The 45,874-nt window shown below is 59.9% G+C and carries 33 protein-coding genes and 7 pseudogenes; 23 read left to right on the plus strand and 17 right to left on the minus strand.

Features of this window, described 5'->3' with window-relative positions:
• Positions 1 to 367 precede the first annotated feature (367 nt).
• Positions 368 to 1,438 (minus strand): porin, encoded by a 1,071-nt coding sequence (locus AC1DQ3_RS30850; protein WP_477123921.1) that lies wholly within the window; start codon positions 1,436 to 1,438, stop codon positions 368 to 370.
• A gap of 638 nt (positions 1,439 to 2,076) precedes the next feature.
• Between AC1DQ3_RS30850 and phoU the strand changes: the two genes are divergently transcribed.
• The 5 genes from phoU to AC1DQ3_RS30875 all read left to right on the plus strand — a co-directional run bounded on the left by phoU (position 2,077) and on the right by AC1DQ3_RS30875 (position 6,021).
• Complete coding sequence (phoU, locus tag AC1DQ3_RS30855) at positions 2,077 to 2,796, plus strand: phosphate signaling complex protein PhoU (protein WP_477123922.1); 720 nt, start codon at positions 2,077 to 2,079, stop codon at positions 2,794 to 2,796.
• A 5-nt stretch (positions 2,797 to 2,801) separates the two neighbouring features.
• Positions 2,802 to 3,506, plus strand: coding sequence for a winged helix-turn-helix domain-containing protein (locus AC1DQ3_RS30860; protein WP_477123950.1), 705 nt, complete (start codon positions 2,802 to 2,804; stop codon positions 3,504 to 3,506).
• 470 nt (positions 3,507 to 3,976) lie between these two features.
• Positions 3,977 to 5,167 carry a methyl-accepting chemotaxis protein gene (locus AC1DQ3_RS30865; protein ID WP_477123923.1) on the plus strand — a complete coding sequence of 397 codons (1,191 nt, stop codon included), beginning with the start codon at positions 3,977 to 3,979 and terminating at the stop codon, positions 5,165 to 5,167.
• A gap of 166 nt (positions 5,168 to 5,333) precedes the next feature.
• Entirely contained in the window at positions 5,334 to 5,762 is a 429-nt protein-coding gene (locus tag AC1DQ3_RS30870; protein WP_477123924.1) for an EAL domain-containing protein, read from the plus strand.
• A 58-nt stretch (positions 5,763 to 5,820) separates the two neighbouring features.
• Positions 5,821 to 6,021, plus strand: coding sequence for a hypothetical protein (locus AC1DQ3_RS30875; RefSeq protein ID WP_477123925.1), 201 nt, complete (start codon positions 5,821 to 5,823; stop codon positions 6,019 to 6,021).
• A 203-nt stretch (positions 6,022 to 6,224) separates the two neighbouring features.
• Here AC1DQ3_RS30875 and AC1DQ3_RS30880 read toward each other — a convergent pair whose 3' ends face one another.
• From AC1DQ3_RS30880 to AC1DQ3_RS30910, 7 genes are all read right to left on the minus strand, one after another.
• Positions 6,225 to 7,382 (minus strand): integrase, encoded by a 1,158-nt coding sequence (locus AC1DQ3_RS30880; protein WP_477123926.1) that lies wholly within the window; start codon positions 7,380 to 7,382, stop codon positions 6,225 to 6,227.
• Positions 7,277 to 8,161 carry a hypothetical protein gene (locus AC1DQ3_RS30885; RefSeq protein ID WP_477123927.1) on the minus strand — a complete coding sequence of 295 codons (885 nt, stop codon included), beginning with the start codon at positions 8,159 to 8,161 and terminating at the stop codon, positions 7,277 to 7,279. Before AC1DQ3_RS30885 ends, AC1DQ3_RS30880 begins: the two co-directional genes overlap by 106 nt.
• A 57-nt stretch (positions 8,162 to 8,218) precedes the next feature.
• Positions 8,219 to 8,677 (minus strand): hypothetical protein, encoded by a 459-nt coding sequence (locus AC1DQ3_RS30890; RefSeq protein WP_477123928.1) that lies wholly within the window; start codon positions 8,675 to 8,677, stop codon positions 8,219 to 8,221.
• A gap of 1,033 nt (positions 8,678 to 9,710) precedes the next feature.
• On the minus strand, positions 9,711 to 10,760 hold the full coding sequence (locus tag AC1DQ3_RS30895) for a ParB/RepB/Spo0J family partition protein (protein ID WP_477123929.1): 1,050 nt from the start codon (positions 10,758 to 10,760) through the stop codon (positions 9,711 to 9,713).
• Between the two features lie 20 nt (positions 10,761 to 10,780).
• Positions 10,781 to 11,497, minus strand: coding sequence for an AAA family ATPase (locus tag AC1DQ3_RS30900; protein WP_477123930.1), 717 nt, complete (start codon positions 11,495 to 11,497; stop codon positions 10,781 to 10,783).
• Between the two features lie 2,275 nt (positions 11,498 to 13,772).
• Positions 13,773 to 15,119 carry a RepB family plasmid replication initiator protein gene (locus AC1DQ3_RS30905; RefSeq protein WP_477123931.1) on the minus strand — a complete coding sequence of 449 codons (1,347 nt, stop codon included), beginning with the start codon at positions 15,117 to 15,119 and terminating at the stop codon, positions 13,773 to 13,775.
• Positions 15,120 to 18,313: 3,194 nt separating this feature from the next.
• Entirely contained in the window at positions 18,314 to 19,177 is an 864-nt protein-coding gene (locus AC1DQ3_RS30910) for a helix-turn-helix transcriptional regulator (protein WP_477123932.1), read from the minus strand.
• Positions 19,178 to 19,402: 225 nt separating this feature from the next.
• Here AC1DQ3_RS30910 and AC1DQ3_RS30915 point away from each other — a divergent pair, with 225 nt between their 5' ends.
• The gene (locus AC1DQ3_RS30915) at positions 19,403 to 20,647 is read left to right on the plus strand and encodes an ISL3 family transposase (protein ID WP_477123933.1); all 1,245 of its coding nucleotides are present in this window, start codon (positions 19,403 to 19,405) and stop codon (positions 20,645 to 20,647) included.
• 27 nt (positions 20,648 to 20,674) lie between these two features.
• Here the strand turns inward: AC1DQ3_RS30915 and AC1DQ3_RS30920 are convergent.
• Positions 20,675 to 21,106 (minus strand): annotated as a pseudogene (locus AC1DQ3_RS30920) (3'-5' exonuclease); the annotation flags it as partial.
• 52 nt (positions 21,107 to 21,158) lie between these two features.
• Here AC1DQ3_RS30920 and AC1DQ3_RS30925 point away from each other — a divergent pair.
• Positions 21,159 to 21,407: a hypothetical protein gene (locus AC1DQ3_RS30925; protein WP_477123934.1), complete on the plus strand. Its 249-nt coding sequence runs from the start codon at positions 21,159 to 21,161 to the stop codon at positions 21,405 to 21,407.
• Positions 21,408 to 21,414: 7 nt separating this feature from the next.
• Positions 21,415 to 22,638: a vWA domain-containing protein gene (locus tag AC1DQ3_RS30930; protein WP_477123951.1), complete on the plus strand. Its 1,224-nt coding sequence runs from the start codon at positions 21,415 to 21,417 to the stop codon at positions 22,636 to 22,638.
• A gap of 199 nt (positions 22,639 to 22,837) precedes the next feature.
• Here AC1DQ3_RS30930 and AC1DQ3_RS30935 read toward each other — a convergent pair whose 3' ends face one another.
• Both AC1DQ3_RS30935 and AC1DQ3_RS30940 read right to left on the minus strand, forming a co-directional pair.
• Positions 22,838 to 24,154, minus strand: a complete 1,317-nt coding sequence (locus AC1DQ3_RS30935) for a type II toxin-antitoxin system HipA family toxin (protein ID WP_477123935.1) — start codon at positions 24,152 to 24,154, stop codon at positions 22,838 to 22,840.
• 1 nt (position 24,155) lies between these two features.
• The gene (locus AC1DQ3_RS30940) at positions 24,156 to 24,524 is read right to left on the minus strand and encodes an XRE family transcriptional regulator (RefSeq protein WP_477123936.1); all 369 of its coding nucleotides are present in this window, start codon (positions 24,522 to 24,524) and stop codon (positions 24,156 to 24,158) included.
• Positions 24,525 to 24,839: 315 nt separating this feature from the next.
• On the opposite strand from AC1DQ3_RS30940, the gene AC1DQ3_RS30945 reads away from it, so the two are divergent.
• Entirely contained in the window at positions 24,840 to 25,223 is a 384-nt protein-coding gene (locus AC1DQ3_RS30945; protein ID WP_477123937.1) for a hypothetical protein, read from the plus strand.
• A gap of 93 nt (positions 25,224 to 25,316) precedes the next feature.
• Here AC1DQ3_RS30945 and AC1DQ3_RS30950 read toward each other — a convergent pair whose 3' ends face one another.
• Genes AC1DQ3_RS30950 through AC1DQ3_RS30960 form a run of 3 tightly spaced genes read right to left on the minus strand, consistent with a single transcriptional unit; the run spans position 25,317 to position 27,038 of the window.
• Positions 25,317 to 25,754, minus strand: coding sequence for a bactofilin family protein (locus AC1DQ3_RS30950; RefSeq protein ID WP_477123938.1), 438 nt, complete (start codon positions 25,752 to 25,754; stop codon positions 25,317 to 25,319).
• 7 nt (positions 25,755 to 25,761) lie between these two features.
• The gene (locus AC1DQ3_RS30955; protein ID WP_477123939.1) at positions 25,762 to 26,400 is read right to left on the minus strand and encodes a hypothetical protein; all 639 of its coding nucleotides are present in this window, start codon (positions 26,398 to 26,400) and stop codon (positions 25,762 to 25,764) included.
• Positions 26,401 to 26,438: 38 nt separating this feature from the next.
• Positions 26,439 to 27,038, minus strand: a complete 600-nt coding sequence (locus AC1DQ3_RS30960) for a hypothetical protein (RefSeq protein ID WP_477123940.1) — start codon at positions 27,036 to 27,038, stop codon at positions 26,439 to 26,441.
• 635 nt (positions 27,039 to 27,673) lie between these two features.
• Between AC1DQ3_RS30960 and AC1DQ3_RS30965 the strand changes: the two genes are divergently transcribed.
• From AC1DQ3_RS30965 to AC1DQ3_RS30995, 7 genes and pseudogenes are all read left to right on the plus strand, one after another.
• Positions 27,674 to 27,997, plus strand: a complete 324-nt coding sequence (locus AC1DQ3_RS30965) for a DUF7696 family protein (RefSeq protein WP_477123941.1) — start codon at positions 27,674 to 27,676, stop codon at positions 27,995 to 27,997.
• Positions 27,946 to 29,280, plus strand: a complete 1,335-nt coding sequence (locus AC1DQ3_RS30970; protein WP_477123942.1) for a recombination directionality factor — start codon at positions 27,946 to 27,948, stop codon at positions 29,278 to 29,280. Before AC1DQ3_RS30965 ends, AC1DQ3_RS30970 begins: the two co-directional genes overlap by 52 nt.
• Before the next feature lie 142 nt (positions 29,281 to 29,422).
• A pseudogene (locus AC1DQ3_RS30975) lies at positions 29,423 to 30,804 on the plus strand (metallophosphoesterase family protein).
• A gap of 161 nt (positions 30,805 to 30,965) precedes the next feature.
• Positions 30,966 to 31,484: a hypothetical protein gene (locus AC1DQ3_RS30980; protein ID WP_477123943.1), complete on the plus strand. Its 519-nt coding sequence runs from the start codon at positions 30,966 to 30,968 to the stop codon at positions 31,482 to 31,484.
• The gene (locus AC1DQ3_RS30985; protein WP_477123944.1) at positions 31,472 to 33,793 is read left to right on the plus strand and encodes an SMC family ATPase; all 2,322 of its coding nucleotides are present in this window, start codon (positions 31,472 to 31,474) and stop codon (positions 33,791 to 33,793) included. The genes AC1DQ3_RS30980 and AC1DQ3_RS30985 overlap by 13 nt, the downstream gene beginning before the upstream one ends.
• Before the next feature lie 756 nt (positions 33,794 to 34,549).
• A pseudogene (locus tag AC1DQ3_RS30990) lies at positions 34,550 to 35,342 on the plus strand (cupin domain-containing protein); the annotation flags it as partial.
• Between the two features lie 96 nt (positions 35,343 to 35,438).
• A complete protein-coding gene (locus AC1DQ3_RS30995; protein ID WP_477123952.1) occupies positions 35,439 to 36,149 on the plus strand; it encodes a fumarylacetoacetate hydrolase family protein in 711 nt (236 codons plus the stop codon).
• 69 nt (positions 36,150 to 36,218) lie between these two features.
• On the opposite strand, the pseudogene AC1DQ3_RS31000 reads toward AC1DQ3_RS30995, so the two are convergent.
• Positions 36,219 to 36,925, minus strand: a pseudogene (locus AC1DQ3_RS31000) (IS6 family transposase).
• Positions 36,926 to 36,967: 42 nt separating this feature from the next.
• A pseudogene (locus AC1DQ3_RS31005) lies at positions 36,968 to 37,266 on the minus strand (IS6 family transposase); the annotation flags it as partial.
• A gap of 245 nt (positions 37,267 to 37,511) precedes the next feature.
• On the opposite strand from AC1DQ3_RS31005, the gene AC1DQ3_RS31010 reads away from it, so the two are divergent.
• From AC1DQ3_RS31010 to AC1DQ3_RS31030, 5 genes are all read left to right on the plus strand, one after another.
• A complete protein-coding gene (locus tag AC1DQ3_RS31010) occupies positions 37,512 to 38,027 on the plus strand; it encodes a MaoC/PaaZ C-terminal domain-containing protein (protein WP_477123945.1) in 516 nt (171 codons plus the stop codon).
• 30 nt (positions 38,028 to 38,057) lie between these two features.
• A complete protein-coding gene (locus tag AC1DQ3_RS31015) occupies positions 38,058 to 38,921 on the plus strand; it encodes a beta-keto acid cleavage family enzyme (protein ID WP_477123946.1) in 864 nt (287 codons plus the stop codon).
• Positions 38,922 to 38,979: 58 nt separating this feature from the next.
• The gene (locus AC1DQ3_RS31020; RefSeq protein ID WP_477123947.1) at positions 38,980 to 39,528 is read left to right on the plus strand and encodes a cupin domain-containing protein; all 549 of its coding nucleotides are present in this window, start codon (positions 38,980 to 38,982) and stop codon (positions 39,526 to 39,528) included.
• A 621-nt stretch (positions 39,529 to 40,149) separates the two neighbouring features.
• Complete coding sequence (locus AC1DQ3_RS31025) at positions 40,150 to 41,346, plus strand: hypothetical protein (protein ID WP_477123948.1); 1,197 nt, start codon at positions 40,150 to 40,152, stop codon at positions 41,344 to 41,346.
• A 421-nt stretch (positions 41,347 to 41,767) separates the two neighbouring features.
• Entirely contained in the window at positions 41,768 to 43,126 is a 1,359-nt protein-coding gene (locus AC1DQ3_RS31030; protein WP_477123949.1) for an MFS transporter, read from the plus strand.
• A 195-nt stretch (positions 43,127 to 43,321) separates the two neighbouring features.
• Here the strand turns inward: AC1DQ3_RS31030 and AC1DQ3_RS31035 are convergent.
• Positions 43,322 to 43,551, minus strand: a pseudogene (locus tag AC1DQ3_RS31035) (transposase); the annotation flags it as partial.
• Positions 43,552 to 43,940: 389 nt separating this feature from the next.
• Between AC1DQ3_RS31035 and AC1DQ3_RS31040 the strand changes: the two are divergent.
• Entirely contained in the window at positions 43,941 to 45,032 is a 1,092-nt protein-coding gene (locus AC1DQ3_RS31040) for a porin (RefSeq protein WP_477123953.1), read from the plus strand.
• Between the two features lie 277 nt (positions 45,033 to 45,309).
• Positions 45,310 to 45,733: pseudogene (locus AC1DQ3_RS31045) on the plus strand (porin); the annotation flags it as partial.
• Positions 45,734 to 45,874: the final 141 nt, after the last annotated feature.

Below are 45,874 nucleotides of genomic sequence, written 5' to 3' on the forward strand. Positions count from 1 at the left end.
ACGGCTCCACGCGATACGGCTCCACGCGATCAGCATGCCCAAGCGACTGGGCCATTAGAGACACGTACTCCTCGAACCGTTTCGTAGAGGCTTCCATCGCTTTCCTCGTAACTCACTTGAAGATAAGCAAATAATGCCTTATTTTTTAACACAGTAGTACTAGGCAAGTCGTTTGAGGAACACAGACAAAAGGCATCGAGGCCAACCGGCTAATCAAGTGAGCCAGCGTTCTTGGCCAAGCAATAGTGAGAAAAAAGGCCGGCATCTCTGCCGGCCAAGCGTCCTTGCACCTAGTGAACAAGGCAAGGTCGATATGACTTGTCTCCAGCGCGCCCCGAGAGCGCGCTGGCCATAATCGTGAGGGGTATTAGAAGCGGTGACGCACGCCAACCATGGCGCCGGTCTGGTTCTGGCCTGCAATCGTGTTCATAGCATTGGTCACGCCGTAGGTGGCCTGCCCCTTGTTGTTGACATAACCGAGCAGCACGTAGGCATCGGTACGCTTGGACAGGGCGTAGTCGGCATTCAGCACGAACATCCATGAATCGTTGCTGTCCTTGCGGGCGTCAGTATAGTAAGCCGCGCCGGTCAGACTGAAGGCAGGGGTGAACTTGTACAGCGCGCCCAGCCAGTAAAGGTTGTCTTGGCGGACTGCGGTCGCACTGGTGAGCTCGTCGCGCATCCAGCGGTAGCCGGCGAACACCTTGGCATCGCCGAACGCATACGCGCCACCGATTGCGGCGCGCTTGGCCGCAGCGCCTGACGTGGCGATGGTGCTGCCCTGGTACTGGTCATAGGCGACACCCACCGAAACCGGACCGTTGGCGTATGCCAGGCCGCCACCGAAGTTCTTGCCGACCCGGAAGCTACCCGGCACCTCGCCACCGTTGGTGACGTTGCTGTCACGGCCGAAGCTGTAGAAGCCAGTGGCGGTCAGGCCACCGAACTTGCCGGTGTACTTGACGGCGTTGTCAGCGCGTCCATTGAAGCCTTGGGTGTCGACCGAGTTGAGCGAGTAGCTGCTGCCCACCGCCATCGGGTCATAGGCGCCGAACAGGTCGTACAGGGCGTTTTGCTGGCGGCCAAGCGTAATGGCGCCAAGGTCGTTCTGCAGGCCGACATAAGCCTGGCGGCCGAACAGGCGGTTGCCCTGGCCGGACTTGCCGGTGTCGATGTCGAAGCCGCTTTCCAGCACGAAGATGCCCTTCAGGTTGCTGCCGAGATCTTCCACGCCGCGGATGCCCCAGCGCGATCCGGAGAGACCGCCTGACGTCACGCCCGTGACCGAGCCACCGCCGTTGGGGCCTTGCACATGGCTTTGGAAGCTGACACCGGCGTCAGCGATACCATAGAGCGTCACGCTGGACGATTGCGCGGAAGCAGCGCCGGACACGGCGCAAGCAGCAGCTACTGCCAATACGAAGAGAGGTTTTTTCATTATGAATTTTGGTTTCTGTTTGAGCCGGTAAGTTCACGCTACCGGGGAAGCCTGCCTTGGCGAGAAACGAGACAAGCAAGGCCGACTCCATGCGAGTGACGTATCGTAAGACACTTATGTGACAGTACGAAGTAAACAGTTCGCAAATAACAACAGGTATTGTTCCGGAAACTGAAAAGACTGTTCGCGCAGATGACGAGAAGAAGCGTTGCACGGACCGCGTGTACCGGTTGCAAGGGCACGCGAGCGGCATTGCTTCGCTGCAGTCTGGTCGCAATAAGAAGCACTAGCTCCTGGCGGGACCATCTGGCCGCGAGAAGAGAACGAACACCATATCGTGCTTCATATCGCCGACCCCGCACCCGCGAAAAGGCCAGAAGCATCACATGAGATGACATCGCTTTGTCACATGACGAATTCATGATTTCGCAAATATTGGAACGTAGCCTTCCGTGTGCCGTCTTACTTGTCCCTTATGGCTCACCGAGAATTCGTATTTCCCCCAAACACAGGCGTTGTAGTTGCCTGGAATTCCCGATGTTCAACCGCCGTGACACCGCACTCGTAAGCAATTGGCAGGCGGTGGAATCCATATTTTTGGCGACGGTCAATCATCGTGAAACCTGTAGGAACCCCGCGTGCCAGAAAAACACCTTTCAAGCCACTATGACGGCGACCTTACCAGCTTATTGAGTGAGGTCCTGGCGATGGGTGGGCTGGTCGAAGCTCAGTTGCAAACAGCCATTCGCGCGGTGGACATGCTCACCGTCACCCATGCGGAACAGGTAATTGCCATAGAATCGCAAGTCAACATAATGGAAATCGCTATTGACGCGCACTGCAGCCATGTCATTGCGCGCTGGCAACCGGCTGCACGAGACCTGCGTTTTCTCATGTCCATCCCGAAAGCCGTCTCAAACCTGGAGCGCGTTGGCGATGAAGCAAACAAGATTGCCAAATTGACGCGCTGCATCATCCGTAGTGCGTTGAGACCCGGCATGGAATTTCCGGAAATTCGTCGGGCCGCTGCACTAGCGCTACGGCTACTTGGTCAGGCGCTAGATAACTTCGCGAGGCTCGACGCCGTCGCAGCCGCCGAAGTCGTCCGCGATGACGGTGCCATCGACAAGGAATATCGTGGCTTCGTCGGCGCCATTAAGGGCTGGATGGTAGCGAATCCGACATTGACCTCCATCTCGCTTGACTACCTTTTTATTGGTAAGGCAATTGAAAAAGCGGGAGACCACACCAAAAACATTGCGGAACTAACCATCTATATCGCGAACGGCATTGACGTTCGCCGCATCCAAAAAGCGGTCAATGTGCCCACCATCGACAAGGAATTTCAACTTTCATGAAGAGGATGGCAAAAAAAATTGCCCTAGTCGTTGATGACGATACGGCAATCCGTGAGAGTGTCATCGGTAGCCTTAAACAAGCCGGGTTTACGCCACTAAGCGCACACAGTGTTCTCGCAGCGAACCGGATAATTTGCGAATTACGCCCGGAGATAATTCTTCTCGACTGGCTGTCTCGTGGCCAATCGAGTCTGTCGTTCGCTAAAGAGCTACGCGAAAACTATCGCACAAGGCACGTTCCCATCATCATGCTCAGTTCTCGCGATGATGAAACGGATGTTATCGCCGCCTTGGATGCAGGAGCAGATGACTACATTATCAAGCCATTTTCACCCAGAGAGCTGGTCGCACGAATTAGGTCCATACTACGCCGTCGCGCTCCGGAACTCACAGACGACCTCGCCGTCGTCGGCCCGATTTCGCTTGACCCTGTATATCGCAGCGTCACGGTGACAATCAGCAACATAGAAAGTCAGTTGGAACTCGCCCCGACCGAATTCAGATTACTGCACTATCTGATGGCTCACCCCGAGCGCATCCATAGCCGCGCTCAAATTCTTGACAAAGTGTGGGGTGACCACGTCTCCGTGGGCGAACGGGTGGTCGATGTGTACATCAAGCACTTGCGAGCTTGCCTGACCCGGGCAAATCTGCCAGAAATCATTCAGACGGTCAGAGGCGCTGGTTATCGGCTGACGGCCAGCTCCTGACATCTTAACTGTAAGCACCCAGGCAAAAGCTAAGGGCTGGAAAAACAATAAAGCTTCCCATTATTAGGTCCAAGCATGTCTCTACCCACCCAACTCCCTCCGTTGCGGCGCTTCCGCTCGCTCTCGCTCATCGCTCGGCTATGCCTCGCCCTCGCTTTTGTCTATGTATTCGGCGCAGCCGTCGGCGTGACCGGGATAGGAAGTTTGGTATTCGTCAGGCATACCACTGACCGTCTATACGATAACGACCTGGCTGGCGCCTTAGTTGCGGAGCAAGCGCAATCAGCCATTGCCGAGACAGCCCGTGCTCAACTTTCATTGACGGCCGCCACGAGCGGCGAGGAGCGCGAGGTCGCAAAGAAGGAGATGTTAAACGGGATGAGGACACTCGATGCCCTGCTAGCCGACTCCGCCTCGCCACAAACAGCGTTGTTGCAGACACGCGCAGCAAATACAAGAAAGCGAAGGAGATGGCCATCGCCTATATCGAGCTGATGCTGCGGCAGCCGCTCGATGCCATCCAATTCGAGGCGACGGTATCCGTAGATGGCCATTTCCTCGTCGAGCAGTTGCAACGCCTCACGGAAACGGTCCGGAAGCTCAAAGACCAACAGTTGGCACAGGCGAAGGCTACGATGGCCTCTGCTTCGGCATCGCAAAGCGCAGCTCAACTCATCATGGGGGGACTGCTCGCCGGGCGCCTGCTTGCTTCCGTCGCGATGGCCTATGCCATTGCTCGCCATGTGAGGACGGAGCTCGGTGGTGAACCGGCGGACGCGACACGCATTGTCGACCGTATCGCTGTCGGTGACCTCAGCCTGCCCATCGCAGTACGAAAGGGGGATACCTCCAGCATGCTGGCAAATCTGGCCAAGATGCAGTCGGATCTCAAGAGCATTCTGTCCGGCATCAAGGACGCCGCCGCCTCGGTCTCGGTCGCGACGAAAGAGATATCGTCCGGCAACCAAGACCTGTCGTTGCGCACTGAGAAACAGGCTGTGTTGCTCGAGCGGGCAGTGGCATCAATGCGAGAGCTGCTTGAAGACGTGAACCGTGCCCAGGATGAAGCCGAGGAGTCCAGCACAATCGCAGCCGCAATGCTGGAAGCGACGACAGATGGAAGCAAGGTCACAGAGCGCCTCGCCGGAAAGATGACCGACCTGCACGGCCATTCCCGCGCGGTTGCAGAGATTGTGCAGCTTATCGAGACCATTGCTTTTCAGACCAACATACTGGCGTTGAATGCTTCCGTTGAGGCTGCCAGGGCAGGTAGCCAAGGGCGGGGCTTTGCAGTCGTTGCGGCAGAAGTGCGAACGTTGGCGCAACGCTGCGCCGCCGCTGCAAAGGAGATTGGTGGAGTCATCTCAAAAACGGTGGCGGACGTGAACGCCGGCGCGACTCTAGCTCGCGATGCGACCATTTCGATGGCTGGTGTCCGGCAATCGGTTGAGCGAACCGTGGCGTTTGCTGCTGCGATGCACGCGACGAGCCAGAGTCAGGCTGACAAGCTTGAGAAGCTCAGCACAGCTGGGCACGCGATGGAGGAATCGACACAGCAGAATTCCGCCTTGGTCGAGCAAGTCGCGGCCGCTGCAAGCATGCTCGAGAAACAGGCTGAAGGCCTTGCTTCTGATGCGGAAAATTTCAAGCTTGATGTCTAAGGTCTTACCCGAGCGTGGCCGACTCCGCTGGTTCAGATTAACCCGACCGCTAGCCGCGTTGTTGTGAGTGTACCTAGAGCGCAGTTACCCGGGATGAATAATCGTACTCGTACAAAGTACGCGACATGACAATGACAATTGCAGAGCGCATAGAACAGAATTTGCTATGTTCCAGCCGATCGGGCTCCTCGCCTCGGGAGAGATTCTGGGATATGAGGCATTAATTCGGGGGCCGGCTGGGTCGACTCTGGAAAATCCTCAGGCGCTCTTTGAGCGGGCTCAACGGGAGGGCTGTACTGTCCGCTTGGAGCGGTTTGCCTCGCGGGTCGGTATCCGTGCCTTTACACAGGCGCAGCTTCCGGGAAAGCTGTTTCTGAATTTTAGTGCGATGGCTATCAGGGAGATAGTTAGCTGCGAAGATGATGTGCGAAACTTTTTGGAGGGCGTTCAATTCTCCCCTGGGCGTATAGTCATCGAACTGACCGAGCAAATATCTCCAGAACCCCTGGATTCCCTGGAAATCTCCCTTCGAGTCATGCGGGAGGCGGGAGCCCAGTTTGCCTTGAACGACCTTCACGGCATTCTTCTATCCTGATGCGTATGCAGCCGGACTGCGGCTCGAGCAGTCGGCGGCAGCGCTATGGAATGGGTTCGTGAACGCGCACGCGGCCGCGCAACTGGCGGGGACCGCGGAGATCCCGATGGACTACTTCACCCGTGCCGTCGAGTCGATGTTGCTGAATGGGCCGCAGTGGGACTCAACCGGGTTGGTACTCGAGCCAGCGCACTGGGAGCGAGCCGTCCGGGAGTCCGGCTACGTGGCGGCGCAGCAGACAGTGCGGTTGCAGGTGTAGCGATGGTACTGCCAATACTCATAGTGGCGCCCGTCCCGGTACAGGGGTGCGCCTGCGCCAGAGCGGGTGGCAGTAAATGACCGCGACGCGCTCATACGCTATTGGCGACGAGTGCCTTGCGAGCGGGCATCGAATCTGCGCCGCCCTCCATAGCCGGCATGGATGGGCCCGGCCGGCGCCCGGCGGCGCACCTGCGCCAGCGATTAGCGTGCGTAACCCCGCGCAATGCGCAGCGGCCGACCCTTGACTGGACCCGTAGTCAATTGTGGCGGCGTCACGGGGTCTGCGGCGGTAGTGGCCGCCGGCCTTACCGCCTCGCGTTCGCGTTGCACCTGCGCGATATCGCTGGCCGAGCGGCGCCGCTTGCCGGCCTGCTTGCGTCTGAGTGCGAGGAAAGCCTCGATCGGGTTGTCGCCCGGACCGAAATCGAGCTGGCGCGCGCGCTTGGCCTTGAAGATCTGCTGGCGCAGCCGCAATGAATGCGGCTCGTAGCGCCACTTGCCGCTAGCTAACAGCTCGTCCAGCATTTGTCCGTCTTCAATGCAGGCCCCGAGGCGTCGCAAGTCTGACGGGTCGTAGTGAATGCGCAAGCGCTGCCCAATGAGGCCGCTGCTCCGGGCGAGTCGCTCGCTGGTATAGCGTACGTGGTAGAACGTGATGTACGGGCGCTCACCGCGGCCGAGATTGCCGTGGACGCGGCACAGCACGGGGTCGTGCAGCAGTTCGGGGTGCTCGCGCAGAGGCTTCGGAATCAGGCGCAAACGGATCGGCTGCCGACCGATGCCGAGCACGTGCCGGCGCATCATCTCCAGGGGAGTAAGACCACCCAGGCCAGCATGGGGCGTGCCGTGGTAGTTCCACACCGTCAGATGCAGCAGTTCCTCCAGTTCCTGAGTCGTAGCGAGCAACCTGAAAGTATCGGCCGGATCGCGCAGCCGTTTCAAAATATGCTGTGCCGCATCCCTCCCCTTTACTGCTCCTGGGAGCCGCCGCGAGAGCGTGGCGGAGACCGTGCCAAAAAATCGCTCGATGAAGGGCCGGTCGTCGGGTTGGTAAGCCGGACCAAAGTCCGCCGCACAGCCCAACGCCTCGCACACGACATCAAGGCTGGTTGCAGCCAAATGGGCGCGCGCATTGTCTAGCCGGATCTGTCGCCAGCAGGCGTAGCGGGTCTGTTCCAGGGCCTGCGAGACGAACCCGCCGCTAGGCAGCAGGCGTAAGCCCGGCAGCATGAGTTCCGGCGTCTTCGCCGGCGTCACCGCGCGTTTGAACGTCTCGATAGCGTCAAAGCGACTACATTCACGCTGCAACGACAAGTTGTAGCCGAGGACACAGCGGGTGGCCACGTCGATGATGGCCAACAACCAGACACGCTCGATTTCATAGCTTTGTTCACCCCCAAGGGGGTCGTGTCGACCACCTTCAGGCGCACGTCCATTTTGTGGGCGTCAAACTCGACGGTGTCGAACGCATCGGCGGAGCCCCGCTCTGGCAGCTGCCGCAGCGCCGACGCGAGCTTGATCCGTCGGCCGGCAGCGCGCGCGGCAAGGTCAAAATCTTCCTGGATCCACCCCCTGAGCGTGCGGGCCAGGGATCGGACGGCCTTGTCCTTCTGGTTCAGCGGATAATCGCCGGCGCCTAAACCCAGTTCACGACAAGCCTGCTGGAAGCGTTGCACCACTGCCTTGACGCCGACAAGGCGGCCTCGCTCGCCGGGTTGCAAGACGACCTTTCCCGTTTCGATCTCTCTGCGTAACTGCTCGGCCAGATTGCAGTGATGCTGCAGCAGCTGTCCAAAGGACCCAGCGTTGCCCGCCTTGCCGTGGACCAGCACATGGGGCACTTTGTTTCTTTCATACGGCTGCACCCGGACCTGCGGCACCAAGGCTCGGAATCCCCACAGACGGCCATCGGGGTGCGCACTCACTGCGCGGCGGACTAAACGTTGCAACGTGGAACGGTGGACGCCCCACGTCCTGTGAATGTCCAACAGAGAGCTACCGCTGGCATAAGCTTCGATCGCGTCGCGACGCTGTACAAACGTGGTCCGCGCGTCGTTAGCAAGGAGGCTATCGTCTATTTGCGGCCAATCCGACAGACGAATTGCATTCGGATCGATTCGGCGAGTTGGCCCAGTCATTTGCACTCCCTATGCCCGCCGAAAGCGCGTGGCTCCGCTCAGTGACGCTACCGCAGGTCAGGACCAACGACGCGGCCCGATGCCAGCAAGGCAAAGAGCGATGCCTCCACGCCGCCCGGATCTTGATCGGAAAAGCGATCGAGCACCGCATCCAATGTCCTCGGTCTGCTCAGATAAACCACGATTGCCTGCTCCCAGTATGGGGGCGTGGAATCGTCGGTAGCTGACAAGGTAGGGGACAATGCGCGCCCAGTTGGCGATCGGCACAGTCCAGGCCTGCAATTCGGTTTGGCGAATGACGCGTACTGGCAGACCATGCAAGGTACTTGTCTCAGCCGTGAGTTCATCAGGGCCCGGCCGGTTGCCATCTTCAGCGCGACGGCGCTCAATCAGCCAGAACTCCCCGGCTGGCGCCTCTCGCAATTGGACCCAGAAATCAACCACTGCGCTGCCCGCATCGGCGACCCGGACCGGGCGCTCGGTGAACGTTTCGATCGCGGGATTGGCTTCAACCATCAGCCAGGTTCGGTAAGCCTCGTAACTACCGAGGCTCAGCCGACGCCTAAGCTTTGGACTGAACACCTCTATGCGTCGCCGCCATCCATGGCCGGCGCGACCGTGACGGCATGGAGCGCTGGTGGCTGGAGGTGACCGGCAAGGGCAACAAGGCGCGATCAGGTGTGTGAGCGCCGACCATGGCCCGGAGCCGCCGTGAAATAGACAAAGGACCCTTACCATTAATTATCGGCATTTCATTTAAGTACACAACTTCGCATGGCTCGGATTTCCAACTGGCGATTTATGTTAGAAATCAATCACTTGGCGCCGTTCCGTGTCGATGGTATTTCGCAGATCTGAGAGCTACCTGACGGCCCGACTGAAAGGAGATTTGGTGACTCCAGACGACCATCTGAACCCGGAAGGCTAGCCAGGCTCTTCGCCGACCCGTGCCCTCTGCCTCTGGATTGACTGGTCCCAAAGTACGCCGCGTAGAGCTGCCCGGGTGGTGGACCGAGTGGCCGCCGCTGGCGGCGGCTCCGGACCGTCCGTCAAGACATGCCTCCCGGTTTTCTGGATGGCGCCAGTATTCGCGCAGCCCCTCGTAACAAGGCCGCTAGCTGTCCGCTAGGACGCTATGCGAGTCGAGGTGCGCATTCAGGAATACCTTGCAGCGCGTTTGGCAAACGTCGCGAGCGTGGTCGCACTCGATCTTCACGGTTCAATGCTTGTCCCAATCAGATACCCCCTACCCCGCCACGGGCCGAGGTAACGCAAGCAATTCGCCGGAGAAACCGCCGGCTATTCTACTAAGGGGGCTCGATCAGCTCATTTGGGGCACGGGGAATTTGCTTGCGGCGGACCATCTTGCCTGAGCAAAACTTTTCGGATTGTTCGCGCCCGACTCACGCGCCCGACAGGAGATTTATGAGTCACTTTCATGTATGAAAGTGCGAATACGTCCGATAACTCTCAGATACGATCTAGCTAATAATTTTCAGCCATCCTCGGCGCGGACGAACGCGCCTTTGCCGAGGCGGCGAGTTGAAGCCTACTTCGATCCCCGGGCGGGCGCGAATCGCTCCTTCAATTCGTCGACAAGTGCACGCCGTTGAGCCGGATCGAGCAGCGTGATTTCGAATGACACCTTCCCTGAATCCCAATCTTTCAACACCCCAAGCGGCTTGCCATCGGAGTCAATGAGGCGGTGCTGGCGGGACGTCTCCTTCTGCTTACGGGCAGGCTTGGATTCATAACGGGCGCGGGCTTCTTCTACGTCCCGGCAATAGGCCTGTTCGTCACCAATTCGGGTCGCCATTGCACCGGCTACGGTGCTGCCCGCGACCTTCTCCAGAAGCGTGAGTTGATACAGCGTGGAAAGGGCAAACGCCTCCGGCTTATCCCGCACTATCTCGAGGACAAGCTCCGAAAGCTTGAGAATGGCTAGGGTCTTGTTGATATTCGGCAGTGACATCCCAGTTACTTCAGCGATCGCCGATTCGTTTGGGTAGACGCCTTGGTCAATCAACGACCTCCACGCCAACGCGTTATCCAGCGGAGACTGGGCTTCCCGCTCTGCATTCTCCTTGTAGGAGAGCTGATAGAGCTGCTGATCACTCAAGTTAGGGTGTATCAGCAAGCGCATGCTCTGAATGCCGGCCACCTTCAGCGCCTTGAAACGGTAGTGCCCACCGGCGAGAACACGGCGTCCGTCCCGAATCGTTGCGATCCCTGGGACCAATTGACCGTCCGCCCGAATGCTCTCAGCTAGTTCGTGGACCCGTTCAGGGCGGTAGAGTCGACGGGCATTGAATGGATTATCATCAATCAAACCAAGGTCCGTTTCCTCATAATACGGACCACTTTGCCCTTCCACCGCTTTGGTCACAGTTGCGCTTGTTTTCGCTCTGACTTCCCCGGCTCCGTCATGTTTAAAGTTTGGCTTCAATACCTCGGCCGAATTAGGGAGGATGACGACAGGCGTCTCGGGTTGCTTTTCGGCAAATCCGTTCGGTTGGCGTTCAACAAGAGCCTGGGCACGCGCGAAACGGTCTGCCGGCGGTGCGGCTGCGACCGCCTTGTTAGCCTGTTCACGCATCATTTCGAGCCTGCTCTTCCCCATTATGCGACCTCCCGTTGCTTGTTCACGCTGCTTTTGCCTTTCACCGACTTGCGCGTCGACTCAATACCGAGCTTACCCAATACAACCTTCGCGAGTTCCTCAACTTCCTTGGCTGCAGCGGAAGATCCAGACAGTCCATGCACTGACAGGCCAAACATCTGGGACTCTCCATAGGCATTTCGTTGCTGGAGTCCGGCCTCGAGTAGGGGAATACCTTGATCCTCCTGCAAAATTTCCGTGCAAGCCTTGAAGACATTCCCACGCCTGGCCATCGACGACACGCAGAAGGTCTGCAGATGCGGATTTTCTTCCAGAGCGCGCCTAGCGAGTTCCTTAGCTTCCCGGCTCGCCCATACGTTGTCCATCAGTGGAATCACTGGAATCAGCGCGAGATCGGAGATGTTCAACGCAGCCCACGGGATTGAGGATTCGATAGCCGGAGGGCAGTCGATCAGGATGATTTCGTGGTTCTCAGCGTGCTTCGCAATTTCGCCGATCAATTTTTCGCGCAACGGCGCAAGGCTAATGACCGTCGCCGGAAACGGCTTGTCCGCAGATGCCTGCCCCGCCCAAATCGTACTGGTTCCTTGCTTATCCATGTCGACCAGCATCGTCCGGTGGCCGCGCAGGGCGAAACTCGCTGCAAGCTGCATCGACACCATGGTCTTGCCGCAGCCCCCCTTCTGGTTGAAAACGGTCACGATCTTTGCCGGCATACACTCCCCCAAAAAATGTAACGCAAATTAAAAATAACATGCAAGCAGAACTTTATCTTGCCTCGAACTGTGATAGGCATTTTCACGCATAAAAGCCAGAAATTTATGAAGGATGCGTTGCATACCGACAACAGAGAGCGGGCGCGTATGATTTTCCTAAGCTCGCAGCGGTCGGTCCCGCCTCGTGCTTTCATGCATGAAAGTGGGTCGGAAGTTCGGTCCTCATCTTTCAAGCATGAAAGTAGGGAGCCTGATCTCCCGCACGCAACGAAGATTTGTAAGGCGACAGTACTCCCTCTGCACGGATGGCGAAGCCAACTTTCAGGCGTGAAAGCTCCCACTCTGACCGCGAACAGGAGACCGCCGCCTCTCATCGCCGCCACAGGACATTGGTTCCGATTTGACTCTCGAGGCATTCCCTGCCTACAAGGCGGTAAGCGTTGCGCACAATCCTCGAGCGCGAAATCTCCCCTAATTAGGCCTGAACTGCGGCAAGCGCCCTTGCTTTCATACATGAAAGTGGGATCGGGGAAGCCCGCACCCCCGCTCGGCGTAAAACTGCACCGTCGCCCCATATTCCTTCCGCGGGGATCTCGAATCCGACTTTCAAGCGTGAAAGCTTGTTTTGAGTGCGGGAAGCGACCGCAGTCCTCTCACCATTCTCTATGGAACGCTAGCTTCTAATGCGGATTTCGATCCAGTTTCATACGCGAAAATATTCCACGTCTGCCCTGGAACGACGTGGAAGTGTTCGCCCTTGCTTAACGCTAGTCCACCAAAGAACAAATTCCTCACAGGACGGGACTTTCAAACATGAAACCTGCGGCCTCGACGGGTCATGTCTAAAAAATTCTCTTTTTGAAATAGCTGGACGTCTTCGGCCATCCCCGGAACGGACTTTCACGCTTGAAAGTGGGTCCCTGCTTGTTTTTTTGACATCCCATGAATTGATGCGGGTCATAGTAACAACGACGCCTGTACGTGGCATCGCAATGCCGCAGTCACAGCAAGACTTGCATGCATGAACGGGGCGAGAATACCAATAGATGCCCTACCGTGGAGCCCGTCGCTAGATTAAAATTTTTTAATACACTCGGGAAGGGATTCGCGGACTACATGGAAGGCAGTCTTCTTGCAGCGGCACTGGCTACCTTCTACCAGCCGATGTTTTTACTAACTTTTTAAATCAAATATACCGTATCGGAAGGATGTGAGACCACTTTCACACATGAAAGCGCGTTGCGCGCTACGGTTCTGCAGCGTGATTAAAATAAACAATCGGAGGTTCGAAATCTTACAATGAACTCGCCTGCCGCAAAACGTCTTTCGACGCTGTTGGTTAGGGGGTTCGCGGGTCACAGACTTGGACTTGGCACGTGGCCGAGCCGCAGTTTCGGTCTCACCACCACCCCCGTTCTACGCGGGTGCGCGTCGAGGAGGGCCCCCCCCCGAGACGCTGTTCTGTTCACCGCGAGCATGCGGTGAACATCCGAGAGGCTGGTGCCAGAGGCAATTGCCCGCGCCGCCATAAGTGCGGCCACCTCGTCCCGCAACCCACAGTCGATCGCGGAGCGGCTACACCGCGCATCCTTCAGCCGAAGCGCCTTGGCGCCATGCAACAAGCGTCCGGCACAACTCAGCAAAGCCCAGCAGGACGAGTCAGACAGTGGGTCAAGAAGCAAAAGAAGCGGGCCTGCGCCAAAGCGGGACTCAACGGCGGGATCCTGACCTGCGCATGGGGCAGAACGCTCACACCGGTTCTGTCGGGAGAGTTCTCGGCCAAGGTGACGAAGAAGGCGATGCGCCTCAGACCCAAGGGTAGCGACGGGACGCTCCGAACCGGGGTCCGAAGGGATCCCTACGATCGTCGCAGAGGACTGATCGTAACAGCAGTAGAGCCTCCGCCATGGAGAGCTACGCCGCCAGCGCCCTGGAGGTCGGGGCTTGCCGCAGTCCCTGTCTCCTGACAGGAGAACAACTCCGGGATCCTTTCGGGGCCGACGGCCGGAAAAGAGATTCACGCAGAAACGGGTACGCGTTGCGAATTTCACCGCGTCAATGTCGCCCAGCGTACAGATTGCATTTCCGGGGCCTATGCCGGTCGCACAGAAGTCCTACTCGGACTGAGAGATTCCCGATACGTGCCGACGCTGCTCATGCTCCCGTTGCGTCAACGTGAAGGCCACTCAAAGACTCAAAGGAAACTCAAGCCAAGCCGGACTTGCCTAGGGTGTGGGCCGGAACGGCTAAGGTGTAATTGATTGGTGCATCGGCCTTAGCTGACTAGTTCGGCGGTGGATGCACGGCCCATGAAAGAACCAAGCTCCAGGCGTAGGGCAGAGTGCCCAAGGATCTCCAATTCGTCAGGCACAGCTTTGGCCTTCACGCGCTTCGCGGCGATCTTGAAGGTAGCTTCCTTCTGCAGTGCTTTGCGTACCCGGGCACGTGCATCTTCGCCCAGGTCAAGGTAAGCTGCGATGCCAGCCTCAGCTTCGCTCTCGGCGGTCCTTGTCAGCTTCCGTTGGGCTTCGGTGGTCTCAGCGATAGGCTCAGCCACCGTCAGCTTAGGTGCGCCCGCATTCGCCATCTGCAACTCGATATCGCTCAGGCGCAAATTGTCGCGGATAGCTTTCATCAGGTACATCGCTGGCGCCTTCACCTTGCCACTCTTCACTCGGAAGCGCGTCAACTCGATTGCAGCCTTAATGCGCTCGTCGGTATATTCGTCCCGGTTCTCCACCAACTCGTCCAGTTGCTTCTTGCTGAGACCAAAACCTTTGACCAGAGTCTCATAGAGGTCCTTCAGTTCGTGAGGCGAATTGAAGTCGAGCACCAGCTTGCCGGAGGCGTTATCTCGCAGCTTGAACCGAAGCGCGGCAACACGGCGGGAGCCTTGCGCGTTCTTCGTTTCAAATTCGACGTGCAGATCGGTCAACTCGTTGACCTGCTTGATACCCTTGTCGAGAACCTGGCGCTTGAACTCTTTATATTCGGTGAGCGACTTGACCGAATCCGCATTCACCCAGCGTCGTATCTCGTCCAGAGGGATCCACTCGGTGGTTCCCATGAATCGCAGGGAGCTCAAGCGTTCATAGAGAATGTAGGCATAGCTAAAGAGCGCCGCCGACATCCGCAACGATAGATACGTGTAACGCTGAGGATCCTTTAGTTGTCGGTGGATCATCTCGTCGACTTTGAACGTGATCCTGCCACCGGCGATCGCGACCGGCCCGAGCAAGGGTATGGAGGCCCACTGAGGATCGCCGCCTTTGGTGCCTTCAACGGTCACCTGCACCGACGACTGTTGGCACTCACGCAGCACCTTCTTGAGGTGAGTGATGTTGTTCGACTTCTCGTACTTGGCCAGCCACTTGAAGTAGCCTAGATCAAGGTCATAGTGGGTCTGGTCCGGCCGCTCCGACACCTCGAGCCAAAGCGCGTTGATCGTTCGGCGTGCCAACAGGCTCAGCGTAGTAACGTCAATCAGGACATTGGTCTTTCGGTACCCGATTTCGCGTGGCGATTCAGTAATTGCGCTGTCAGGTCCGAGCTGCTCTCGCACGGCTGTGAAGATGTCGAAGCCGAGCTGCTCCGGCGTCGTTTTCCTCACGATGTTTGCCATGCTTTCCTCGTCCCTCAGCATCAATGCACGTTACTATCGTGGCTAAGGTGTAATTGGTCAAGTTAACAATGCCACCTTGGTCAGCGATTGGTTGGTTTACGCCACAGGACGAAATTCCAAGGTGTTATGCATTGGTGCGAATCTGTTCTTGCGTGCGTGTTCTCACCATTACCTAGCCCAGGGAGTGCAATGCCGCCATACTCGACCAACCAATAACACCATCGGTACCAACCAATACCACCATAGAAATCATTGATGGGCGGCAAAACGAACTGCAGCGCGGGTTCCAGGTACTTATCCACATGCCAGACCAATGAACTACACCTTGAACCAACTGTTAACGCCTTGGCACCAACCAATTACACCAAGGGGCACCAAAGCTTTACACGTTAACGTACCAATCAATGTCACCTAACGACCAATTACTATCACCTCCTTACCAAACGTTAACACCTTGATCACCGTAACCAATTGATTTAAAAGGGGAAAACAGGGTCTGTAATAGCTGTTTGTTTACAAGCAAGAAAGCTTGCTAGCAAGAGAAAGGTAGCAATGCAACTTCGACACGCTATTGCTCGCCTCAAGGGCAAAGTTTTTCTGTCTATGCCTACCTGGTGGGCGCAGAGCATGTCTTACAGGAACTTACCTGTGACATCTCTTGAGTCCCGAGCCCGCCAACCCTTATGGCATAACGTTCTGTGGGCGCTGACCGATTTCTAAGGTGTAGTCGATTGGTGCGATTCCTGTGGTTGGCAGACAGATGATACGCATTGGCGCAGTACGCAATCTGGCGAGCAAGCACCGGACCTCAAGGTGAAACTCATTGGTGCAGATCCGACTCGTGCACACCTTTGTCTGGCAGAAAGTGACTAGAAGTAGCTACACGAGGAACTTAAAGTGCTAGATTGATCTCTCTCAACGCCGCCCTTCACCCTTCAGGGCCGAATATTTACCAACGAATACCACCTTAGCTCCGCTCGAGCACGAAAGACTTCAATAAGTGCCTTATTGGTGGTATTTATGAGGCCATTAACACCAATGAATACCACTTTGACGCAAGGATCAAGCAGCATCCGGGTGTGGATCCTACTCTTTGTGCTTTACCCTCACCTGCCTTGATCCGGGAGTAGGGTGCATTCGTTGCCGCAAGGCCCGCCAGTTGGAATCCTACAAGGCTCCTGTGGGGGCCGCGCCGCGCAAGCTGGTGCCGGATGGGCTGCGGCAATCGCTGTTCCGGCTGTCAAGGCCAGTGTCAGCCAGCCGACAAGACGCCATCGAGTTCACCCTGTAACGCTGTAACGTATAATCGATTGGTGCCAGCGGCCAAGGTGATAGTGATTGGTATGCGTGCAGAACCCGCTGACTTTCTCGAAGTGACATGCCTCCGCGCCCAGTCTGGCGGTGTTCCCTCGTTCTCGGCTTATGGCAAAGCCAAGGTGGTACTCGTTGGTGTGCACGTTCGGGGGAGCCTCACAACGAGTGTCATTTATTGGTGCGCCGGTAACCTGGGTGCAATACAGCGAAGCGTAGGAGCAAGGTGGTATCCGTTGGTGTCGAGCTGTGGCACGGCTCACACGATCGGGACAAAGGTGGAATCCATTGGTGCCAACGCTGGCTCGTGATCACTATGGTGTAAATGATTGGTCTGGCAGCAGAGGAGCGAGAAGAAGTCGATGAGAAGATAGGGAAATCTCTGTAACTTATTGATTTTTTTGAAAAAATTTTGACATCAGTGCCAAAACCCAAGTCTTCAGCCGACCAAAGTGGTAGTGATTGGTGGCCTCTTATAGCAACGGCGGCGCTAAGGTGCTATCCATTGGTGCCGCCTAGCTGCAAAGGTGTAATCGATTGGTACAGCTACTGGCCCGCCGATTAAGATCATGTGGAATCTAAAATATCAATCGTAAGTTACTGAATAAAAAGGAGTATCTGTTGCGAACACGGCACCGCAATGCACCAACAACTACCACTTTGCCCGGGTAGGAGGGCGTTGCTGGTCCTCCGGAGGCACGCGACGATTATCTGATCCACCAAACGGTACCACCTTCGGTCACGCTTCAAGTCGATTTAGAGGCTATATAAGGGTTATAGCTGTAGCAGTCACTCACAAATGTGAATTGACGCGGCCAGGACAGGCCGGGAATTCACCAACGGCTACCACCATAGCGCTACGAAAGCTCCCGCGAACCTCCAGGAAGCTTGCGAATCTGTACCAACCAATGACGCCTTAGACTTCTTGTAGCCGTCAAAATGGGAGTCGGTACTAACTTCGACACTGCTAACCTCACCAATCGGTATCACCTTGCCCGTTTTCTGCGGATGCAGTCGGCCTTGTGCATCAGGCCGCCCACAGGTTAACGAGACAACTTCGAGGCCGACGTAGCGCCCACCTCAATCGTTGGCTACGGTCCTAGTTCCTGCCATCTAGCGCTTCCGCCGCGGTGGAGACGCTGAGCCGACACTTGGGGAGTAGAAATGACCGGCGGTGAGCAATGAACCAATGAACTAAGCTCCTACGCACCCCTGCTGCGGTGACCATGCGGCCCGCTCGATCTTGCCTAGGCTCGTCTCGGTGACTGGAGTGCCGCTGGTCTTCAGCGTGAACACCGGCTTAGCGACGACGGGAAGAGGCGCGAGGCGCTCGATCCAGGTGGACAAGACGGGGACTGCGAACAGCGCGAGAAGCACGGTCTGCGCCGCCCACACACCATGCGCGGCCCACGGAGATAGGCCAGGCCGCCCCTCGGGGGTGTAAATCCGTGACGACCGAAATGCGGCCTTCAGCGAAGGTGAGCGAGGCCGCGCTATCCCTCGCCGCCCTGAAGAGCGGGGCGTGCCGCGCACCTAGTCACGTGCGCCGGCGACGAGCGCCCACAAAGTATTCCCCGGGCGGCGGCTAACTGCGCCTCCATCACCGCCAAGGACCGGCCGCGTTTGAACGGGTCAGGACAGGGCCGAGCAAAGGCCGACTGCCCGTCGTTCGCCTGGCAGGCCGCCATCTCCCGCAGGAGATCGAGCGCGAGCGCATGGGGTGCCGCGGCCCTACGGCCAGCCTTCTCGATCACTACCGATGCCTCATCAACGCTGAGCACGGCACCGTCGGCGCGCGTTACCTGGACCCCGCGGAGCCTTGAGACCAGGTCTGAAATGTTCGCGGCAACAGCAGCTGCGGCTTCTCCCTTGGCGCGCTCGGCTTACGCTTGCATTGTCCGCTGTTCTGCGACAAATGCGTAGTCGACCGTCTTGGACAGCAGGGCCTGGATGTAGGCGAAGAGTTCCCTGCCCTTGAGTGGTATCAGGGCATCGCTGACCACGGCGATTACGTTCGAAAGCCGGTGGCCGACGGCCTTAGCGCGTTTCATGAGGGCGAACAGGCCGGTCAGCGCGAGTCCGTTTTGCGTGACCAGCCAGGCCAGCTCCGAAGGCACGGCTTTGCCCAGCACGCGAATGAATGGGCTCGCCCCCGGCGACTGTTTCTTCGAAGAAGATTGTTGAGGGGGTAGGTTAACGTCTCTCACCGGTGCGAGTTTGGGCAGCCGGCGGGTGGGTCCCCGGTTCTGTAAGTCGGGGGTCCTCGCCGTGGCACCCATCTCACGAGACGGTTGAGCTGACGCTAGGCCAAGATTCCGAATGGCTTGCACAGAAAGCCGAATCCGACCAAGGGCCTTCAGATTGTATGCGGACTGTCTTTGCTCCTCCCGCTCGATCAGGCCGACACCCTCCAGGGCTGCAAGGCAACGATAGACGGTCGCCTCGCTAAGCCGAAGTCGGCGTGCGATCGTGACCTTCTTCATGAAGATCCAGTGCGCTGGATCTTGCTGTTTCACGCCGTTACGAACCAGGCAGGCAAGAACCTGACGCTGCGTCTGCGTCAACGCAAACTCATGCAATGCCTCATAGACGCGCACGAGCGCGTTGGCAATCTTGCTTGGTAGGTAGTGTGGTCCGGAGTCGCTTGCGCCGTGGGCGGCAGGATGTGAGCTGCCCAGGGCGCTAGGATGCGTGGCACCGTTGCCGATGGGCGAGCGCCGCCCATCGGCTTCCATGGTTCGAATCATGTTCCGCCGTTCTATGCAAAAAAATCTTGTGAAGGCGTTGACAGGACCCGAAGGCTTTCCTAGACTTTGCACTCAGTGGGAGGTGCAGTCTGGTACGCCTTTTTCGGGTCCCGGCAACTTCCGCAGAAGCCAGGACTGCAATCCTGGCTTTTGTTTTTTGGTTCTTCAGACTTTCGTGTGGGTAGGTAGTACGCTTTCGCGCATGGCTTGGTAAGGAGGTGTGCGATGGACAGCGTGGAACTGTACCGGCGGCTGCTTGGCGTGACCGCGCCATGGACGGTGGAGCGTGTCGACCTGGACGTGGCGCGGCTGCATGTCGAAGTGCATGTAGGGCACCTGGAGGGACAGCGGTTTTCGTGCCCCGAGTGCGGGAAGGAATTGGCGGTCTATGACCACCTTGGCGAACGGGTGTGGCGACACCTGGATAGCTGCCAGTTCCTGACGTATCTGCACGCGCGGCCTCCGCGAGTGTCGTGTCCGGAGCATGGCGTGAGGCAAGTGAGGATGCCGTGGGCGGAGGCTGGGAGTCGGTTTACGCATCTGTTTGAAGCGCTGGCCATCGACATATTGCTGGCAACGAATGTCAAGCGAGCCGCGGAGATCTTGCGCATTACGTGGGACGAAGCCTGGCACGTGATGGAAAGAGCTGTATTGAGGGGGCGGGCGGCGAAAGCCAACGAGATGCCCCGGCTGATGGGCGTGGATGAAAAGGCAATCGCCAAGGGACATCGCTATATGACGCTGGTGTGCGATCTGGAGGAAGCGACGGTGGAATACATCGGAGAAGAGCGCAAGCAGGCCAGCTTGGCCGCTTACTTCGAGGCCTTCCCGGCGGCGTATCGCGAGGCCATTGACGCTATCAGCCTGGACATGTGGCCGGCCTACATCAACGCCTGCCAGGCCAATGTGCCTGGCGCAGACGAGAAGATGGTCTTTGACCGCTTCCACATCATGCGCCATGTCATTGAGGCGGTGGACAAAGTCAGAAAGCAGGAGCACAAAGCGTTGCTGAAAGCCGGAGACGACACCCTCGCCCGCAGCAAATATCTGTGGCTGACCAACCCGGAGAACATGCTGGAGCCGTCCAGGGAACGCTTCAATGCACTGAGGACGATGGAGCTGAAAACAGCTCGAGCCTGGGCCTTGAAGGAGGCGCTGCGGGGGCTGTGGAATTACCGCACCACCGGCTGGGCCACACGCTTCTGGAGGCGCTGGTACTTCTGGGCGACCCATAGCCGGCTGGCGCCGATGATTGACGCCGCCCGGCTGATCGCCCGCCACTTGCCGAATGTGCTGACCTACTTCAAACATCGCATCACCAATGCCGTTGCCGAGGGGTTGAATTCCAAGATCGCCATCCAGAAGCGAGCCTGCGGCTATCGCAATCCGGACCACTTTAAGATCGCCGTCTACTTCCACTGCGGTGGTCTCAACCTACATCCGGCTGCGCTGACCCACACGAAAGTCTGAAGAACCTGTTTTTTTAGGGTGGATCTGTCATGCCAGTCCCGCCTCGATCACGAACCGTGACGTTGGGTTCTTTTTAGCGGTGCTGAGTGCCAGCCAATCACGCGCACGAGTCATCCCGACGTAGAACAAGCGCCGTTCCTCTGATTCGGTAGTGCCTTTCTCATCTGGGATAACCGTCTCCTCTACGCGGATGACAGCGATTCCATCCCATTCGAGGCCCTTTGACGCGTGGATGGTGGTGAGCACCAGTGCGTCCGGTGCCGGCTCGTTGTTCTGTCGGCGCAGGAATTCCAGCCGCTCGGAGAACGTGCCATTGAGCCGAGAGAGCACGTCATAGGTCGTGGCGATCGCTCGCCTGGCAGGGTCTGCCTTGGCGCGTTGCGCCATCCACTCATGCACGCCTTCGAGGACCAGCGCGTAGAACTGCCGGTCGCAGAGGGTGCGCCATTCGGTCAACCGCCTGTACGGGGCCACGAACGTGCGGCTGGATGTTGCCGACAAGGTGCGCGAGTTGAGCGCACTGCTGCCCAAGCTGAACTTTTCCGGCGATCCGGCGCTCACGCGCATCCTGGATGAAACGCGCGAGCATCTGGCCCGTCACACCGGGGCGGACCTTCGCAATTCGAACGACCTGCGCAAGCAGGTCGCCGAAAAGGCGATGGAGATTGAAGCACAGATGGCAGCCTTCATGGGTGGTCCGCCGCCGTCGCCGGTGGTGGCTGCGCCGACCTCGTCGATGTTTGAACTGCTCACAGCGTGAGGCCAGCATGCGCGATCGAATCTCGAAGCAGCGTTCCCAGCTCATCCTGTCGCAGCCGTTCTTCGGCGCGTTGTTGATGCGCTTGCGGGTGGTCGAAGATCCGTCGTGCAAGACGTTCTGGGTGGATGGCGTATCGCTGGGCTACAACCCAGCATTCGTCGCCACCTTGAGCGATCTTGAGTTACGCGGCTGTCTTGCCCACGAGGTATTGCATCCAGCCAACGGGCATTGCTGGCGCCGCGGCGTTCGCGATCCTGACCGTTGGAATCAGGCCTGCGACTATGCGATCAATCCGTTGGTGCTAAACGCCGGCTTGCAGTTGCCGGCCGGCGCGCTGATCGACGGACGGTTTCTCGGCAAGTCCGCAGAGGAGATCTATGCCATGTTGCGCGAGGAGGCATCGGAGCAACTGCAGCCAGAGCCCCAACCGCAGCCACAGCAGGACGGCAACGGCAAGGCCGACGGCAATGATCCGTCCCAGCTTAACGGCCAGGACGGGAAAGGCAATGGCATGGCCGGGGACGACCCGTCGCAGGCCTCGCCAGATTTCCCGCCGGGCGAAGTCCGCCAGCAGCCGCAGGCACAGCAGCAAACGCTGGCCAACGAGTGGAAGGTGGCGACGATGCAGGCAACAAAAGCCGCGCAGATGCGTGGCAAGCTGCCCGGCGAGTTGAGTGCGATGGTGGAGTCCGCCACCCGGGCATCGGTGGACTGGCGTTCGGTGCTGCACCGCTTTGCCTTCGAGCAGACCCGGTCGGACTACAGCTGGGCCATGCCGAACCGGCGGTACACCCATATGGGTCTATACCTGCCGGCGTTGCATGACCAGTCGGTCGGCGATGCGGTCTTTGTGCGCGACACCAGCGGTTCGGTGTTCGACGAGACGCAGCAGCAGTTCGGGGCGGAGATCGAAACGGTCTTCGCCGTGCTGCAACCGCGGCGCCTGTTCGTGCTGGACTGCGACACTCGCGTGACGCAGGTGCAATGCTTTGAGCGGGGCGAGGCCATTGAGTTGGGTCCCATCCGAGGCGGTGGGGGCACGAGTTTCCGTGCGCCGTTTGCCTGGGTGGACGAGCAGGGGATCACTCCGGCGTTCCTCGTCTACCTGACGGACATGCACGGGGAATTCCCGCCCGCGCCGCCGGCGTATCCCACCTTGTGGGCGTCGACCATGCCGCTGCACCGGATTGCTCCACCGCCCTTTGGCGAGGCGGTGGAGGTCATCATTTAAACCAACCCCGGGCGTGTCCCGGGGTTATTCTTTGGCTCTGTTTGAGCTCAGTGTTGCATGACCACGCGGTAGAGTAGGCGCCTCTTGCGGAGGACAGCCAAATGAGGGCCCTCTGCTTCTCCGCGGCCGGCAGAACGTGAACCGCGTGTCGAACGGCTTCAGTTGGTACCACTTGCTTTGGCCAAGTCGTGCGAGGATTTCAGGTGCGCCGGAAGGGACTTGCTCGCTTTCTTTTGGCGGGCGCGGACTGAAACCGGGCCTGGTTGAAGCCAGTGCGCTGGGTTAGGAGCGCTTCGCCGTCGATGCGCTCGGCCAGGCTCTCGATGTCGCGCTCCGTCACGCCGGCCTGCGCGAAGTGTTCCTGCCAAGTGTTCACGACGTCGATGACGGTGGCAATCTCGGCCGCGGCCTCCGCGGGCAGCAGGCCGAAAGCATCGCACTGCGACATCGCGTTTTCGAGCGTCGAGTCCCGGCCACGAGCGCCGCAGATGAACTCCTGGTAACCCTGGCCCGAGTTCGTCGGCAAGACGTCGTACGCCGGCGCCAGCTTCAGGCGGCCATTCTCGAGCGGGTTCACGACCAACAGGGAGTGGTTCTTCTCGTGGTCATCGGTGTTGTCGACCAGGATGTTGAAAACCATGCGACGGAAGAGCTCGCGCGCGTCTCGTTGGTTGATGTCGTCCTGGGTGACGCCGACCCGGCGAAGGATTCGCGCCAGCTCGGGGTAGCCCATCTCTGGCTCCTCGCCCGATGCGGTGGCCGCCCGAATGGCGGTGCCGGCCGAGATGCTGTGAATTCGCCGACCCTGGTCGCGGTCGAAGCGGCGAATGGCGACCGCGTTCGCCCCGAGGAGGTGGATGACCTGCGTCTTGGCCACCGTGATGCTTGCGCGCTCGGCCAGCGTCATCGTCGCGTGCTCGATGAGCGGCGCGTCGATGGGCTCGTTGTTGAAGAACTTGATGACCCATTGCTCGCCGTCAATGTCGATAAGCGCCTTGGGCTTCGCGCCACCGAGCGGACTGCCGCCGCCAGCAATAATCTTTGCTTCCAGGGCCGTGATGGGCTCCGAGGCCTCAATCTTGGCCACCACCTCACTGAGCTGTTGCGCAGCCTCTAGCCGAGGAAGCGGACTCACGGCTCGCGGGCTGTAGGTACTCGACGACGTGGAAACACCGAGCGCGCCGAATCGGTCGTCTCCGGCGTAGTACAGGTACTCCATCAGGGAGAGGCGCTTGGGCTTGTCCACGAAGCGAATGACCTTCTCGCCCCAGCGGTCCGGCCGCGCGTCGTCGATCGCGCCGACCGCGCGCTGCGCATCGGTCGCCAAGCGGCCTGGCGGCAAGAACTCGTTGTCGACGAGAGGGAGGTCCTCGCTCAGAGCGAACCCGTTAGCCAGCCACTCCTCGCCGTAGTGCAAGGAGACCCCCTTGCCGGCGGTGACCAGTTTCAATGCGCCGACGTAGCGTGGTGTGGCCGGGTCACCCAGATACCAGAGGTACAAGTCGTCCAGACGCATCTCAGCCCTTTGCCCGGTTCGTGCGCACGCGTGCTTCCCCGGCGGCCTGGGCGCGTGCGCGACCCAGTTCGACGGCCTCACGGACGTCCATCTCGATGGCGCCTTGGTCGTGCTCGGGCGCGGCGAGATTTCTCAGCTCGCCGTCCCGCTTGATGAGCCAGAGCGCAGTCGCGACGATGCCGATGCCCACAGAGGGGTCACCGGCTTCGAGCCGTTGCAGCGTGGGCACAGAAACACCCATCCGCTTCGCCCAGGTCCTCAATGACTCTTTGCGGCGCAAGCGGGCCACAGCCAGGTCGGCGCCCAGCTTATCGATGGCGGCGGCAGTCGCCGGCGGAAGCTGCAGGAGGGCACGGGCAGTTTTAGGCATACACATAGATTATATCAAAACAGGCAGTTTAGTCAATATCTATGTGTACGACAAAAGAGGTCCGTGTCTGTTCAAAGCACCGCTCCAGCAGATTCGGCGCCACAGGCAGGCTGTGCAGCGAATCCGTGGTGACCCCTTACGGGCGCGAGGTGGGCGAGGCGGAGTCCGCTTCCGAGGGCTCCTGCGCCTCGGCCTCAGGATTTATCCCTTTCCGCTTGTTGCCGATAGGAGATTAGCGGCACGTCTTATGGAGAGAAGAGAGAGTGTCGTTGCAAGGTAGCACTTGCTTATTGGACAGCAGACCGGAGGGAAAAATTGGAGAGGAAGGAAGCAACGCCGCTAGATGTCGGCCAACTGTCGCGCGACGTGCCGTTGGTCTTGCACGCGAACTGGCTGCGAGCGCAGGCAACTGGCGGGACGGACCTGGACTATGACCGCTGGCTGGAGACAAAACTGTGGCCGCGCATGCCCGTCGTGTGCGTGTACCGGCAGGGCCAGGCGGTATTTAAGCTCCAGCACCGCAGCTGCTACCAGATTCAGGATCCGATCCGCGGTATGCGGAATTTCCGGTGTCTTTTGGACGGCCAGTTTCCCTTTGTGTCGTTCGTCCGCGCGCAGGGGGTGAGCCTACCGTGGCTTACCATCGCCGGATTGTTCTCGGTCGACGAACTGGTGTCGCTGCAGCCAGTGGCGCGTTAGCAGCGTCCGAAGACAATAGAGCCCGGCTTGACCGGGCTCCATACGGCTTATAAGAGATAGTGAATCATGCGCGTTTCCACCAATAGGGTGGACTCATGTGCTCGGGGTCCCCGCTGTGTTCGCATCGGCAAGCTCGGCAGGATCGGCCGGACTCGCGGCGACCGCCTCCCGCGTAAAGACGTGCGCGTCGGTCCCGGCGCCGATGGCGGCAACGCGTGAGATGCGGCTCTCCAGGTTCGCGTTCAGGCCAAGCCGGATTGTGCCGGCGTAGAAGATCTCGCCCTTGACGCGGCCATTGATCAGCAGCGTGCTGCGGGCGGCAACGTCGCCCTCCACGATGCCGTCCACGATCACATGATCGCCTTCAACCTTGCCGCGCACGATACCGCCGCTGCCAACATGGAGTAGTCCTGCAGACGAGGAGAGGTTGCCGTCGATCAGGCCGAGGCAGGTGATGCCGTGGTCCGCGGCCACGTCTCCGTGGATGCTCATGCCGCGATTGAGCACGCTAAAGGTGGGAGTGTCTTTCATAGTCGGCTCAAAACAGCTTTATCTCGGATGCGGCATTGGCGCGATGCGCAGGGGGGGACTGGGGCGCGGCATTCGCCAGTGCTGGGGCCGGCTCGACCTTGCGCACGACTGGCGGGGTCGCCCGAGCCATCGGAGCCTGGCTTGGCTGAGGGCGGGACGCCGGCGCATGCACTGCCGCGGGCGGCTGTGCAACTTGCTGCGCCAGTTCCGCGCCCGTGGCCGGGACTTCGACAGGTTGGCCGGCACCGTAGGTAGCCCGGTTCATCGGTGCAATATCGGTCGCTGCGGGGCTGGACGCGGCAGCGATGGCCACTACCGGCGCTTGACCAAGTTCCTTCGCGTCCTTCATGGCCTCAGCCTTGACGGGTGTCGCGCTCTCAGGCTTTGCAGCATCCGTTGTCCGCCCATGCTGCCAGTTGGCGATGGACATACCGAGGGCACCGGCCGCCACGATGCCGACCACTATGCTGGCAATTTGGCGGGTGTTGCCGGCGCGGCCGGCCCACCGTCGGGTCGCACTCGCGGCGGCAAAGGCGGGCGGTGGTAACAGCCGGCCGGCGGGATTATGGGACGTGGTTTGCGCCTCAATGGTGAGGGGGGCGTGCGCGAACTGCTCGTGCAGGCGCTGGATGTCTCGAATGTCCACGGTGCTCCTTGGGGTTCGGAAGGGAGGGAATGGAATGCTCAGGCAGGAAGCCGGCTGCCGTCATCGGCAAACCGGTCGTTGTCCGGAATGCAGAGGGTGTGAATCGTATTGATGCGCCGGCCTGCGATATCGAGCTGCGTATCGCGTTCTGTGCCAGAAATGGAGCGCCCGACGTGCGCGAACAGCGTGGCCGAGGCGAGCTTGTCGTACTGGCCCAGCAGGCGTAGCAGTCGCCCGGCGAGCGCATTGGGAACTTCCAGGAAGACGGATTCGTAGCCGATCGAGAACTCAAGTTGATTCTTCGACGCGAGCCAATCGTTCACGCGGCTGAACCAGACCTCAGCCTCTCGGAAGGCCTCGTCGAGCGCCTTGACCTTGCCGTCTCGTGCGACCGAACATTTGGAAGCAACAAAATTGTAGTCATCGTGCAGGAAGCGGCGCGTAAAGACCGAAGAGAACGACACCTCAACCTTCGTCGCGGTCTCCGGGATGATGCGCGAGATGCGATCCTCGCTGATTAGCCGCGTGATGGGCTTTAGGCCGGTTTCCGGTGCGGGGCCCTCCGGGGCAGCGGCGTGCCGTGCGTTGGATGGGGGTTCAGGTGGGTTGGCAGGGAATTCCGCTGGCTGCTCGGCCATGTCCATACTCGTGAGTCTCTCTCGGGGGAGATTTTCGGTCAGGACAGGGTGCAGGTGCGCTGCGTAAGGTATGCGATTTTCACGAGGTTACGCGTTTTGTACGAGGCCACAATCGATGCATAATGCTCTCACTTCTCGCGTCTCCGACGCATCGACCTGACTCCGCAGCGAGTCCATTGCATTTCTCAAGTCGTGCCTTAGCGCATGCGCCGACCGGTTGGCTACCGGTGTGGACATTTCATTGTGATGAGCAACTTCGCCGTTTGCTCCCCATCCATCAGCCGTAATACGCGTCCTGCATCAGTGCTGCTTCGGCATGCGCTGTGGACACCGTTCGAGCTCGGGACCATGTGGCGTCTCTCTCTCTTGGCCCCTCCTGGGCAGAACGGCCGTCGTAGGCTGATCCGTGACCCCTGCGGAGAACCTTGTGTTCTAAATGGGTTGAAGTGCAGCGTGACCTTGCTGCACGAGGACGACTTTACGTCCTCACATAGAGCCTGCGCATTCGCGCACCGCTCCCTGTCCGCCACGCCCCCGGAAGGGGCGTGGCGACGGGTTTTCCTGCGAACAAGCTCGCTTCCGCCATGTCGGAGCGGGCTTTTTTTGTTTGTAGGAACCTCGAACAGGAGCTGACCATGCACTCTGCTGTCGATAAGAACTCCGAGATTCGTGCCGCCATTGCGAGCACGCTAGCCCGTCGAAGGCCCGACTATGTCGGACAACCGAATGCGTGGCGAAATTTGTGTGAAGCGGCCCACGTGGCCGGTCTAGCGGAACCCGCCCGAGCGGAGTTCCTTTCCCAAGTAACGACCCAGCGCGGGGCCGACATAGCCCTGCGCCTTCGGGAGCATGCTGCGTCCATCCGTGTCGCCGTCGTTCAATTTCTTGAACGCAGGAGCAACGCATCATGCAACGAGCCATTGGCTACACCGACTTCGGCCATCCCCGCAGTCTCATAGAAGAGCGGCCCGCGCGGCCACCCATCATTGGCAAGATTCGTCCCGGCATAAAGGTCCTCACCAGGAAGGCCAAGGACAACGAACAAGCAGTTAAGATCCACGACACCATGCTCGCTCAGGGCGACTCGTTTGAGGCAATCGGCGAAGAGATCGAGCGCAAGACGAAGATCCGGAACGCTCTGGTGCCCAAGAATACGGCCTGGTTCACCTGCCGCGGGTCGGATTTCACCAATCCGGCCACCGCCGACGAGATCCTCCAGAAGTACGGTGAGGATCGTGGCGATGGCCTGAAGCTCTGGCGTTTTCCGGTCATCTTCGCCTTCGATGACTGGCTGGCGAACATGCCCAACCAGTTGAAGGTCTGGGGCGCACGAGGCCTGCAGCACTTCTCCGAGTACGGCGCCGACGGCAAGCGGCATTGCAAGATGTACGCCGCGCCGGAAGTGGATCAGCGCGCCCAGCGTGCCAAGCGCCTGTTTGGCGGGCGCACGATCATTTTGCGCCAGGACGACGCCATTCCCGATGGTGTGTGTGATCCGCACCAGTGCCCGCAGTATCAGGGCCGGCATTGCAACCTCTCCGCCAGTCTGTATTTTTGCGTCCCGGAGATAAAGGGGCTCGGCCTGATCGAGTTGCCGACAACGTCCATCTATGTGCTGCAGAAGGCGTACGCCGCGATGCAGACGGTGGCGATGGCGCGTGGTGGCCGGCTCGCAGGCATGCACTTCTGGCTCTCGAAGAAGGCAGTCGACATTACCCGCATTGGTGAGGATGGCCTGCCGATTCGGCAGGAGCAGATGCTCACCATGCTGGATGCGGAGATCGACCTGGGCGCGCTGCTGGATAGCGCGGATCAGGCGGCCCCGGCGCTGGAAGCGGCAAGCAAGGCGGTCGCGTTGCTGGAAGGCGCAACGTCCGCTGATGCGCCTTCCATGGCACCGCTCGTCGGCATCTCAGGCGCGATGCCATTGGAGGCTGAACGGGCCCCTATGCCCGCCACTGCACAGGGCGGTGCCCCGATGCCAGGACCGATGCCGACCGCGGTCGATCCCGAGGACCGCGAAAGCATCCTCGCCGACCTCGCCGCCCGCCTTGGCATGTCGGGAGGGCAGGAGCGCATGGATCTGCTGACCTTTGCCCGGATCGAGTACGGCCAGGGCTGGACGAAGCGGCCTAAGGACGTTGACAGCATGATTGGCGAGATGAAAGTCGCACTGGCCAGCCCGCTGGCCTTCCGTGAGCAGGTGCGCGCCCGCGTTCGCGAAGCCACACAGCCTGTCTGACGATGGAATAGATGAACGGCGCGCAACGCGTCGTTCACCTCATCACCCACTTTCCCCATTTCCTTTCACCTGTGGCCAAACCGGGCCACGTTCTTTCCCTTGCGCGCCAATCCGGCGCTCCATTCCTTTGGAGAATCACATCATGCTCAACGCGAGTAAGAGCCTGCTGTTGGCTCACTTTTCCGATCTGCATTATTCGACGGGCAATCTGGCCGAGGCGGATCGCTGCTTCGGCTTTGCCGTCGAACACGCGATCGCGGCCAAAAGTCAGGTCGGGATCGTCTCCGGCGATTCGACTGATCATCGCCTGGACGCCCACACGCCTGCCCTGCGCGTGCTGGCCGAGCGCATCCGCCAGCTTTCCGAGCACATGGCGGTTCTGATGCTCCAAGGCACCTTTTCCCACGAGCCGCCGGGCACGCTGGATCTGTTCCGTCTCGTTGGCAGCCGTTTCCCGGTCTACATCGCAGACCGCATCCACCAGGTCGCACTGCGGGACGGCGAGTTCACTGCTTCGGACGGTGCGCTCTTCACTCCCATCGAAATTGAGGCGTTGCTTGCCGACGGCACCCCGGAGGTGGTCTTCACCTGCGTGCCCACGGTCAACAAGGCCATGCTCGCTGCCGCAGTCGGGGCAAAGGAAGCTGCAACCGCAGTCGGCGACCATCTGGCCGCCTACCTGCACGCCGCCGGTACCGTGAACCGCACCCTGCGTGCCTTCGGCATTCGCACGATGGGCATCTCTCACGGCACCGTCAACGGCTGCCAGACTGAGCACGGTGTGCCGATGGCCGGATTCGATCACGAGTTCACCATCGGGACGCTGTTTGATGCGGAATGCGACGGCTTCATGCTCGGTCACATCCACCGCGCCCAGCAATGGGACCGTGAGGGGCGGCTGGTGGCGTATCCGGGTTCGATCGGGCGCTTCCACTATGGGGAAATCGGTGACAAGACCTACCTGCAATGGCGCGTCGCGCCGGGGCAGGCCGTGACCACGCACGTTGTGACGCCAGCTCGCGAGACACTCTGCATTGACTTCGACGGCCCGCCCGACATGGCGGAGCTGGCTCGCGTCGCCGCCGAGGCGTCGGACAAGTTCGTGCGCATCCGCTGGGTCGTCGATGAAGAGCACCGGCAGGTGGTCGATCGGGACGCCATCGGCGCCTTGTTCGTCAAGGCGACCGAGGTGAAGCTGGAGGGCCGGGTATTGCCTGCCGTCCGTAGCCGCGCCGAAGGCATCAGCCGCGCCGCCAGCCTGTCGGAGAAGATCACGCGATGGGGGGAATTGACACATGTCGACACCAACCCGTCGATCGTCTGTCGATGCTAGAGCACGCGGAGCCGGAAGCCATTGCGGACCTGGTGCTGCAGCAACTGGAAGGCGTAGGTGAGCCATCGGTGGTTGCGACTCCCGCCGCGCTATCGATTGTGGTTTCCGTGCCCGTTGCGAGGCAACCCAGCGCGCCGCCCGCAGCCATGGACTGGCTCAGCGATGACCTGTTTGCGGAAGCCACCGCCTAACCCTTGAGCCTGGCCGAAGCCATGTTCCGAGAGCCCTTTGGGGCTGTCGAAACATCGTTTTCCCCCGCGTCCTTCGGACGCATCGACCGTTGTTCCATCTCATTGAACCCTGACGGGTGCTTCCCGTCCGGGGATGCACGCCGTCTCCTTTGGAGTGCATCATGATGCTTTACCCTGCTGGCCCGGACTGGGCCCATACGTTTGAAACCGCATTGGGCGCGTCCACACTGGCCGCTCGCCTTGCGGACGCGCACGGCTTCACCCGCAGCACCCTGTTCCAGCCGTTCGGCGCAGGGCGCGGCACGGTGATCGCCAAGCGCGACCATCTGTTGGTCCTCGCGGTACACGCCGCGGACGACCAGCACTGGTACGAAGTGACACCGTCGCTGGAGATGCAGAACCTGCTCTGGTCGTTCTCGCATGGCTATGCTAGCCAGTGGAGCGCGCTGGAACTCAGGGCGCTCTGTGGCTGCACCGCGTGGCCGGAGGTGATCGCGCTGGCCCGCCAGCAGTTCGCCGCCACCGTGCGCTCCCTGGAGCGTGCGTTGGCGGGCCTGCCCGAGTGGGATGCGCCAACGGTGGCACCGGACATGCCGTTCTACGACGGCGATGTGATGGAACTGCCTGCCGACTACCTGGCTTCCATGACCGGTGCGGAGGTGTCCGAATGCGCCCGCTGAAACTTACCTTGGCCGGCTTCCACGGAATCCGGGACGGCATGAAGCGCGACAGCGTGACGCTCGACCTGGCGCAGCTGCCCCCTGGGCTGATCGCACTGGTCGGTCCCAACGGTGCCGGGAAGACCACGCTGATGGACAACCTGCACCCGTATCCGATCATGCCGAGCCACTCCTCGAAAATGTCCGCGGATGCGTTCTCCTACTGGGATCACCTCTGTGGCACCCGTGGCGAGAAGGATCTCGAATGGGAGCACGCCGGCACGCAGTACCGTTCGGCGTTCGCGTTCCGCAATCCGGGTAAGAGCCGCAAGGCCGAGTACTACCTGTTCCAGAAGGGCGCCAATGGCGACTGGGTACCGCTGCAACTGGCCGACGGCACGCTGTCGGACGGCAAGGCGGATACCTACAACTGCTGCATCGAGGCGGTGCTAGGCTCGCCCGAAGCGTTCTTCACCAGCGTGTTTTCGGCGCAGAACCGGCGCCCGATCGCCAGCTACCAACCCGGCGAGATCAAGAAGCTGCTTGCCGAGTTGCTGGGCATCGACCACCTGCGTGATCTGTTGGCCAAGGCCGGCGAGATTGCAAAGGGGCTGGGCCGGCATCTGGAGACCCTGCAGCGCGACCTAGTGGGCTTGTCCACGCAGCGTGAGCGGGCGGGGCAGTTGGCACGGGACATCGGCTTAACCGATCAAGCCTTGACCGGGGCGCGGAGCGATCGCGATGCGGAAACTGCCGATGGCGCGAAGCTCCTGCAGGAGCGGGCGACACTGGCGGCCAAGCAAAGCGCAAGCGCGGCTACCGAAGCGCGTCTGCGCGAACTCAGGCAACGGGAAACCGAACTGGGAGCGCGCCGGCGGCAGTTGGATGCTGACCAGCGTGCTACGGCCACCCGCGCCGCCACGCGGCGCCGGGAGTTGGAGCAGCTGATCGCGAGCCGCAAGCTGATGCTGGCCGAAGGGCCGGCCATCCTCGCGGCAGCCGAGCAGCGCGACGCCTTGCAAATGACCCTCGGCCAGAAGCAGGGCGAGTTTGCCACGCTACAGCAGGCGGTCAGCCGCTTGGACGCGCAGCAGGCGCAGCATGCCGCGCTGGCGACCGAGTTGCAGGGACTCGAAGCGCGCGGAAGGTCCGCAGCCCAGTTCGCCACCTCGTTGAAAGGCCAAGCCGACGTCATTGAGACGGTGCCATGCCGGGCCGACCCCATGCACAGTAACTGCCCGTTGCTCGCGCAGGCGCGTGATGCCAAGGGCAAGCTGGCCGAGCATGTCATCCTCGTGAAGGATCTGCGGGCCAGCTACCAGGCGAAGCGGCAGGCGATGAAGCCGATGGCGGAAGCCCTGGGTGAGTTGCCTGCCCAACGCGCCGCCCTGGCGGCCTTGCAGACGGCACTGGCTCGCGATCAGCAGGAGTTGCAACGGCTGACCGCCCTCGCGGCCAAGAGACCGATGTTGGATGTGGCGCAGGAAGGCTTGGCGCAGGCACAACGCGACGTGACCGGTCTGACTGACGAGGAAGCCACCAGCACGGCTCGGTATGACCGGGACGTTGCCGAAGCCGAGACGCAGTTGTCGGTGGTGCAGCGCGAGTTGTCCGGGCTGGCAACTGAGGACGTCACCGGCCTCATCGCCGCCTTGGACACCCGCCTGCGACAGAGCCGCGAGGCAGTGGTTGCGCTGGATACCCGGATCGAGGCATTGATTCGCCAGCAAACCGACCTTGCGACCGAGCGCGAGCGCGTGGAGTTGGTGCTTTCCGGCCTGCCTGCGGTACAGGGCAAGGCGGATCGGCTCTCCGACGAAATCGCACAGTGGAAATTGCTCGCGAAGGCGTTGGGCAATGACGGCGTGATCGCATTGTCCATCGACGACGCCGGCCCGGCGCTCACGCGGATCGTCAACGACCTGTTGCTCGCCTGCTACGGAGCGCGATTCACCATCGCGATTCAGACGCAGACGACGCTGGCCAATGGCGAGAAGCGTGAGGGCTTCGAGATCGAGGTGAATGATGCCGACCGGGACAGCGTGAAGAACTTCGCCTTGTTGTCTGGCGGGCAGAAGATCTGGATCAATGAGTGTTTGACCCGTGGTATTGCGCTCTATCGTGCGCAGGACTCGGGTCAACCCTTCCAGACGCTGTTCACGGATGAGGCCGACGGCCCGCTCGACCCCGAGCGCAAGCGTGCCTTCATGCAAATGAAGCGCGAGGTGCTCCGTCAGGGCGGTTATGAGCGGGAATTCTTCATTTCCCACACGCCTGAGTCGGTTGATGAGGCCGACGCAGTGATTGACCTGGAGGCGCTCGCTGCCTAGCTTTTGTCTTTAACCCGATGGGGCACGCCCCATCGGGGCTGCCCTGTCCCCGTACAGGGCAGCCCATGAAACTCGTGAAATATCTCTTCCTGCTTTACCTCGTCCTGCGTGTCCTGGCCGCTTGTGACCACCACACGCGGCCGGTAGGCAAGGAGCCAATGCGGCGACCCGTCGTCTATGCAATTGGCAGTCCCATCGCTGCGGCCGCACTCGGCTGACCCCAGCCCCCGGGCCATTCTTAACCTACAACTCCCTACATCGCAAAGACCCCGCCACCTTGGTGATGGGGTCTTTTTCTTTTGTTGGAAGCCAAACTTTGGGATGGGTAGAGTAGGGTCAAGCTGCCAAGCCTGGTCCCGGCTGATGGCCGAGTTCGACCCACTTCTGCCCTTCGACCCGGCGTGGCCTTAACGGCAGCTTCCAGGGTGCAACGGTCATTCGTGAATTCGTATCGGCCGGCAGGTGGCCGAAGCGGACGCTCAGGCAGCACTTAGAATTATGACGCAGCGACAGCTTTCCGTTGACGCGGGCGATCTGCTGCTGTTGTTGAGGGCTGGCCGACGCCTGTCCGACCAGTTCCTACGCATGCTGACAAGCACGTGCTCGAGGGAAGGTATCGGACAGCCCTTAGCAAGCGGGGACAGTGGCCAGCCACCGCTCCTTGACCCGTGACGGACCACCATGCAGAAGGCACGATCGCGATAGTCCGCTTCTTGCTCGCATTGAGAGGTCGCTACCGGGGCCTGTCCAATGGCTGAAAATCCGGGCCTGCCCGGCAAATCGTCGGTCACGCCGAACCTCTATGCAGGCCTGCAACTGATCCTGCCCGGCGAAATCGCGCCGAGCCATCGCCACACGCAGTCCGCGCTGCGCTTCATCGTCGAGGGCAAGGGCGCGTGGACCGCCGTGAACGGCGAGCGCACCACGATGCATCCGGGCGACTTCATCATCACGCCGTCGTGGACGCGGCACGACCATGGCAACCCGTCGGCCGAAGTAGACGGCGAGCCGGTGATATGGCTCGACGGGCTCGACATCCCGTTGCTCGCGCAACTCGACGCGGGCTTCGCGGAGAATTATCCCGAAGCGACGCAGCCGCTCTCGCGCCCCGAAACTGCCGGTGCGGCAGACGGTCAGCGATCCGACCTCGCCGATTTTCAGCTACCCGTATGCGCGCAGCCGCGAGGCGCTCGACACGCTCTACCGCAACGGCGAACTCGACGCGTGGGACGGCGTGAAGCTGCGCTACGTGAATCCGGCGACGGGCGGCTGGCCCATGCCGACGATGGCGACCTTCATGCAATTCCTGCCGCAAGGCTTCAAGGGCAAGACGTATCGCAGCACCGACGCGACCGTCTATTGCGTAGTCGATGGACGCGGCACAGCGCACATCGGCGACGCGCAATTCGCGTTCGAGCCGCACGACGTGTTCGTCGCGCCTTCGTGGCAGCGAGTGCGCCTCGATGCCGAGGCGGACAGCGTGCTCTTCAGCTACTCCGATCGCCCGGTGCTGGCCGCTCTGAATCTGCTGCGCGAAGAACGCGTGTGAGTGACGCAGGCGGCCCGTTTGCCGCTTCCCGACGCAAAGCGTCGCGTTGACGGTGCTTCTCTCCCTTTATTTCATTTTCCAACAGAATTCCAGACCATGGCATTCGTATTCACGCCCGAGGCGCCCGTCGCCGTTCCCGTCGCGGGCAGCGACGATCAGTTTGTGGTGCGCCGCGTCTATTGCGTGGGCCGCAACTACGCCGCGCACGCGCGCGAAATGGGCTTCGATCTCGATCGCGAGCCGCCGTTCTTCTTCTGCAAGCCGGGCGACGCCGTCGTGCCGGTGAACTACGGACGAGACGCTCGAACTCGCATTCCGGCGCAGACGCAGAACTATCACTACGAAGCGGAACTCGTCGCCGTGATCGGCAAGGGCGGCTCCGATATCACAGTCGAAAACGCGCTTGACCACGTCTGGGGCTACACGGTTGGCCTCGACATGACGCGTCGCGACCTGCAGATGAAAATGCGCGAAATGGGCCGTCCGTGGGAAATCGGCAAGGCGTTCGACCGTTCCGCGCCGCTCGGGCCAATTCATCCGGCGAGCGTCGTCGGCCACTTCGAAAAGGCCGCGCTATGGCTCGACGTCGACGGCGTGACGAAGCAGAAGAGCGATGTCTCGCATCTGATCTGGTCAGTGGCCGAAACGGTCGCGTATCTGTCGAAGCTCTTCCGCCTCGAAGCCGGCGACGTGATCTTCACCGGCACGCCCGAAGGCGTGGGTGCACTGAAGCCCGGCGAAACGATGGTGATGGGCGTGGAGCGCCTGGGCGAATTGTCGGTCAATATCGTAGAGGCAACGCGGTGATCGAGCAAACCGGGCGCTGGCAACTTACCGATAGCGGACAGGAAGACGGAAGACGAATCGGCATCCTGATCAATGTGCGCAACCGGCAGCTTCCGTCACGGTCCAACGATGCCATGCGGCAAGACGTGCCTTGAGTCTCGTGCGATGGGATTGACTGTCATGCGGTGCCGGGGTAACGCGAAGTGTTGCCGTATTGTACCGAACCGGGAAAGAAACGCTTGCGTACGTCCCGGATCGCGAAACCCGTTCATCGCGCTTTCGCGGCGGCGCGCGGTTGTTGACCCGTGCAGCAGCTTTCACGAACACGTGCTTCACGCCCGCGAGTTCAAAAATGTCAGCCTTCGCAGCAGGATAGCTGCGCAACTGATCCGTAACGATTTTGCGTGGCGGCGGCGCTGAACGCAACACCCGCTTGAGGAAGTGTTTGGCTGCAGCCTTGTCACGGCGCTTCTGCAGCAGGATATCCAGTTCGGCGCCGTGCTCATCTCCGGCGCGCCAAAGCACATATGGCTCGCCGCGCAACGTCACGAACACCTCGTCCAGATGCCATGTGCCGCCGGGCTTGCGCCTCACCGCCTTCACGCGACGAGCGAAGGTGGCTCCAAATTTGTCACACCAGCGACGGATCGTCTCGTAGTCACCACGACGCCCCGCTCGAGTAGCAGTTCCTCGATGTCGCGCAGGCTCAGGCGGAAACGGTGATACCAGCGAACCGCGCAGCTGATGACAGCCGCGGGAAAGCGATGGCCGTGATAAAGCGACTTCATCATTTTCATCGTCTCATTCTACCCCGCGCTACTCATCAACCTGACAATGCCCTTTGCTACGGCCACGCCGCGTTTGGCGCGAAGCGTGAAGTCTACTGTCTGGCCGACCCGATCCTCAGGTACGTTTCGCAGACACGCCACGACTGTCCCGTGGGCTTACCAAAACAGCTCCAGCGCTTGACGAACTCCGGCGCATGGCGCTGCACCCTATGCAGCATTGTCGTGTGTGCCTGCGACAAACCCCGCTCGGCCATCCTCTCGACAAGATCCCGCAAACTCAGCTTGCAGCTCAGGTACCAGCGTACGCACAGAATGGTCGCGTCCCGATCAAAGTGACGGTCCGCGAACAATCATCCGTGCTCTTCAGCTTCCCCTCGCCAGCTCTCAATTCGGTCACCCCGGCACTGTAACCGATTCCCCCTCGCGTTTACACCTAGACCAGTAGCATGCAGATATGCACTTAACGGGTAACGGCCATCTCGATATTTATATTGAGCGCCGATATCCGTGTCCCTATCATGTATTCACAAACCTGCGCTCCTAACGGCAGACTCGAGGCAGGGCGGAGATCTATATTAAACGACTCGGTATTTATATGTCGGATTCCTATCAAATTAGTGAGCATGATTCGCTTCCGGAGGGGAATGCATTGCAATCCGAAGAAATTGACCTGTTTTGGGAAGACTTTCAGCCAGGGCGCGCCTTTGCATGCGGTGAGCGTCAAGTCACCAAGGAAGAGATCCTCGACTTTGCCAGCAAGTACGACCCTCAACCGTTTCACCTGGACGAGGCTTTCTGCGCCGGAACTATCTATGGTGGACTGATCGCCAGTGGAGGTCATGTCTGGGCGATCTGCATGGGGTTAGTGGCGCGCTCTGTATTCAACCGCTCGGCAAACATGGGTTCCCCGGGGTTGGACTATTTGCGGTGGCATCGGCCACTGCGACCGGAGGACCTGGTCCGCGCCGTGGTTACGGTCGTAAGCGCAGAACCATCGTCCCGGCCGCTCACCGGCAAGCTAAAGCTCGATTTCGAACTACGGAATCATCGCGAAGAAGTCCTGATGAGCGCATTGGTTAACGTATTGATGGGTCGTAAAACCGACGTCTAGAAGTTCAATTTCTTCACCAAAGAGATCAACATGGAACGCAAAGTAATAGTGACGGTTGCCCCTACCAGCAATTTTCAGGGGAAAGAGGCCAATCCGGCATTGCCGATCCAACCTGATGAAGTAGCGCAGTCAGTCTACGAAGCCTATAACGCGGGGGCATCTCTGGCGCATCTGCATGCACGCGATGTTAACGGTATCCAGACCAACGATACCGAAGTCTTCAAGGACATCAATCAGCGGATCCGCAATAAGTGCAACATCATCATCCAGAACAGCATCGCGCCGGCGCTGGGCCCGAACCCGAACAGCGCGGACGATGGACTGGCCGTACTCGACGCGCTGCCCGAAATGGCATCGCTGGACATGGGAATATCCGTTGTTGCCGCGCACGGAAAAGAAATCATCATCGAATGGACGCGCAATTTCCTGCGCAAGGCCGCGAGGATGATGGAAGAGCGCAATATCAAGCCGGAACTGGAGATCTTCAACGATTCCCAACTCGACGACGCGATCATGCTGATTAACGAAGGCGTGTTGAAGCCGCCCTTTTCATTCAGCTTCGTTATGGGTATGAATCGAGTTAATCAGGGCGCTGTCGCTTACAGTCCTCAACGTATCGCGAATTATGTTGCGATGCTACCCGCAAACAGCCGGTTCTCGACGCTGGGGATTGGCCCCAACCAACTCCCTGCTGCCTTGACGTCGGTGCTCATGGGCGGCAATGCTCGCGTTGGCTTCGAGGACAACATCTACTACAGCAAGGGGGTGCTTGCCACGAGCAACGCGCAATTGGTCGAGCGTCTGGTGCGTTGCATCCGCGACCTAGGTCTCGAAGTTGCGTCGCCGGAAGAGGCAAGGCTAATGCTTGGCATACCCGCATTGAACGATCGCTAGTCGATTCGCACATCTCATGCACGGGTCACCCCTTAACAGTAACAAGGTCGCTCAACTTATGAAAAACCAATTTAGCCAGGTGAGGCGGATTATTACCGGGCATGACAACGACGGGAAATCGATCGTTGTAGAAGACACGCCTTCGCCGCATACGATGCATCTGCCAGGGGTTCCCGCATTCGGTGTGACCGACATCTGGAAGACGGAAAGTTCTCCGGCCAGCAACGCAGGCTCTGCGGACGCTTGCGATGGCCCGATCACGCTCGAACCGCCCTCGAGCGGTACGGTATTCAGAGTGGTGGAGTTCCCACCGGATCGCGACTACATCGGTAAGTGGGATCCGCACGCAGGGTTCGCAGGGATGGGCGATTCAGGAGCCGATGCGCTCGCCACGAGCGACGCACCACATGAAGCAATGCATAAGACGCGTTCTGTGGACTACGCTTTTGTTTTGTCCGGCGAAATCGTGGCCGTGTTGGACAAATGTGAGGTGGCAATGCGGGCTGGCGACGTCCTGGTTCAGCGTGGCACCAACCACGCGTGGAGCAATCGTACTGACGCACCCGCTGTTGTAGGTTTCGTCCTCATCGATGCAATGCCCATCTAGTTCTTTCGCGACACGACGGCTGACTACGAGCAAACGATGGAAGTACGGAGACTGGATTGCTCACACCGTGGAGGAACACGGTGGGAATGCGAGCCGCATTTTCGTCGGTTAGCATTCGGCCGGGGACGCCGCCCGTCCTTGCTGGTCGTAACATCAGCATGGCGCGGGGCGCGAGGAGCGCGGTCCGACATGGTTTGAGGCTGGCTGCCCGTTTCGGGCACCTCTTGATTCCGGGCGGACAGCGTTCTCTCCCGGCGCGCCCTCTTTCCGGGTCGTCCGAAACGTGAAAGTCGGGAGGTCGAGCCGTCGCCCCTGGGTAGTTTCGAAGCACCGATCGGCCCGCCATTCTGACGACGACTGGCGAGCGTGACTTTTTGCGCCTGACCGTGCCGGCGCAGGAGATGAGCACGGCTTGCATGGGGCTGCAGTAGCGAAGCAATCGCACGTTCTTCGTGATTGCGACCATTCCGGCAGGCTGATGGAATGCACCCCGTCAGGATCCAGCTTCAACATCCTGCCAGTCGTTGCGGAACGCAATCGCTGCTCTCCTCGAGAGATCGCTAATAAGAACAACAGCAGGATTTCTCGATTTTTATCATAGATATTCCAAGGTTAACTATCATGAACGCATCTGCCCAAAACACTTTCTGGTCTGATTCACTCGAAGAATGTCCGTACCCTACTGCCTTTCCGGTCGAAGCGCGGCGCGCTCAACAATCCTTTGCGTATCCGGGAGCGGGCAAGGATACGTACCGTTGCGAGGTAATCGGCATTGGTCATTTCCAAAAGGAAGGACTGGTGGAGGAGGTATCCACCGGGAGAACGTGGAGACTTACCGCCGACGAGGGCAAGTACCTGCGCGGCACGGACCTGGCGCCGGCGCCTCTCATGCATTGGGGCGCAGGTCTTCACGCAGATGCTGTTTTGCGTATTGAGGCGCTTGCGAACGAACGAGGGCTTGAGGTCAATAAGCTTTTTGTCCGCGTGCGCCAAGGCTTTGCCTCGAAAGGGTCGTTCGTGAAGGGAGAGGCGATCGGCCTCGTATTTGGCCTCTCCTGGCACGTCGATATCGACGCGACGGGTGACGTGGACACCATTAATCAGATTGTGAGCGAAGCCTTGGCGGCATCGCCGGCAGTCGATGCCATGTTGACGGCGCGCGAAGGTACCTTTGCCATGTACGTGAATGGCACGCGTACACCGATCGGCGGTCTTCACGAGAGCGCAAACACTGAGCCCGACCCCAAGGCCGTTCACGATGGCCAGATTGAGCCTACGGGCGAAGCGGTCTGGCAGACCATCCTCGCGCGCAGCACTACTCCACAGGGGACCGATACCGTCCTCAGCAACGACAGCAACTCGGCGGTCGGCTGGCACATGCAGGCTGAAGGGGGCCTTGATCGCGCCACGAGTCTTGTTCATAGCACCGTCGGCTTTCCGGAGGTCGCCGCAACCCGTTGGGTTCTGGTGAGCGACGGGCAGGGGATCACAGCGCCCACACCGCTCGCTTACTTTTCTATTGGAACGGCGTTTTGCTATCACACGCAGTTTTGCCGATACATTGATGTTCGCCGCCTTGCATTGCGCCCTACGACACTTGTGCAGTCTTCCAGCTTCGCACTCGTTGACGAAGCAGGTCGCCGGGAAGGACAGGCCGAAGCGTTCGACACCCATGTGTTTCTCGATGGTGAGATCGACGAGACAACCGCCAAGTCCCTGCCGCTCGTTGCAGCGCGCACCTGCTATGCACACCGCGCACTGGAGACTCAGATTGAGATGAAGGTGGACTCGACGGTGGCCGTCGCGGTGGGACGATAGTTCCCGGTAGCATCGCACGCAGGATTGCCGTAGACAGGCCCCCCGTCGCCCGAAAGAGCGAAGTGTACTGCTGCCATGCGAGTGGCGAGACGGGTCGTCGTGGGTACCGCAGCACTGAAGCATTGCGTCTGTCGGCGCGTGTTGGTACCTACCGTCGGCTTATATCTCAAACAACAGCGTGGAGTGCGGAGAGGCTGGGACGTAACGGAAGCCAGGAAAACCATTGCGCGATGTGGCGGTCATTCAAATGATTTGCAGTACAGATTAATAAGCGAATGAACGCCTGCTTTCTCCCTATGGGGAGCTGATGGTGACCGGACTCGCCGTCTGTTCGAGATCCGCAAGGATGTAAAGCCGGAGTCGCGGGTGGACGCCGGAGCGCTGTTGCCCACGCTCACATATCGAAAACCAGGAGAGATTCATGCGGGAAATCGAATTGCACGCACTTGTTGATGACGCCAAGCTGAACCGCCTGCACTATGTCGTTTTGCTTTGGTGCGCGCTAGTCATTGTTTTCGATGGCTACGATCTGGCAGTTGCTGGTATTGCGTTGCCGTCAATCATGAAGACGATGGGCGTCAATCCGGCCCAGGTCGGCTTCATGGTGAGTTCTGCCTTTTTCGGAATCATGTTCGGCAACATCGTCATCGGAACAGTCGCCGATCGGATCGGGCGTCGATGGGCGATTGCGATCAGCCTGACGACGTTCAGTGTCTTTACCGCGGCAGCCGGGATCGCATCGAGCCCGATGGCATTTGGTCTTGCCCGGTTCATCGCGGGCGTCGGCATCGGCGGCGTGATGCCGAACGTCATTGCGCAAATGACCGAGTATTCGCCCCGGCGCGTGCGCAGCATGATGGTCACCCTGGCGTTTGGCGGCTACTCGGTCGGCGGCATGCTGGCAGCCGTGTTGGGGAAGGGAATGATCGAGCGCTATGGCTGGCCTTCGGTGTTCATTGCCGCGGGCGTACCGGTGCTCCTCGTGCCGCTCCTGCTGGCATGGATGCCGGAGTCGATGGCCTACCTGATCAGGTGCGGCAATACGAAGAAACTGGCGCGCATCGTGCGTTGCCTCGACCCGGACTACCAGCCGCTTGCCGGCGACCGGTTCGTCATGCGAAGCGAAGACAAGGCCACCAACGCGTCTATCCGGCATCTTTTCACCGAAGGCCGGGGACTCAGCACGATCATGTTCTGGATCGCCAATTTTATATGCCTCTTTATGACTTATGCCCTCAGCTCGTGGTTGACAAAACTGATGGCAAGCGCCGGCTACGGCCTGGGATCCGCGTTGACGTTCGTGCTTGTCCTGAATTTCGGTGCCCTGATCGGCGCGGTCTACGGTGGGTGGCTTGCGGACAGATTTCACATCAAGACTGTGCTTGTGTGCATGTATCTGATCGCAGCCGTATCGATCTCCTTGCTTGGCTACAAGGTGCCGACCGGCTTGCTGTTCGTGCTGGTCGGTCTCGCCGGTGCCTCGACGATTGGTACGCAAATCGTCAACTTCGCTTACGCGGGCCAGTTCTATCCGATGGCTGTGCGTTCAACCGGTATTGGCTGGGTCCTGGGCGTCGGTCGCGGCGGGGCCATTGTTGCACCGATCCTGATCGGCTTGCTTGTGGGGATGGGCCTGCCTCTGAAGCAAAACTTCATGACGATCGGTCTGCCCGCGCTGGCCGCTGCGATCGCGGTCGGGTTGATCAATCACCGGCGATCGGCCTCGCACCACACCGAGCATCTGAGTTCTGGAAGCCACCAGCCGGCTACGCAGGGATAGCCCCCTTGCGCCCGGCAGATGCGGTTGCGGCGGGGGTTTCCGCTGGGCTGCCCTTAATGGATCTCTTGCCATGCGTGGGAAGTTTGCACACCGACCGGGTGGCGGCTCATGCGAAAGCAGGCGCGGCCATTCAACCCAGGTCGGTGGCCTTCAACGAAAGCGGATTCCCCGCTATGCCAGTCGCACGGCATGACCACGCTGCCAGACACCTTTGCGTCGCCATGGGGAAAAGGGCATGTACACCGTGTGCCAGCGACCGAATTCCGCCAGTAGGTCGCTCCACAGTCGGCCGGTGCGGCTTTGCCACCGCATCGCTTCGAGGAACCAGCGATTGTCCGTAGCCGTTCGACTACGATCGCCTTCCTTGCCCGGCAGATCGCTTCGACTTTTTTCCATACGTTGTCACTCAGCAGCGTTCGAATCATTCTGTCCCGCTTACGCAAAAGACAGGATGCAAACACATTTCAGCAAATGCAAGGAGGGGCTAGCCCCGTATCAGTTTTCTTTAAAACCAGGCAGTACGCCATAAAAAAGGTGCAACGGACTTTCGTGTGGGTACTGCATGCGGGTGCGAGTGGCCGGAAGCAAACCGCTGGTTTGCTCCCCTCTCCCATGAAATGGAAAGGGGCCGGGGGAGAGGGCGGGCGCTCGCTCAACGTGATGCGCCTCGCTCTTGCGCAGGCCCGCCCTCTCCCCCAACCCCTCTCCCGCCATGCGGGAGAGGGGAGCTACGGCAGTGCTGGAATTAGCCCAGCGATGAATCGACCCACACGAAAGTCGGATGAACCACAAAAAAATAGGGAAAGGAGACAACATGAGAATTCATACGATGGCCTGCATACTCGCGCTCGCGTGCCCGGGGTTCGCAACAGCCCAAAGCGTGACACTGTATGGCGTGGTGGACACTGGAATTGCATACGTCAATGGTGTGGGAGCAACGCGCGACAGCGAAACGTTCATGCCGAACCTGACGGGAACCGTACCGTCGCGCTGGGGTATGCGCGGCAGCGAAGATCTGGGTGGCGGGAACAAGGCGATCTTCTGGCTGGAATCCGGTTTCTCGCCAGACAGCGGCGTGGCAAATCAGGGCGGACGCCTGTTCGGCCGTCAAGCACTTGTTGGCCTCTCGGGAGGTTGGGGGCAAGTGGCGTTCGGGCGCCAGTACACAATGCTGTTCTGGGCCATGGCCGATCCTGACATGCTCGGCCCGAACCTATTCGGCTCGGGATCGTTCGATAGCTACATCCCCAATGCGCGTGCTGACAATGCAGCGTCTTACAAAGGCACGTTTGGCGGATTGACGGTCGGTGCGACCTACAGCTTTGGCCGTGACACGGTCAATGCGGGCCCCAGCCCGGCTGGTACCAATTGCGCCGGCGAGAACGCGGCGGACAAGCGGGCGTGCCGGGAATGGTCTGCATTACTGAAGTATGACGCGGCGCGCTGGAGCGTGGCGGCAGCCTATGATTCGCTAAGGGGTGGGCCCGGCGCGTTTGGAGGTCTGACGCGCAGCGCACTGACCGACGACCGCCTGTCCTTGAACGGCTACTTCATGGTCGGAGAGGCGAAAATCGGCGGGGGATGGCTGCGCCGTGACAACCAGGCGAGCACGACACCGCGCAGCGATCTGTACTACGCGGGGGTCTCCTATCCGATCACTGCTGCCATCAGCGTGGACGCCGAGGCTTACTATCTGCGCTTTCACAACAGCGCGGACAAGGCATGGATGTTCGCAGGCCGCGCTACCTACGCGTTCACGAAACGCACATCTGTGTACGGGACAGCAGGCTATATCGACAATCGTGGCAACCTGGCGTTGTCCGTCAGCAGCGGTCAGGCGGGTACCAACACGACTCCGGGCGGAAACCAGCTTGGCGCAATGGTTGGGGTGAAGCACATCTTCTAGGCAGGAGCGCCACCGCGCAGGGCATTTACGTGGACTTAAACGTGGACTTAAACGTGGACTTAGACGTGGACTTAATGCAGATTCGTCAACCTTCAGGAGTCGATCTGTATGCCGGTCACGCTGCCGCGCCGCCGCTTTCTTAAGAACGTAACGACACTCCTCGCCGCAGGGGCGTCGGTGCCAGCCATGGCTCAGCCCGGCACCAGACCGGTACGCGTGCTGGTGGGATATCCGCCTGGCGGTGCCACGGATGTCATTGCGCGGTTGATTGCGCAACGGTGCACTCACGCTCGGCCGGCAGATGAATATGACGATCTACGCGCTCGCGAACGCTGATGTGATCGGGCCGGCGATTCATTCGCTATACGACTTCGACTCGTATCTGGCTAACGCGCGCAGCGACAATGCGATCGGCTATCTCGGCAATTTCCATGGCGTCACGCTTGGCGGAACATACAGCTTTGGCCGTGACGCGGCGGGTCGCGCAGGCGAGCTTCGGCGTGGCAGCATCCTACGACGTGATGCGCGGTGGTGCGGGCGCTTCGGCACCGCTTGACAGCAGTGCGAATACCGACACGCACAATATCGTCGACGGTTACGTGAAGCTAGGCCCGACCAAAATTGGTATCGGCTGGATCAGAAACAACATGGCAGCCGCGACCCATTTGCAGACCGATATTGTCTTCGCGGGCGCTACGTACTATGTCATGATCTTGCCCCCGAAGAGTGGAGTTCTTAGCCTATGTTCAAATACGAGCAAGGAGCTAAGACATGTCAGGCAAGCAAACGCGAGCGAAATACACGCAGGAATACAAATTGGAGGCGGTTCGCCAGGTGAAGGC

The organism is Cupriavidus sp. 01T418 (assembly GCF_056398885.1).

What these genes read in the sequence shown, in the direction of transcription:
- AC1DQ3_RS30895 (WP_477123929.1), bottom strand. Translation starts at nt 10,760, where the DNA reads ATGATGCGTGAACAGGCTAACAAGGCGGTCGCAGCCGCACCGCCGGCA.
- AC1DQ3_RS31030 (WP_477123949.1), top strand. Translation starts at nt 41,768, where the DNA reads ATGCGGGAAATCGAATTGCACGCACTTGTTGATGACGCCAAGCTGAAC.
- AC1DQ3_RS30935 (WP_477123935.1), bottom strand. Translation starts at nt 24,154, where the DNA reads ATGCGTCTGGACGACTTGTACCTCTGGTATCTGGGTGACCCGGCCACA.
- AC1DQ3_RS30865 (WP_477123923.1), top strand. Translation starts at nt 3,977, where the DNA reads ATGGCCATCGCCTATATCGAGCTGATGCTGCGGCAGCCGCTCGATGCC.
- AC1DQ3_RS30930 (WP_477123951.1), top strand. Translation starts at nt 21,415, where the DNA reads ATGCGCGATCGAATCTCGAAGCAGCGTTCCCAGCTCATCCTGTCGCAG.
- AC1DQ3_RS31025 (WP_477123948.1), top strand. Translation starts at nt 40,150, where the DNA reads ATGAACGCATCTGCCCAAAACACTTTCTGGTCTGATTCACTCGAAGAA.
- AC1DQ3_RS30890 (WP_477123928.1), bottom strand. Translation starts at nt 8,677, where the DNA reads ATGGTTGAAGCCAATCCCGCGATCGAAACGTTCACCGAGCGCCCGGTC.
- AC1DQ3_RS30870 (WP_477123924.1), top strand. Translation starts at nt 5,334, where the DNA reads ATGTTCCAGCCGATCGGGCTCCTCGCCTCGGGAGAGATTCTGGGATAT.
- AC1DQ3_RS30905 (WP_477123931.1), bottom strand. Translation starts at nt 15,119, where the DNA reads ATGGCAAACATCGTGAGGAAAACGACGCCGGAGCAGCTCGGCTTCGAC.
- AC1DQ3_RS30960 (WP_477123940.1), bottom strand. Translation starts at nt 27,038, where the DNA reads ATGGCCGAGCAGCCAGCGGAATTCCCTGCCAACCCACCTGAACCCCCA.
- AC1DQ3_RS30940 (WP_477123936.1), bottom strand. Translation starts at nt 24,524, where the DNA reads ATGCCTAAAACTGCCCGTGCCCTCCTGCAGCTTCCGCCGGCGACTGCC.
- AC1DQ3_RS30860 (WP_477123950.1), top strand. Translation starts at nt 2,802, where the DNA reads ATGGCAAAAAAAATTGCCCTAGTCGTTGATGACGATACGGCAATCCGT.
- AC1DQ3_RS30970 (WP_477123942.1), top strand. Translation starts at nt 27,946, where the DNA reads ATGCAACGAGCCATTGGCTACACCGACTTCGGCCATCCCCGCAGTCTC.
- AC1DQ3_RS30885 (WP_477123927.1), bottom strand. Translation starts at nt 8,161, where the DNA reads ATGACTGGGCCAACTCGCCGAATCGATCCGAATGCAATTCGTCTGTCG.
- AC1DQ3_RS30985 (WP_477123944.1), top strand. Translation starts at nt 31,472, where the DNA reads ATGCGCCCGCTGAAACTTACCTTGGCCGGCTTCCACGGAATCCGGGAC.
- AC1DQ3_RS30900 (WP_477123930.1), bottom strand. Translation starts at nt 11,497, where the DNA reads ATGCCGGCAAAGATCGTGACCGTTTTCAACCAGAAGGGGGGCTGCGGC.
- AC1DQ3_RS31015 (WP_477123946.1), top strand. Translation starts at nt 38,058, where the DNA reads ATGGAACGCAAAGTAATAGTGACGGTTGCCCCTACCAGCAATTTTCAG.
- AC1DQ3_RS30995 (WP_477123952.1), top strand. Translation starts at nt 35,439, where the DNA reads ATGGCATTCGTATTCACGCCCGAGGCGCCCGTCGCCGTTCCCGTCGCG.
- AC1DQ3_RS31040 (WP_477123953.1), top strand. Translation starts at nt 43,941, where the DNA reads ATGAGAATTCATACGATGGCCTGCATACTCGCGCTCGCGTGCCCGGGG.
- AC1DQ3_RS31020 (WP_477123947.1), top strand. Translation starts at nt 38,980, where the DNA reads ATGAAAAACCAATTTAGCCAGGTGAGGCGGATTATTACCGGGCATGAC.
- AC1DQ3_RS30850 (WP_477123921.1), bottom strand. Translation starts at nt 1,438, where the DNA reads ATGAAAAAACCTCTCTTCGTATTGGCAGTAGCTGCTGCTTGCGCCGTG.
- AC1DQ3_RS30950 (WP_477123938.1), bottom strand. Translation starts at nt 25,754, where the DNA reads ATGAAAGACACTCCCACCTTTAGCGTGCTCAATCGCGGCATGAGCATC.
- AC1DQ3_RS30965 (WP_477123941.1), top strand. Translation starts at nt 27,674, where the DNA reads ATGCACTCTGCTGTCGATAAGAACTCCGAGATTCGTGCCGCCATTGCG.
- AC1DQ3_RS30910 (WP_477123932.1), bottom strand. Translation starts at nt 19,177, where the DNA reads ATGATTCGAACCATGGAAGCCGATGGGCGGCGCTCGCCCATCGGCAAC.
- AC1DQ3_RS31010 (WP_477123945.1), top strand. Translation starts at nt 37,512, where the DNA reads ATGTCGGATTCCTATCAAATTAGTGAGCATGATTCGCTTCCGGAGGGG.
- AC1DQ3_RS30980 (WP_477123943.1), top strand. Translation starts at nt 30,966, where the DNA reads ATGATGCTTTACCCTGCTGGCCCGGACTGGGCCCATACGTTTGAAACC.
- AC1DQ3_RS30915 (WP_477123933.1), top strand. Translation starts at nt 19,403, where the DNA reads ATGGACAGCGTGGAACTGTACCGGCGGCTGCTTGGCGTGACCGCGCCA.